The 57,671-nt window shown below is 45.4% G+C and carries 44 protein-coding genes and 1 riboswitch (1 of these 45 running past the window's edge); of the genes, 32 read left to right on the forward strand and 12 right to left on the reverse strand.

Features of this window, described 5'->3' with window-relative positions:
- Positions 1–508 precede the first annotated feature (508 nt).
- On the reverse strand, positions 509–1,789 hold the full coding sequence (locus tag PL85_RS08520; protein ID WP_026027845.1) for a cation:proton antiporter: 1,281 nt from the start codon (positions 1,787–1,789) through the stop codon (positions 509–511).
- A 182-nt stretch (positions 1,790–1,971) separates the two neighbouring features.
- Between PL85_RS08520 and metH the strand changes: the two genes are divergently transcribed.
- Entirely contained in the window at positions 1,972–5,649 is a 3,678-nt protein-coding gene (gene metH / locus PL85_RS08525) for a methionine synthase (protein ID WP_088728583.1), read from the forward strand.
- 66 nt (positions 5,650–5,715) lie between these two features.
- Here the strand turns inward: metH and lysC are convergent, their stop codons facing one another.
- Entirely contained in the window at positions 5,716–7,068 is a 1,353-nt protein-coding gene (gene lysC / locus PL85_RS08530) for a lysine-sensitive aspartokinase 3 (RefSeq protein ID WP_017043419.1), read from the reverse strand.
- A 109-nt stretch (positions 7,069–7,177) separates the two neighbouring features.
- Positions 7,178–7,353, reverse strand: a riboswitch (Lysine riboswitch).
- Between the two features lie 178 nt (positions 7,354–7,531).
- On the opposite strand from lysC, the gene PL85_RS08535 reads away from it, so the two are divergent.
- The 3 genes from PL85_RS08535 to mgtE all read left to right on the forward strand — a co-directional run bounded on the left by PL85_RS08535 (position 7,532) and on the right by mgtE (position 11,441).
- A complete protein-coding gene (locus PL85_RS08535; RefSeq protein ID WP_115339465.1) occupies positions 7,532–8,653 on the forward strand; it encodes a pyridoxal-phosphate-dependent aminotransferase family protein in 1,122 nt (373 codons plus the stop codon).
- An 849-nt stretch (positions 8,654–9,502) separates the two neighbouring features.
- Positions 9,503–9,898, forward strand: a complete 396-nt coding sequence (locus PL85_RS08540; protein ID WP_017050669.1) for a CBS domain-containing protein — start codon at positions 9,503–9,505, stop codon at positions 9,896–9,898.
- 166 nt (positions 9,899–10,064) lie between these two features.
- Positions 10,065–11,441, forward strand: coding sequence for a magnesium transporter (gene mgtE, locus PL85_RS08545; RefSeq protein ID WP_088728586.1), 1,377 nt, complete (start codon positions 10,065–10,067; stop codon positions 11,439–11,441).
- A 114-nt stretch (positions 11,442–11,555) separates the two neighbouring features.
- Here mgtE and PL85_RS08550 read toward each other — a convergent pair whose 3' ends face one another.
- The 4 genes from PL85_RS08550 to PL85_RS08565 form a co-directional block, all read right to left on the reverse strand.
- Positions 11,556–13,349: a PglL family O-oligosaccharyltransferase gene (locus PL85_RS08550; protein WP_088720758.1), complete on the reverse strand. Its 1,794-nt coding sequence runs from the start codon at positions 13,347–13,349 to the stop codon at positions 11,556–11,558.
- A gap of 34 nt (positions 13,350–13,383) precedes the next feature.
- A complete protein-coding gene (gene uvrA, locus PL85_RS08555) occupies positions 13,384–16,206 on the reverse strand; it encodes an excinuclease ABC subunit UvrA (protein WP_064626113.1) in 2,823 nt (940 codons plus the stop codon).
- A 168-nt stretch (positions 16,207–16,374) separates the two neighbouring features.
- The gene (galU, locus tag PL85_RS08560) at positions 16,375–17,244 is read right to left on the reverse strand and encodes a UTP--glucose-1-phosphate uridylyltransferase GalU (protein ID WP_013857894.1); all 870 of its coding nucleotides are present in this window, start codon (positions 17,242–17,244) and stop codon (positions 16,375–16,377) included.
- Between the two features lie 117 nt (positions 17,245–17,361).
- Entirely contained in the window at positions 17,362–18,009 is a 648-nt protein-coding gene (locus tag PL85_RS08565) for a LuxR C-terminal-related transcriptional regulator (protein ID WP_064624269.1), read from the reverse strand.
- 285 nt (positions 18,010–18,294) lie between these two features.
- Here PL85_RS08565 and PL85_RS08570 point away from each other — a divergent pair, with 285 nt between their 5' ends.
- The 26 genes from PL85_RS08570 to tldD all read left to right on the forward strand — a co-directional run bounded on the left by PL85_RS08570 (position 18,295) and on the right by tldD (position 48,511).
- Positions 18,295–18,825, forward strand: a complete 531-nt coding sequence (locus PL85_RS08570) for a single-stranded DNA-binding protein (protein ID WP_019282036.1) — start codon at positions 18,295–18,297, stop codon at positions 18,823–18,825.
- 129 nt (positions 18,826–18,954) lie between these two features.
- Positions 18,955–20,943 (forward strand): RNase E specificity factor CsrD, encoded by a 1,989-nt coding sequence (csrD, locus tag PL85_RS08575; RefSeq protein ID WP_115339466.1) that lies wholly within the window; start codon positions 18,955–18,957, stop codon positions 20,941–20,943.
- Positions 20,944–20,955: 12 nt separating this feature from the next.
- Positions 20,956–22,398, forward strand: a complete 1,443-nt coding sequence (locus PL85_RS08580; RefSeq protein ID WP_115339467.1) for an MSHA biogenesis protein MshI — start codon at positions 20,956–20,958, stop codon at positions 22,396–22,398.
- On the forward strand, positions 22,395–23,039 hold the full coding sequence (gene gspM, locus PL85_RS08585; protein WP_017047102.1) for a type II secretion system protein GspM: 645 nt from the start codon (positions 22,395–22,397) through the stop codon (positions 23,037–23,039). The genes PL85_RS08580 and gspM overlap by 4 nt, the downstream gene beginning before the upstream one ends.
- Entirely contained in the window at positions 23,029–23,355 is a 327-nt protein-coding gene (locus PL85_RS08590) for an MSHA biogenesis protein MshK (protein ID WP_115339468.1), read from the forward strand. Before gspM ends, PL85_RS08590 begins: the two co-directional genes overlap by 11 nt.
- Positions 23,356–23,369: 14 nt before the next feature.
- Positions 23,370–24,998 (forward strand): pilus (MSHA type) biogenesis protein MshL, encoded by a 1,629-nt coding sequence (gene mshL, locus PL85_RS08595; protein WP_115339469.1) that lies wholly within the window; start codon positions 23,370–23,372, stop codon positions 24,996–24,998.
- A gap of 5 nt (positions 24,999–25,003) precedes the next feature.
- Positions 25,004–25,849 (forward strand): ExeA family protein, encoded by an 846-nt coding sequence (locus PL85_RS08600; RefSeq protein ID WP_172858983.1) that lies wholly within the window; start codon positions 25,004–25,006, stop codon positions 25,847–25,849.
- Positions 25,846–26,961, forward strand: a complete 1,116-nt coding sequence (locus PL85_RS08605) for a tetratricopeptide repeat protein (RefSeq protein WP_115339470.1) — start codon at positions 25,846–25,848, stop codon at positions 26,959–26,961. The genes PL85_RS08600 and PL85_RS08605 overlap by 4 nt, the downstream gene beginning before the upstream one ends.
- The gene (locus PL85_RS08610; RefSeq protein WP_115339471.1) at positions 26,951–28,675 is read left to right on the forward strand and encodes a GspE/PulE family protein; all 1,725 of its coding nucleotides are present in this window, start codon (positions 26,951–26,953) and stop codon (positions 28,673–28,675) included. Before PL85_RS08605 ends, PL85_RS08610 begins: the two co-directional genes overlap by 11 nt.
- A 12-nt stretch (positions 28,676–28,687) precedes the next feature.
- Entirely contained in the window at positions 28,688–29,905 is a 1,218-nt protein-coding gene (locus PL85_RS08615) for a type II secretion system F family protein (protein ID WP_013857883.1), read from the forward strand.
- Between the two features lie 10 nt (positions 29,906–29,915).
- Positions 29,916–30,377, forward strand: coding sequence for a hypothetical protein (locus PL85_RS08620; RefSeq protein WP_017046652.1), 462 nt, complete (start codon positions 29,916–29,918; stop codon positions 30,375–30,377).
- 95 nt (positions 30,378–30,472) lie between these two features.
- A complete protein-coding gene (locus PL85_RS08625; protein WP_013857881.1) occupies positions 30,473–31,048 on the forward strand; it encodes a prepilin-type N-terminal cleavage/methylation domain-containing protein in 576 nt (191 codons plus the stop codon).
- A gap of 37 nt (positions 31,049–31,085) precedes the next feature.
- Complete coding sequence (locus tag PL85_RS08630; RefSeq protein WP_064624290.1) at positions 31,086–31,559, forward strand: type II secretion system protein; 474 nt, start codon at positions 31,086–31,088, stop codon at positions 31,557–31,559.
- A 145-nt stretch (positions 31,560–31,704) separates the two neighbouring features.
- Positions 31,705–32,202 (forward strand): prepilin-type N-terminal cleavage/methylation domain-containing protein, encoded by a 498-nt coding sequence (locus tag PL85_RS08635; protein ID WP_088720767.1) that lies wholly within the window; start codon positions 31,705–31,707, stop codon positions 32,200–32,202.
- Positions 32,192–32,749: a type IV pilus modification PilV family protein gene (locus PL85_RS08640; RefSeq protein ID WP_174223817.1), complete on the forward strand. Its 558-nt coding sequence runs from the start codon at positions 32,192–32,194 to the stop codon at positions 32,747–32,749. The genes PL85_RS08635 and PL85_RS08640 overlap by 11 nt, the downstream gene beginning before the upstream one ends.
- On the forward strand, positions 32,749–33,519 hold the full coding sequence (locus PL85_RS08645) for a PilW family protein (RefSeq protein WP_115339472.1): 771 nt from the start codon (positions 32,749–32,751) through the stop codon (positions 33,517–33,519). The genes PL85_RS08640 and PL85_RS08645 overlap by 1 nt, the downstream gene beginning before the upstream one ends.
- Entirely contained in the window at positions 33,491–33,910 is a 420-nt protein-coding gene (locus PL85_RS08650; RefSeq protein ID WP_094166186.1) for an MSHA biogenesis protein MshP, read from the forward strand. Before PL85_RS08645 ends, PL85_RS08650 begins: the two co-directional genes overlap by 29 nt.
- A 65-nt stretch (positions 33,911–33,975) precedes the next feature.
- A complete protein-coding gene (locus PL85_RS08655; RefSeq protein WP_234826572.1) occupies positions 33,976–37,644 on the forward strand; it encodes a DUF6701 domain-containing protein in 3,669 nt (1,222 codons plus the stop codon).
- Positions 37,645–37,814: 170 nt separating this feature from the next.
- Positions 37,815–38,858: a rod shape-determining protein gene (locus PL85_RS08660; RefSeq protein ID WP_013857874.1), complete on the forward strand. Its 1,044-nt coding sequence runs from the start codon at positions 37,815–37,817 to the stop codon at positions 38,856–38,858.
- Positions 38,859–38,909: 51 nt separating this feature from the next.
- Positions 38,910–39,797 (forward strand): rod shape-determining protein MreC, encoded by an 888-nt coding sequence (gene mreC, locus PL85_RS08665; RefSeq protein WP_013857873.1) that lies wholly within the window; start codon positions 38,910–38,912, stop codon positions 39,795–39,797.
- On the forward strand, positions 39,787–40,275 hold the full coding sequence (mreD, locus tag PL85_RS08670) for a rod shape-determining protein MreD (protein WP_013857872.1): 489 nt from the start codon (positions 39,787–39,789) through the stop codon (positions 40,273–40,275). Before mreC ends, mreD begins: the two co-directional genes overlap by 11 nt.
- Positions 40,272–40,838: a Maf family protein gene (locus PL85_RS08675; RefSeq protein ID WP_115339474.1), complete on the forward strand. Its 567-nt coding sequence runs from the start codon at positions 40,272–40,274 to the stop codon at positions 40,836–40,838. Before mreD ends, PL85_RS08675 begins: the two co-directional genes overlap by 4 nt.
- Positions 40,839–40,860: 22 nt before the next feature.
- Positions 40,861–42,330 carry a ribonuclease G gene (gene rng / locus PL85_RS08680; RefSeq protein ID WP_019281135.1) on the forward strand — a complete coding sequence of 490 codons (1,470 nt, stop codon included), beginning with the start codon at positions 40,861–40,863 and terminating at the stop codon, positions 42,328–42,330.
- A gap of 10 nt (positions 42,331–42,340) precedes the next feature.
- Positions 42,341–46,225 carry a YhdP family protein gene (locus tag PL85_RS08685; RefSeq protein WP_115339475.1) on the forward strand — a complete coding sequence of 1,295 codons (3,885 nt, stop codon included), beginning with the start codon at positions 42,341–42,343 and terminating at the stop codon, positions 46,223–46,225.
- 10 nt (positions 46,226–46,235) lie between these two features.
- Positions 46,236–47,069, forward strand: a complete 834-nt coding sequence (locus PL85_RS08690) for a carbon-nitrogen hydrolase family protein (RefSeq protein ID WP_019282023.1) — start codon at positions 46,236–46,238, stop codon at positions 47,067–47,069.
- Positions 47,066–48,511, forward strand: a complete 1,446-nt coding sequence (tldD, locus tag PL85_RS08695) for a metalloprotease TldD (RefSeq protein WP_013857867.1) — start codon at positions 47,066–47,068, stop codon at positions 48,509–48,511. The genes PL85_RS08690 and tldD overlap by 4 nt, the downstream gene beginning before the upstream one ends.
- Positions 48,512–48,628: 117 nt before the next feature.
- Here the strand turns inward: tldD and arcA are convergent, their stop codons facing one another.
- Positions 48,629–49,849: an arginine deiminase gene (gene arcA / locus PL85_RS08700; RefSeq protein WP_094133408.1), complete on the reverse strand. Its 1,221-nt coding sequence runs from the start codon at positions 49,847–49,849 to the stop codon at positions 48,629–48,631.
- 688 nt (positions 49,850–50,537) lie between these two features.
- Between arcA and rraB the strand changes: the two genes are divergently transcribed.
- Both rraB and PL85_RS08710 read left to right on the forward strand, forming a co-directional pair.
- Positions 50,538–50,963, forward strand: a complete 426-nt coding sequence (rraB, locus tag PL85_RS08705; RefSeq protein ID WP_017046663.1) for a ribonuclease E inhibitor RraB — start codon at positions 50,538–50,540, stop codon at positions 50,961–50,963.
- 163 nt (positions 50,964–51,126) lie between these two features.
- Complete coding sequence (locus tag PL85_RS08710; protein WP_064624306.1) at positions 51,127–51,930, forward strand: glycosyl hydrolase 2 galactose-binding domain-containing protein; 804 nt, start codon at positions 51,127–51,129, stop codon at positions 51,928–51,930.
- An 11-nt stretch (positions 51,931–51,941) separates the two neighbouring features.
- Here the strand turns inward: PL85_RS08710 and PL85_RS08715 are convergent, their stop codons facing one another.
- The 5 genes from PL85_RS08715 to argR all read right to left on the reverse strand — a co-directional run.
- The gene (locus PL85_RS08715) at positions 51,942–52,334 is read right to left on the reverse strand and encodes a DUF2061 domain-containing protein (RefSeq protein WP_064624308.1); all 393 of its coding nucleotides are present in this window, start codon (positions 52,332–52,334) and stop codon (positions 51,942–51,944) included.
- 168 nt (positions 52,335–52,502) lie between these two features.
- Positions 52,503–52,940 (reverse strand): universal stress protein, encoded by a 438-nt coding sequence (locus PL85_RS08720; RefSeq protein ID WP_013857847.1) that lies wholly within the window; start codon positions 52,938–52,940, stop codon positions 52,503–52,505.
- Positions 52,941–53,024: 84 nt separating this feature from the next.
- Positions 53,025–55,598 carry a TRAP transporter permease gene (locus tag PL85_RS08725; RefSeq protein ID WP_115339476.1) on the reverse strand — a complete coding sequence of 858 codons (2,574 nt, stop codon included), beginning with the start codon at positions 55,596–55,598 and terminating at the stop codon, positions 53,025–53,027.
- Positions 55,599–55,885: 287 nt separating this feature from the next.
- Positions 55,886–56,854: a TAXI family TRAP transporter solute-binding subunit gene (locus PL85_RS08730; RefSeq protein WP_115339477.1), complete on the reverse strand. Its 969-nt coding sequence runs from the start codon at positions 56,852–56,854 to the stop codon at positions 55,886–55,888.
- Positions 56,855–57,317: 463 nt separating this feature from the next.
- Positions 57,318–57,671: the 3' portion of a transcriptional regulator ArgR gene (gene argR, locus PL85_RS08735; RefSeq protein WP_013857844.1), read on the reverse strand. Its footprint extends 120 nt past the window's final position; only the last 354 of its 474 coding nucleotides appear in the window; its start codon lies off the right edge, out of view; it ends in the stop codon at positions 57,318–57,320.

A 57,671-nucleotide genomic window follows, 5' to 3' on the forward strand; every position in this document is an offset into this window, starting at 1 on the left:
AGGGCTTTTTTCGTTTGAGTAAAATAGCATTTTATTTTTTATCACTCTCAGTGCCGTCTTCTAAAAATCAATTCCACGCATACTTACATACTCACTCCTTGTAATTCGTAACACTCTGATTAGCTAGGGCTCGCTTACCGGTCCGTAGTTTTACTTGGTGTCCTTCTTCAATAATCATTGAACCTGTTTGTTCAAACTTGTTCGGCTGACTTTAAGCTATTGTGTGATTATTTGTGTACATGAATGACTTTCTTTGGGGTGTGCGAGAGCCATCATCACACCTTCATTTGAATAGGGTTCGCCAGCTTTTTAAATAAGTGTTACTAAAGCTATCCATAGTGATATTTCACCATAGTTCAACAGCCTTAATTAGATCATATTTTTTTAAATTGGTATTACAGTAGATATAGAGAGAGGAGTAACAAAGTAAAGATAGCAAAAGCCGATGTTCTAGAACATCGGCTAGAGGTAAAATTGGTTTGATCAGTCATTACTGACAGTTTTCTTTCTACATTGACGATTTTTCAGCTTGTTTTGCTTTATCTATCAATGGGGTAATTGTTGAACCTTGAATAAGTATTGAGAACACCACGACAGCGTATGTCATAACAAGGATTATCTCTTTTACATCAATAAGCTTGTCTGGGATAACTAATATGCCAGATGGGATAGAAAGTGCCATTGCTAGTGCTAGCCCACCTCGTAGCCCTCCCCAAGTTAGTATCTTTATTGACCATGGATTGTAGGAGCGGTAACGCTTGAAGCCGATGTAAGAGAAAAAAACGCTTAGATAGCGAGCAGATAAGACAAGAGGAATGGCGAAAGCCATCAATATCCAGTCCTCTTCATGGAATTTGAAAAGTAGCATCGACATACCGATAAGTAGGAAGAGCACACCATTCAAAAATTCGTCAACCAATTCCCAAAAGTGGTCAAGGTGTTCTTCACTTTCTTTTGAAAAGCCAATGAAGCGTGTCCAGTTGCCAATCATTATCCCTGATACAACCATAGCTAAAGGTCCGGAAACATGAATAACATCTGCAAAAACATAGCCAGCAGTCGGTATACCAATGGTTAAAAGCAGTTCCATTGAGTGATCATCGGTGGCGCTGATGAGGTAGTGGAATAATAGCCCAAGAGCTAGGCCATACAGGATGCCCCCCATTGCCTCTTGAATAAACAACATAGTTACACTACCTATGGTTGGTGCTTCTGTACCAAATGCAATAGTGAAAATAGTGACAAAGATAACCAAACCAAAACCATCATTAAAGAGCGATTCTCCCTCGATTTGGGTTGAAATACGTTTTGGTGCATTTAACTTTTTAACAATAGCTAATACGGCTATTGGGTCTGTTGGTGATATGAGTGCACCAAATAGCAGACAGTAAACGAGATCGAAGTGAATACCGATAAATTGACAGAAGGCGTATAGCCCAAAACCGATGAAGAAGGTTGAAAATAGCGTTGCGCCTAGCGCAAGAACCGCGATTTCCCATTTCTGATCTTTTAGGTTGGGTAATTTGATGCCTAGGCCACCAGCGAAAAGTAGAAAACCGAGTATTCCTTTGAGCAGAAAATTTTCAAAGTTAATACTGTTGACGGTTTCTGTCGCTATTTGAGTTAGATGAAACCAATCATTTTGACCTGCAACTAAGATCAATAATGACAACATCATCGATCCTGCTGTAATGGCGATAGTGGTTTGCATATTGCCTATCTTACTGTTTAGAAAGGCAATCAACATTGCTGCTCCTGATAGGAAGCATAAAGTGTAATAGACAGACATTGTTTTCTCGTCGTGTAACAAAATATGAATGAAATTCTCCTTGGATGATGTACAAATAGCAAACACTTTTTAGCCATGATTGCAGATGTATCAAACGATAATTAAAGTGAAGTTTAGACGTCTAGATTTCTAATGGTTATATGATAGGATGAGCGAATAACCAAAAGGAATGAGGCTGTACTGTGGGAAGAGAAGTTAGAAGTCAAATTGAAGCTCAATTGCAACAGAGAATATTATTGATTGATGGTGGCATGGGCACCATGATTCAGAGCTATAAATTGGAAGAGCAAGATTATCGCGGAGATCGCTTTGCCCATTGGCCAAGCGATCTGAAAGGAAATAATGACCTTCTCGTCTTGACGCAGCCTCAGTTAATCAAAGAAATTCATAGTGCTTACTTGGAAGCAGGTGCTGATATCCTAGAGACGAATACCTTCAACGCGACGAGCATCGCAATGGCCGACTACGATATGCAAGCCATTAGCAATGAGATCAATTTCGCTGCTGCAAATCTTGCACGCCAAGCTGCTGACGAATGGACGGCGAAAACGCCTGATAAACCTCGTTACGTGGCGGGAGTGCTAGGGCCAACAAACCGCACTTGCTCGCTCTCCCCTGACGTGAATGACCCTGGGTTTCGAAATATCAGCTTTGAGCAATTAGTTGAAGCTTACTCAGAATCAACACGTGCTTTAATTCGTGGCGGCAGCGACTTAATTTTGATTGAAACCATTTTCGATACTTTAAATGCTAAAGCCTGTGCCTTTGCGGTGGATTGTGTGTTTGAAGAGTTGGGTTACAAACTGCCCGTGATGATCTCAGGGACAATCACCGATGCCTCTGGTCGAACGCTTTCTGGGCAAACAACCGAAGCCTTTTATAATGCACTGCGACACGTTGAGCCTATCTCATTTGGTTTGAACTGCGCACTCGGTCCGGATGAATTGCGCCAATACGTTGAAGAGCTATCACGTATTTCTGAATGTTATGTCTCGGCTCATCCCAATGCGGGGTTGCCTAACGCATTCGGTGAGTATGATCTTGAAGCTGATGAGATGGCGCAGCACATCGGGGAATGGGCGCGAGCGGGATTCTTGAACCTTGTTGGTGGCTGTTGTGGAACCACTCCTGAGCACATTAGACAAATGGCAAAAGTGGTCGAAGGTGTGAAACCAAGAGCGTTACCCGATATTCCAGTGGCTTGTCGTCTATCCGGTCTAGAGCCGCTGACGATTACCAAAGAGAGCTTATTCATCAACGTAGGTGAGCGAACTAACGTCACTGGTTCTGCGCGTTTTAAGCGTTTAATCAAAGATGAGCAGTATGATGAGGCGCTGCATGTTGCTCGAGAGCAGGTCGAAAACGGTGCACAAATCATCGATATCAATATGGATGAAGGGATGTTGGATGCGCAAGCTTGCATGGTCCGCTTTCTCAATTTATGCGCTTCTGAGCCGGATATTTCCAAAGTACCAATCATGGTTGATTCTTCTAAGTGGGAGGTGATTGAAGCAGGTCTCAAATGCATTCAAGGCAAAGGGATTGTGAACTCGATTTCCCTCAAGGAGGGAAAAGAGAAGTTTGTTGAACAAGCTAAACTCATTCGCCGCTATGGTGCTGCTGTGATCGTGATGGCGTTTGATGAAGTAGGCCAAGCGGATACCCGTGAGCGAAAACTTGAAATTTGTACCAAAGCTTATCGAATTTTGGTTGATGAGGTTGGTTTCCCTGCTGAAGATATCATTTTTGATCCGAATATTTTCGCGGTTGCGACTGGTATTGATGAGCATAATAATTATGCTGTGGACTTTATCGAAGCCGTGGCTGATATCAAACGTAATTTACCCCATGCGATGATTTCCGGCGGGGTTTCCAACGTCTCTTTCTCTTTTCGCGGTAACAACTATGTGCGTGAAGCGATCCATGCTGTATTCCTTTATCACTGTTTTAAAAACGGCATGGACATGGGTATCGTCAATGCCGGTCAGCTTGAGATTTACGATAACGTGCCTGAGAAACTGCGTGAAGCAGTCGAAGATATCATTCTCAATCGCCGCAGCGATGGCACTGAACGCTTACTGGATATTGCGGCTGAATATGCGAACAAAGGTGTCGGTAAGGAAGAGGATGCCAGTGCGCTTGAATGGCGTTCATGGCCAGTCGCAAAACGTTTAGAGCATGCGTTGGTCAAAGGTATCACCGAGTATATTGTTGAAGATACGGAAGAAGCTCGTCAAAATGCCACTCGCCCATTGGATGTGATCGAAGGGCCTCTAATGGATGGAATGAACGTGGTCGGCGACCTCTTTGGCGAAGGGAAAATGTTCCTGCCGCAAGTAGTGAAATCGGCGCGCGTTATGAAGCAAGCCGTTGCGCATTTAGAGCCCTACATCAACGCCCTTAAGCAAGCGGGTTCTAATAATGGCAAAATCCTTCTTGCCACAGTTAAAGGGGATGTACACGACATCGGCAAAAATATCGTTGGCGTCGTTTTGCAGTGTAATAACTACGAAATCATTGACCTCGGCGTTATGGTGCCATGCGAGCAGATCCTCAAAGTCGCGAAAGAACAGAATGTCGACATCATTGGGTTATCCGGCCTCATCACTCCCTCTTTAGATGAAATGGTGCACGTCGCCAAAGAAATGGAGCGACAAGGGTTTAAATTACCGCTTTTGATTGGCGGAGCAACCACCTCTAAAGCACATACCGCAGTTAAAATTGAGCAAAATTATCACCAGCCTGTTGTGTACGTGAACAATGCTTCGCGAGCAGTAGGCGTTTGTTCTTCGCTTCTTTCTGATGAGTTACGTCCTGCTTTTGTTGAAAAATTAAACCTCGATTATGAACGCACGCGTGATCAACATCACCGTAAAACCCCCCGAACTAAGCCTGTCTCAGTAGAAGTGGCAAGGGCAAATAAAGCGGTTATCGATTGGGATAACTATACGCCGCCAGTTCCGGCTAAATTGGGCGTACATGTGTTTGATGATTTTGATGTGGCTACCCTTCGTCGTTACATCGACTGGACACCATTTTTCATGACATGGTCATTGATGGGTAAATATCCAACGATTTTTGAACACGAAGAGGTGGGAGAGGAAGCGCAAAGTTTATTCCATGATGCTAATGCATTGCTTGATAGAGTTGAGCGAGAAGGGCTACTCAAGGCTCGCGGTATTTGCGCTTTATTCCCGGCCGCGAGTGTGGGGGATGATATCGAAGTGTATCGCGATGAATCGCGCACCGAGGTTGCTCATGTTCTGCATCACTTACGCCAACAAACTGAAAAGCCCAAAGGTTATAACTACTGCTTGTCCGATTACATTGCACCAAAAGAGAGTGGTAAACGAGATTGGATCGGCGCATTTGCCGTGACAGGCGGAATTGGTGAGCGAGAATTAGCAGACCAATATAAAGCGCAAGGCGATGACTACAACGCCATCATGATCCAAGCGGTAGCTGATCGTCTTGCTGAGGCTTTTGCGGAATATTTGCATCAGCAAGTTCGTAAAGAAATTTGGGGCTATGCTGCTGACGAAGAGTTGTCGAACGATGATTTGATCCGTGAGAAATACCAAGGTATACGCCCAGCGCCGGGCTATCCTGCGTGTCCTGAGCATACGGAAAAAGGCACCTTGTGGGAGATGTTGCAGGTTGAGCAAACCATCGATATGTCTTTAACCACCAGTTACGCTATGTGGCCGGGTGCTTCGGTGTCAGGTTGGTACTTCTCGCATCCTGACTCTCGTTATTTTGCAATTGCACAAATTCAGCAAGATCAGATGCAAGATTACGCGCAACGTAAAGGCTGGAATGCGCAAGAAGCGGAAAAATGGCTTGGGCCGAATTTAGATTAAGTAATAAAAAACAGGTTGGCTAAGCCAACCTGTTTTTTATTCAGCGTGTTACTACTCAATGTGGTTTTATCGTTCAAACAAATCTTGATGAAGTTTCTGAATTGCCGCTTTAGAAACCGACTCGTGTAATAAAAAGCAGAGGTTGTGCGGGCTGGCACCATAGCAAATCATACGCAAATTGAAATCTTCTAAGGTGCTAAAAACTTGTTTTGCATAGCCTTTGCTTTCACTCATGTTATTGCCGATCAGCGCAACTAAACACAGATTATGTTCGACTTCAACTTTACACAGCTCTTCTAATTCTAAGCGCACCGCTTGAGGCAGTTCAGGCGCTCCACCTGAGGTATCGGTTTTATCTAATGTTAATGAGACGCTGATTTCAGAGGTGGTGATCAGATCCACCGAAATTTTGTGTTTGGCTAAAATTTCAAACACCTTCGAAAGAAAGCCGTATGCGTGAAACATGCTAGCGCTGCGTAGTGTAACCATGGTTTGATTGCAGCGTAGGGTTAAGGCTCTAAATAGAGGTGAGCTTTCCACACGTTTACGGATCCAAGTGCCGCCTTTTTCAGGCTCTTTTGAGGAGCCGACAAACACAGGGATATCGTGGCGAAGCGCGGGCAGCAACGTCGATGGATGCAAAATCTTAGCGCCAAAGTTTGCCATCTCCGATGCTTCGCTAAAGCTTATTTCCGCAATCGGAGCGGCTTTAGGCGCAATGCGAGGGTCGGTCGTATAAATCCCCGGCACATCAGTCCAAATTTCTAAGCCAGAAGCTTGTACCGCTTCGGCGATCAAGGCCGCAGAATAATCACTGCCGCCTCGGCCCAATGTGGTTGTATTCCCTTGTTCATCAGCGCCGATGAAACCTTGAGTTACCACTACGTGTTGCAGGCAAAGTGGTGTTAACTTCTCTTGGGCTAATTGCTGGATCTGCTCTAATTGCGGTTCCGCCCGACCGTAGTGGTCATCAGTACGCAGCACTTCTCGAATATCAAAACGGATCGCATCCATGCCACGTTCACGCAGTAATTGCGTCAGAATGAAGGTCGACATTAACTCGCCACAAGCCACTAAGTGATCGGTCAGCTTTTTACTCGCTTGAAAAGAGGCCGCTTCTGCGACACTGGCCACCATATCTAAAATTGAGTGTACCTCTTTTTCAACTTGTAGCGGGTCGGCAAGTTTATCAATAATCGCATGATGAATATCAGCTAACTGTTTGATAATACTTAAGCGTTGATTGGCATCTTGTACGCCATTGGCTAATTCAACCAATAAATTCGTCACGCCAGAGCAGGCACTGCTCACGACTAATTTGGTCTCTGGATTATTTTCGATCACAGCGGCACAAAGGCTCATTGCTTCAAAGTTAGCAACGCTTGTTCCGCCAAATTTGGCGACATTGAATGCGCTCACGGCATTTCTCCCACGACTTCCTGAAATAAAAATAGTGTTGGTGTACCAACGTCCAATGTTTGAAGAGAGTTTTTCTAGAGCAAATAAAGAGGTGTTTTTATGATTGGTTTACCTCAGAAGCTCTTCATCAGGGTTGCTGATGACAGTTGAAGGGATTCAGCCCATTCAACCGATAAACCAAATCCACAACCTTGGTTTATCTCGGCACTGCTCCCCATTAATGTTTTGTATTGGAGTTGAGGCTCCACAAAACATCTGCCTGGGCAGTGCTCCTCTTCTGCTAGATAGCTCATTCATTGAACGTTTTTGAACTGTTAATGTCAATCGCTAATTAAGTCCAAATGTAAAATAAAATTAACCAGAGTGTGACACTGGTTTGACCTCTAGACTTCGGTCGAATTGTTGCATCAGCGGATTTGTTTTACTCTGGGTATTCGTATTTGGCCGCAAGCAAGGAGCAACTATGTCCATTACCAGTTTTAACCCACCCCAGCGAATTTTGATGGGGCCAGGCCCGTCAGATATTTACCCCCAAGTATTACAAGCGCTGAGCAGGCCGACTGTTGGCCACTTAGATCCGCTTTTTATCCAGATGATGGATGAGCTAAAGCAGCTGCTTAAATACGCTTTTCAAACGGAAAATGAGTTTACCATCGCGGTTTCCGCGCCGGGCAGCGCTGGTATGGAGGCGTGCTTTGTCAACCTGATTGAGCCAGGAGATAAGGTCATCGTGTGTCGCAATGGCGTTTTTGGCGAGCGTATGCGCGAGAATGTAGTGCGCTGTGGCGGAGAAGTGGTGCTGGTGGATGATGAGTGGGGAGCCCCCGTTTCGCTCGATAAAGTCGAGCAAGCCATACAGGCTAACCCTGATGCTAAAATTCTCGCGTTTGTCCATGCAGAAACGTCAACTGGTGCATTGAGTGATGCGCAAGCATTAGGTTTGCTGGCTAAGCAAAACAACATGCTGAGTATTGTAGATGCGGTGACATCCTTAGGCGGCGTGCCACTTTATGTGGATCAATGGCAGCTCGATGCCGTCTATTCTGGGAGTCAAAAGTGCTTATCGTGCCCTCCGGGTTTATCGCCACTGACTTTTTCAGCGCAAGCGATTGAAAAAATTCAATCTCGCACAACCCCCGTTCAAAGCTGGTTTTTAGATCAAAGCTTAGTGCTTGGTTATTGGAGCGGTGCAGGCAAGCGCAGTTATCACCACACTGCGCCAGTTAACAGTTTGTACGCATTGCATGAAGCCTTGCTGGTGTTGAGAAACGAAGGTCTAGAGCAGGCTTGGGCACGTCATCGTGTGATGCATGACAAATTAAAGCAGGGTCTAGAAAAATTAGGATTTGAATTTGTCGTTGCTGAAGATTGTCGTTTACCGCAATTGAATGCGATCTATATTCCAGAGGGGGTTGATGAGGCTAAAGTGCGAGCGCATTTGCTCAATCAATACAACTTGGAGATCGGCGCAGGCCTTGGCACTTTAGCGGGTAAAGCGTGGCGTATTGGTCTAATGGGGTATGGGGCGCGCAGTGAAAACGTGGCCTTATGCTTACGGGCGTTAGAAGAGTCATTAACAAATTAGCAAAAAAACACATAAGGGAGCATTTGCTCCTTTTTAGTGGTGCTGATGCTGAACGTTGTTCGTCTCAGCATCAATCATAAAATTCATTTTTATTGTTAGCTCTTCCCTGGCCTGAGTGGAATACTCGTGATTGATATCTTAAGATAAAGTTTGTCGTTAATGGTTTAATTACTCGTATGAATATAAGTGGCATTTTGTGTATTTATAATAAATATACGATGACAAAGTTCGTGGCCTAAATATTAGAACCAGTTTGGATACTACTTTGTATTGTCATGGTATTGTAAAAAATGAACATTGTTCGATTGTTTTGGTTGACCATTATTTTATCTGCGTTAGGATAACCGCGCTGAGAAAGCATACTTATTATTAACTTTTTAGAGGTGCAATAGAAACCTATGGACTCGTCGAGTAGTCGATTATCCAAGTGTGGTATTTTCTGGTTAGTAGAAAAGCCTACGTTTTGTTGCCAACTTTTCATTTAAAGCCTCGCTTTTGCTAAGTTGGTATTCATACTAACGAAGCTCCTTTTCTTGTTCTCTCCTGTCAATATCACACTCTTTTTATAGAGTATCGTGTTTGTTTAAGTCGATCATATGATTTATTCAATACAGCGTTTCTACTGGCTAGAGCGTGAATGCTTTTGAATTTCTTGCGTGTCATCTGTACACCGCTAGAACTTTCGCAAGTACACGGCTTCTCTATTTGACTGACTTTATCTTCTCCTAACTTGCTTGTTCAAAGCGGGGAATGCTTGAGCTTGATGGTATAAGCTTATTGCAGTTCAGTTACGTGGATTTTCTGCATAATTTGGTTTCTTTGCCTTGATAGTTTCAAGGAGATACAAAGATGGTTATGTACAATACATCATTAGCTATGGGCAACCGGCTACCTGCTGCTCACTCTATTCAAACCGAAATGGATAACAACTTTATTTGTGTAGGCGCATCGCTATCTGTAGAAGCGGTGATTGCGATTCTACGCTCATCGTCCTTAACCGATAAGCGCTTAAACCTTATCTTTATCTCTGGTGATGCAGGTGAATACTTAGGGTTTGTTTATTTAAGCAAGGTGGTGGTATCACAGATGAATATCATCATGAAAGATATTATGCACAAAAGCGATATTGCCGTATCGGCCTTAATGGATAAGGTTCAAGCTAGAAAGTTATTATTAGACAGTCATTTGCCTATGATTCCTATCATCGATAGTCGGAATCGAGTGATTGGCGCCTATTCTATATAATAAATATTAACAAACTTTAAAATAAGTCGCTCAACTTCACTAAATGAAATTTTAGTGAGATTGGAACAGTGTGCTTAAAATTTAAGTTATTCATTGAATACATTGATTCTAAAAATAAGCTTTAAAATTATTATGTTTATTTTTAAAGTTAAATATCGGCTGAGATATGATAATGAAATTACAAAAAATAGCGTTAGAACTCGCTGCGATTAATTTTAATCGTGACCCATTAAACTTAAATCAATTAATGGAACAGTATCCCATCGCTGATATTGCTCAAGTCTTCGCTGAGCAGTTGGCTAATCAGACCTTGAGCGAAGAGGATGTCTTTGAGCTGGTGCAATTGATGCCAATCGCTCGTCAAGCGGCGCTATTGGGGTATTTTTCTGAGCCTATCAGAGAAAAAGTGGTGGAGAGAATGCCGCTCGAAGCGCTTGCGAAAGTGCTTCAAGTTATGCCCCATGATGAAAGGGCTGACTTATATGCTCACTTGGATGAGACGCGCCAACCGCCGCTACTTGCTCTACTGGATCAACAAGAGCGGCAAGATGTACAACAACTTGCTGCCTACCCGCAAGGCTCGGTCGGCTCCATTATGACGACAGATTATGCGATGTTAAACGCCGATGATGATGTGCAGCAGGCGATTGCGCGTTTACGTGAAATGGCCAACGAGAGGGAAACCATCTATCAAGCGTATGTGATTGATAAACAGAATCGCTTACTTGGTACACTTTCGCTTAAGGATTTAGTGCTGGCACAACCGACCTCGCTTGTCTCTGACATCATGACCAAAGAGACAGTGTTTGTTCGAGCCGATGAAGATCAAGAGTGTGCAGCGCAAGCCATCAGTAAATACGATTTACTTGCGGTGCCTGTTTTTGATGATCAATTTCGTTTGGTCGGTATTGTGACTTATGACGATGCGATGGACGTGGCTGAGCAGCAAGCGGATATGGATTTTCATAAAGTCGCTGCGGTTGGTTTTACCGGTAACCTTAAAGAAGCCAGCGTATGGCTAATGTACAAGAAACGTGTGTTTTGGCTGGTGTTGTTAGTCTTTGGTAACCTTTTTTCTGGTGCCGGTATTGCGTACTTTGAGGAGACGATTCAAACCTATGTCGCCTTGGTCTTCTTCTTACCACTGTTGATTGATAGCGGCGGTAATGCAGGATCCCAGTCAGCAACGTTGATGGTTCGAGCCTTAGCCACTGGTGAAGTGGTGATGAAAGATTGGCTATCCATGTTGGTGCGAGAGTTAGGGATTGCGGCGTTATTAGGGGCAACAATGGCCATTGCTGTCTCTTTATTGGGTTTTTGGCGAGGCGGCAGTGATATCGCTTTTGTCGTTGCGGTAACGATGCAAATTGTGGTGATTATTGGCTGTATTGTTGGAATGCTCCTTCCGTTCATTCTGAATAAGTTTAAGCTCGATCCTGCATCAGCCAGTGCTCCGTTGATCACGACCATTGCGGATTCTATTGGGGTGATCATCTATTTCAGCGTTGCTACCATGGTGTTGGATTTTCCACCAGTGACGTAAGCCACTCATCTGGCAGTGAGATCTACTGGTTGGAGTGTGAAATAAGCTCAACGGTTAAAAGCTTTCTCTCTTTTGGGGAAAGCTTTTTTAATGAATAAGGCTCATATCCTCGATTTAATTGGCAGACGAACGATCAGCCGAACTGGCTGGTGGGCTATACTGCACCTCACTGAAATCCATATTGGGGAACAAAAATGCGGCTTCGGAGCGAATTTGCTCGGCGCGGCTTTCGTCACCAATACCTTGGTAAGCCAAGATCAGATTATTGTAAAAAGCAGGACGCGGTTTATGTTTTATGATGGCCAATGACCAGTCGATGTATGGCGTAATCAATTTAGGATCTTGATTATACAGGCCAATGTTGAGGTAAGTGCTATAGACATCCCAATCAAAACGGTCTTTCCAAACCACAGGGTTCGTCACCTTTTGTAGGATATCCGGGTTCTTGGGTTGAGATTTCTCAAATTGGGTAAGCACGTAATTACTGTGCAGTGCGCTGAGCATATAAAAGCCAGTCAAAATCGGCACTACTAAACTCAATACTCGAAACAGGGATTTACTGATAAGGCCAAAAGGGGCCGAACGGTATTTAGCCACGCGTTGATCAACCCAAAAAAGCAGAATAATGAAGGTTATCCAATGAATGGCAGAATGGTAAAATGGGTATTCGAGTTGGCTGTGCAACACGATAGGGATGAAAAGGGCGAACATCGCAAGCCTGGTCCCTTTCTTGGCCGAATACATCCGCATGAGCACGAAAAGCATGGCCAGTGTGATCCCTAGCACAGGTAACAAACCGCCTTCCACCGCCCAGAATAGTAATTCATTATGAGGATGATCCATCGACGCCAACCCTGGTTGGTAGCTAGGGTTTAATTGGTGTTGCCTTGCGGTATAAAGCAAATATTCAGATTCAAATTTGCCATAGCCATAACCCGTGAAGGGTTTTTCTATGACCATATCGATGGTTTGAGGAAAGGTATAACGACGAGGGCTCTCTAAATCAGCCTTATTCTCTAGAAAATCACCCGTGCCTTGGGAATAGACAGCGACAAACCCTAAAGCAATACCCAATAGCGTCGCAGCGCTCCATCCCCAAAATCGTTTAGGCGTCGAAAATTTAAATAGGTAAGGCAGAACAAAAAGCGTGCCGAGTACCGCGCCAATCCAGCCAGTGCGCGAGACTAATATCACCAGCAACGGTGCAGTGAGCAGTGGAGTGACATAAAGTAGGCTCACTTCGCTAACATGCTGATTGTACTTTTTCGGTTGACGAGCCAGTAAATAGCCGGACATAACCAGCCCTGTCGCGAGAAAGCTTGCCATCACATTCGGTTGCTGAAAAATGCCGTAAGGGCGGTTGATGAGGGTGTTGTAGCCAAAAATATTATCGGGTGAAAGCAAAAAGTATTGGTACAGACCAAATAGAGTTTCAATCAATACCGCGAGTACGATAAACCAGAGTAATCGCTGCTTATGTTTGTTACTAAAACGAAATTGTTGCAGCAATACAAAAAAAAGCAGCCCAGTCCATAGTCCTAACATTCGACTCAGCGATGACTCAATTAGAGCATTCGTATAAAGCAGCGGAATCGTCATGATGGTACAACTGATGAAAAGACCGATGGTCAGTTTGGAATAGCGTAACCTACGGTTAGATGCGAGTTGATACAGACCTAATGAGAGCGTAAAACTAAGGGCAAGCCAAGTGGTTGGATTAAAAGATAAAGCTAGACCTGAGCCACCAGGGTTGGGCATAAAAAAATGCATTGCCAGTAAATAGAGAATGCCAATCGAAAGCAAAAAGGGTTTGTTTAAGGGGATGGCGGGTGTTTGTGCTTCAAGTTGTGTACCGCTTAGATGCAATGTTGCCATAGGTCTCGCGTTCCAATTAAAAGAAACCAGCAACCACTTGCTGGTTTCTTTACTTTACCGTTTTTTTCTATTTCAACATAGGCTTAAGAAAGCGTGCTGTGTGTGAACCTTCGATCTGCGCCACATCTTCGGGCGTTCCTTGAGCAATAATTTCGCCGCCGCCTTGTCCACCTTCTGGCCCTAAGTCGATCACCCAGTCTGCGGTTTTAATCACATCTAAGTTGTGTTCAATCACCACCACGGTATTGCCGTGGTCGCGTAGGCGATGCAGTACGGTCAAGAGCTGTTGGATATCATGGAAGTGTAAGCCTGTCGTTGGCTCATCCAAAATGTACAAGGTTTTTCCTGTATCGCGTTTTGATAGTTCACGAGCCAGTTTGACGCGTTGAGCTTCGCCCCCTGACAATGTCGTCGCCGCTTGTCCGAGGCGTATGTAGGATAAACCCACGTCAATCAAAGTTTTGAGTTTGCGAGCGATCATCGGTACGGGCTCAAAAAAAGCGTAAGCATCTTCGACGGTCATCTCCAACACTTCATCAATCGCTTTGCCTTTGTAGCGGACTTCCAATGTTTCACGATTATAGCGTTTGCCCTTACATACATCGCATGGCACGTAAACATCGGGTAAAAAGTGCATTTCAACCTTAATCACACCATCACCTTGGCATGCTTCGCAGCGTCCACCGCGTACGTTAAAGCTAAAACGACCCGGTTTATAGCCTCGAGAGCGAGACTCTTGAGTGCCTGAGAATAGCTCACGGATCGGTGTGAAAATGCCCGTATAGGTGGCCGGGTTTGAGCGGGGAGTTCGGCCTATCGGGCTCTGGTCAATGTCGATGACCTTATCAAAATGCTCTAACCCTTTGATTTTTTGATATGGAGCAGGCGTTGCTGTGGTGGCTCCATTTAAGGCCGTATGAGCAATTTTAAAAAAGGTATCATTAATTAAGGTTGATTTACCGGAGCCTGAAACTCCGGTTACGCAGCTAAATAAGCCAACAGGAATTGATAAATCAACCGTCTTGAGGTTGTTACCCGACGCGCCGATAAGCTCCACCGTTTTCTTGGGATCTCTCGGGGTACGCACGGTAGGAATCGCAATTTTTTTCGCGCCGCTCAGGTACTGTCCTGTGAGCGAATTAGGGTTGGAAATTATGTCATTCACATTCCCTTCTGCGACGACTTGTCCACCATGCACACCAGCGCCAGGGCCAATATCAATTACATGATCGGCCATACGAATGGCGTCTTCGTCATGCTCTACAACCAATACCGTGTTGCCTAGATCGCGCAAATGCGTGAGCGTTTTTAATAGCCGTTCGTTATCACGCTGGTGGAGCCCAATCGATGGCTCATCTAAGACGTACATTACCCCAACGAGTCCAGCGCCAATTTGGCTCGCTAAGCGAATCCGTTGTGCTTCCCCTCCTGACAGGGTTTCAGCACTCCGAGAAAGGTTGAGATAATTCAGCCCAACGTTGACGAGGAAATGCAAACGGTCATTGATCTCTTTCATTACTTTTTCAGCAATTTGTGCTCGTTGGCCTTCTAAATCAAGAGATTGGAAAAATTGCAAGGCATCGGCAATGCTCAGTTCCACCACTTCCGGTAGCGCGGTATCATTGATAAATACGTTGCGAGCTTCTATGCGTAAACGGGTGCCATTACAACTGGTACAAGGCTTAGTCGAGATGTATTTCACCAAATCTTCACGGACAGAGTTAGATTCTGTATCGCGATAACGCCGTTCAAGTGTATTGAGAATGCCTTCAAACGGATGGCGTTTAACCCGAATATCACCACGATCATTAATGTAGTTAAACTCAATCTCAGTTTTCCCCGAGCCTTTCAAGATGATTTCCTGAACCTTTTTGGGCAGTTTGTTAAATGGGGTATGTAAATCAAAATCATAATGCGCAGCGAGTGACGTGAGCATCTGGAAGTAGTAGTAATTCTTCTGATCCCAGCCACGAATCGCTCCTTGCGCGAGGCTGAGTTGGCTATCTTGGATAACGCGTTCAGGGTCAAAATATTGTTGTACGCCTAAACCATCACAGGTGTGGCATGCGCCTGCTGGGTTATTAAATGAGAACAGCCGAGGCTCTAACTCCTGCATACTGTAGCCACAGTGTGGACAAGCAAAATTAGCTGAGAATACAATCTGTTCGCCTTCACCATCCATGTCAGTAACCACAGCAATACCGCCTGACAACTCGAGCGTTGTCTCAAAGGATTCGGCTAGGCGCTGCTGTAGGTCAGGGCGAACTTTGAAGCGATCAACCACCACTTCAATAGTGTGCTTTTTGTGCAGCTCAAGGGTTGGTGGATCAGTCAGATCGCACGTTTCACCATCAATGCGGGCACGGATAAAACCTTGCGCGGCCAAGTTTTCCAGCGTTTTAACGTGTTCACCTTTGCGCTCTTTCACAATCGGTGCAAGCAGCATCAGTTTTGAGCCTTCAGCTAATTCCAACACCTTATCAACCATTTGGCTGATGGTTTGAGCGCGAAGTGGAACTTTGTGCTCAGGGCAGCGCGGCTCACCGACTCGCGCATAAAGCAGACGCAAGTAGTCATAAACTTCGGTAATGGTGCCAACCGTAGAACGAGGGTTATGCGAGGTTGATTTTTGTTCAATAGAGATAGCCGGTGAAAGACCTTCAATATGGTCAACATCCGGTTTTTCCATCAAAGATAAAAATTGGCGTGCATAGGCAGACAGAGATTCAACATAGCGGCGTTGGCCCTCTGCGTAGAGTGTATCAAAGGCGAGAGACGACTTCCCCGAGCCTGATAGCCCTGTAATCACCGTTAATTTATCGCGTGGAATGGTCAGGTTGATATTTTTCAGGTTGTGGGTTCGAGCGCCCCTAACTTCAATTTTGTCCATCATCTAGGCTCTATGTAACACAAGTTAAGCAAGTATTGCATAGTGTGAGTTTTGTGCAAATAGGTACTGGATAAAAAAACAGTAAATAAAAACCACGGGACTTGCCGTGGTTTTTATTGGGGAGGTGCTAGGTGATTAACGCATTAGGTGACTAACGCATTCGGTTACTTAAGCTTTATGAGTCGAATGCTTATCCAACGCGACTTTTTGTTCGTTCTTTTTGTACATGTTTTCAAAGCAGTAGTTAGTGGCTTCGATATAGCCTTCTACGCTACCACAGTCAAAGCGTTGGCCTTTGAATTTATACGCCAATACACAGCCTGATTGCGCTTGTTTGAGTAGCGCGTCGGTAATTTGAATTTCGCCACCTTTACCCGGCTCTGTTTGCTCAATCAGATCAAAAATATCTGGGGTTAAAATGTAGCGACCAATGATGGCTAAATTGCTTGGTGCGGTGCCTGGTTCTGGTTTTTCAACCATGTCATCCACTCGGAACAGATCGTCTTTGATCATTTCACCGGAAATAACACCGTATTTATGTGTTTCATTTTCAGGCACTTCTTGAACGGCAACAATTGAGCAGCGGAACTGTTTATACAGAGCGACCATTTGTGCCAAAACCCCTTTTTCTTGATTGACACATAAGTCATCGGCCAGCACCACCGCAAAAGGTTCATCGCCGACTAACTCTCGACCTGTTAAAATCGCATGGCCTAAACCTTTCATTTCACGTTGACGAATGTAGGTGAAGTTGGCGGTATCAATGATTTCACGAATATCAACCAGTAGCTCTTCTTTGTTGGTGCCACTAATTTGATGCTCTAGCTCATAGTTTTTATCGAAGTGATCCATGATCGAGTGTTTTCCACGCCCAGTCACAATACACATCCCGGTCATTCCAGCTTGAATCGCCTCTTCAACACCATATTCGATCAAGGGTTTATTGACGACTGGCATCATCTCTTTAGGCATTGATTTGGTCGCTGGAAGAAAACGTGTACCGTAGCCAGCGGCTGGGAATAGGCATTTTTTGATCATGCTATAACCTTATTTTTATTTGAATTGTTAATTGATGGCGCAACCTTATCATGCTTTATGAAACGCTATCACCACTAAAGCGGTGAACTCAGTTAAATTCTGCGTGAAAGCACATAATTAAGACAGAATATTTTGATTGGCCCACGCAATCGCTTGGACCCTATTTTTGACCGATAGCTTTTTGAATATTTGGTAGAGATGTGATTTGACCGTGAATTCACTGATGAATAAATCTTCCGACATTTGGTTATTCGATGCGCCAGTTTGTAAGCAGCGGAGGATCTGTATTTCGCGGGCGGTTAAGTCTGTAATCACTTGAGCAGTATGGGATTCAAACGCGTAGCGATAGTAGTGCAGTAACTGGCTTACAGCGTGTCTGGGTAGCCAATTTTGTCCGTTAATGATTTCACCAAGCCCAAATGCAATTTTATCTAGGGTGTCATTTTTATAAAATAGCCCCTTTAAATGGCCAAAGGTTAATAAGTCATTCGTGGTTAATCTTTGCAACACATTGATAAGGATCGTTTCATGATGCTGACTGTTTAATGGGCAGTTTCCCAAGCGTCGTTGCAACTGCGCATAATCGGCATGGTCAATCATCAATATTTTGTGTTTATCTGAGCAATACGTTTGGCGCAGGGTTTCGGGCTCAATTTTAGGAATGGGCAGCCCAAGCCGATCGGTTAAATGGTCAATATAAGGGTGTTCTTGCTCTTTATCTAAACAGAGAAAGTAAATGGTGCGGGTATAGTTTGCTTTTCTCATGGTCACTTCCTGTTGACGAGAATGTTAGACAACTGTCTAGAAAATGACGGAAATTAGGTTATAAAGCCAACGAGATAAATAAAATTGCGCTTAGTTTCATATAGTAAGGTAACTGAGTGTTTTGTCATTCTTAAATTAGAGGTAGTGGTTCTAAAAAATAGGAAATTGAGCAAGATTGTGAGATGAATTTTGACAACTATTTCTGTGAAGATTTGTGCCTCGCATAAAGCGTGGTATCCTAGTCAGCTATTTAAAGAACACTCATGATGGAAGACGGAGCAAAACATGGCAAGCCGTGGAGTAAATAAAGTTATTTTAGTGGGTAACCTAGGTAACGACCCAGAAATTCGTTATATGCCTGGTGGCGCTGCTGTGGCAAATATCACCATTGCAACGTCAGATTCATGGCGTGATAAAGCAACTGGCGAGCAACGCGAAAAAACCGAATGGCACCGTGTTGCGCTGTTTGGCAAATTAGCTGAAGTGGCTGGTGAATACTTGCGTAAAGGTTCACAAGTATACATTGAAGGTCAGCTACAAACTCGTAAGTGGCAAGATCAAAGTGGACAAGATCGTTATACCACCGAAGTTGTCGTACAAGGTTTTAATGGTGTGATGCAAATGTTGGGTGGCCGTGCTCAAGGTGGTGCTCCAGCGCAAGGTGGAATGCCACAACAGCAGCAACAAGGTGGCGGATGGGGGCAGCCTCAGCAGCCTGCGATGCAAAAGCAACCACAGCAGCAGTCAGCTCCTCAACAGGCTCAACCTCAGTATAATGAACCACCAATGGATTTTGATGACGACATCCCGTTTTAAACGTTCGAATGTCGAAAAAAGCCGCGAAAACCGCGGCTTTTTTATATAGTTATCACTATTAGCATTTTCTTATTTGTCAGCACAGCTTAGTGATCGACAAAGTTTACGTTGAAAAGGAATTCAGCATTCATGCGGTATACACCAACACTGAAACTGAGTACTCGGTTAGTAGCTTTTTTTACGCTCATCGTAACCAGTGCAATGTTCATTTTGTTTATTGGTGGAACTTTGTCTTTTCAACGGCTTGGACAAGAATATCTCAATCACTACCTAGCAGGAATTGTGGAGGTAGTCGATAAAGAAATAGAAGATCCTGATGCCGCTTATTCATTGCAACGTTGGATGCCCAAAATGTTGCAAGCCAGTAGCATTGTTGAAATGCAGCTCTCTTCACCAGCTGGCGTTATTTACCGTTTTAAAGATACCTCGTCCAAAGTCGACCCTGCCCGTTTGTACCATATTGATATTATCCTTGAACGTAATCCAGGCTACAGCATCAGCTTTAAAGCCGTTCCGCCCTATCTCAGTTATAGCTACTCATTGGGTGCCATGTGGTCTATTACGTTGGCAGTTGGTCTCATCGTGTTTTGCTTGATTCGTGGAGTAAAGTGGCTTAAAGAGCAATTGCTGGGATCTGAGTTGCTGGAGGAGCGAGGGCGAATGATTCTCGCCGGCCGTGTGGAGCAGTACGCCAAAGGTGATCACCGCGAGTGGCCTTATACGGCGAGTGAGGCGCTTGATGCCCTGATTGATGAGCTGCAAGATGCTCGTCAAGAGCGTAGCCGCTTTGATACTTTTATCCGGACCCAAACCTTCTTAGATAAGTTGACGGGTACGGCCAACCGTGTCCTTTTTGATAGCAAATTGGAATCAGCCTTGTTAGAGAATGGCGCGCGTGGTGGCGTTTTGTTAGTGCGTATCGATGATTGGGATTCTCTGTGCGAAGAAAATGATAAAAAAGCAGCGGATGATCTCGTTGTGGAAGTCGGGGAGAACATCTCCAACGTCATACAGCGTTACCCGGATGTTATTTTATCTCGCTATTACGATACCGATTTTGCCATTTTTGTGCCGCACCAAGGGGTAAAAGAGGTCGCTTCTATTGCTACACAATGTTTGAAGCTTTTAGCGCGCATATCGCCTCCTGAGCCGCTCGATAAAGAAAACTGGTGCCATATAGGTATCAGTATGTACAGCGAAGGCGAGCGGCGTGGTCGAGTGTTGGATGAGGCAGAAACGGCCTTAAAAAGTGCTCAGTTACAGCGAGTGAATACGTGGAGCCGCTTTAAAAAGAGTACTTTTTTCCAAGAGGAACGGGGTAGTGTGCGTTGGCGAACTTTGTTTGATCAGGTGCTGACGCCTGAGAAAATAATTTTATTCCGTCAACCTTGCTATTTGCTTGAAAAGACGAATGATTTAGTATGGCTGCACGATGAGTTGTTTGCGCGTATTGATGATCCAGAACAAGGTATTATAAAAACCTCTCGCTTCCATTCAGCCTTAGAAACTGTAGGTTATGAAATGGTGATGGATCGAGCCGTATTGCTGCAGGTGGTTCGTTTACTCAAACGCTCTGAAGTTAAGGTTAATGTGTCAGTGAACTTGCATGTCGTCCCATTCGCCGATAAGTCGTATTTTAAGTGGTTCCGGCATGAATTGTTGCAACTTACCTCGAGTAGCCGATCGCAGCTCTCCTTTGAGTTTCCTGAAGGTCGGTTAGTACAGCATCTCGATTATATGCGCCCCGTTATTAAGATGATCTCCGGCCTCGGTGCTAAGGTAATCGTAGGGCAGGCGGGCAGAACCATTGTCAGCACTCACTACATAAAAGATCTTAAGATTGATTTCCTGAAATTGCACCGCAGCTTGATGAAGAAAATCGATCAACGGCATGAAAATCAGCTGTTTGTTCGTAGCATGATCGGTGCTTGTGGCGGTACTCAGACTCAAGTTATTGCGGTCGGTGTCGAAACAGAACAAGAGTGGCAAACGCTAAAAAACCTAGGCATTCATGGTGGGCAAGGCCGACTGTTTGAAGAAGAACAGCCTTTGTTACCTGAGAAAATAATTAGCCCTAGCGTGACCTTAGGGCGAAGAAATCGTTGGCGTAAAAAATAAAAGCGAACCTATATGAATCTTCAGTCACTGATTGATAAATTAAAACCATCTAAAGCGACGTTGCGGCAATTGTTCGTTGTCGTAAGACCTGATGCTCTCTATTTCTCGGCTTTGGATGATGCGACTTTGCCGACAGAAATCCCGCTTGATGGTGCAACGTGGCAACAGGTACTCTTTCACGCACTCAAACCGCTCAACATCAAGGGTACGGTAATTAACCTTGTCCTCCACGCTCATTTTTATCAAACTTATCAAATAGAAAAACCGCAGTTACCCAAAGAAGAGTGGTCAGTCGCCCTGCCATTTTTATTGAAAGATCTGGTGACAGAGAAAGTCACTGACATCATCGCTGATGCTTTTCCGTTACCCGCAGATAATAAAATTCAAGCCTACGTGGTCTCAAAACGCACGGTATTGGAAGTGGCGTCGCAACTGAGTGCGATGGGTTTAGAGTTAGGCAAAGTCATCCCCGAAGATGAAGTGTGGGCGAGAAGTGCCGGTGATCTTGAGCATTTTTTGTTGCTACAGCGCAGTAAAAACAGCAGTTTTAAGTTTGACGCATTTGTGGACCAAAAATGCTGTTTTCAACGAACGATGAGAGGTGTTGTCTCTCCCATTACTGGTGTCGCCAGCTCGGTTTTACAGCTCGATGGCTTAGCGTTAGAACTGCAACGTTCGATCGATTACCTTTCCTCGCAGCTTAAAGGGGCCTCATTACATCAGCTAAAAGTGCTGTGTGATGAAGAAGCGCAGCAAGAGTTGGTCGATGCATTAAATGAACGCCTAAATGTCAAAGTTTCCCTGCTTGATGAGCGGTTACCGAGTTCGGCGCATCTGCTGGTGGAGCAAGTGACTCGCATTGACGATTCAATGCTCAACTTATACCCGGCGCATCTGAAGCCGAAGAAAGAGTATTTTTCACTGTCCATGGTCTGCGCGATTTGGGGCATTGTCGCTTTAGTGATGCTATTGGCCTATGCCAGTTATCAATGGCAAAATAGTCAATTGAAACAGCAGCTACAAGCTAAACAAGCGCAAAATAAAGTCCTTGCTGCTGAATTAGAAACGACCAAACAGAAAGTTGATAAGCATAAGCCATCGGTTGAAAAAATGGCGGCGATTGAGCGTTTGAAGCAGCAAATTAAGGGCAAACAAGCCACATTGGATTCGATTAATGAGTTTGATCAATCACAACAGGTCGGTTACTCAGGAGTCATGCGTTCGCTAGCCACACTCAGCCGTGATGATATTTCATTAACGACCATTACCATCCATCATGAGCAGCTCGATTTGCAAGGCTTGGCTAGAGAGGCGAAAGATATTCCAAACTGGTTAAGTCAGTTTAAAAGCGAACTGAACCTAGTGGGACGTGGTTTTGAAAAGTTAAAAATTGCGCGCAATGAGCAAGGCATTCTCATCTTTGAGCTTAAAACTAAAGCGGAGGATAGCCAATGAATTGGCAGAGCATCAGCAACAAATTCTTAGCCATCAGTTCGCGTGAAAAAATGTTGATCGCCCTGTGTGGCTTAGTGGTGATTACACTGCTCTTGTTTAGCTTGTTACTTGAACCCGCGATGAAATCGGTGGCGGCTAATCGGTTACAGCTTCAGTCTGTTGAGCAGATGAACCAGCGAATGCAAGGTGAAATTCTGTTATTGACTGCTAAGCTTAATAAAGATCCGAATCAAGAGATCAATCTAGAATTCAAACAGTTAATGGCGCAGAGCCAAACTCTCTCGCTTGAGCTGGCAGCATTGGTTGATTCACTGATTACACCCGCGAAGATGGCGCAATTGCTTGAAAGTGTTTTGGCAACCAGCCCAGAGTTGACTTTGGTCTCCATGGAGTCATTAGCAGCAGAGCCGATTGCAAATAACAACCAATCATCTGAATATTCAGGCTATTATGTTCATCCTGTGAGATTGGAGTTCACCGGTAATTACTTCGCGATATTGAATTATTTGACCAATTTAGAAAGTTTACCGATGAAGTATTATTGGCGTCATTTCCAATACAAGGTAGAAAATTACCCCCAAGCCAGAGTCATTATGGAAGTGTACACATTAGGCATTAGACAGGAGTTTATTGGTGGTTAGATCCGTTTTTTTACTGCTGTTGATGTGTGTTGTATGCAGTAGTTGGGCAGCGCAAGATCCTACCGCGCCATTAGGTTGGGTAAGTGAGAGCGCATCACCTGTCAATAAGATAGAGAGTTACCCGCTACCTAGGTTGCAAAGTATTGTATGCCAACAAACCATACCTTGTGTGGCAGTGCTTAACGATCAAGTGGTTGGCATCGGAGAGTCGCTATTTGGCTACACAGTAGAAGCCATTGAACCACAGCAAGTGACCCTTTCTCGCAGAGGAAAGACGTGGGATTTAGGCCTCTTTTCTCTGGACATCAAGCAGTAAGGTATAGAAATCGTATGCGTAAAATCGTATTAGGCGTAGTCATCGTATCCTTAATGGGCTGTTCTATGGGGCATCGCGATCCAGTTGAGATGAAACAGTCTTTGAATCAGGCGATTAATGAAGCCAATAGCCGAAATCTAGCCGTTCTACCGGCCTCCGTAGAAGCTGACTTGATGCCTGACATTGAGGGAATCACAGCGCGCAGTCAAGAAACGGTTAAACGCTTTCGTATCCAAGCTGATAATGTGGATGCAAGGGTATTTTTTGCCAGTTTAGTGAAAGGAACTGAGTTTAGTGCCGCCATCCACCCTGAAGTTACTGGAAGTGTAACAGTAAACCTAACCGACGTGACTTTGGATGATGTATTGGCCGTCGTTCGTGACATGTATGGCTATGAAATTATCAAAAAGGGTAAAGTGATTCAGGTTTACCCGTCAGGCCTGCGTACTGTGACTATCCCGGTCGATTATTTACAACTTAAACGTACGGGCCGTTCTTTAACTTCCATCACCACCGGTACGATCACTAATACGGATACCGGTTCTAGTTCCTCGAGTAGTTCTAGCTCAAATTCCAGTTCTAATTCCAATTCGAGTAACTCATCCAGTAATTCGAAAGGTGGAACGGAAATTGAAACCACCAGTGAAAGCGATTTCTGGCCGCAGCTTGAAAAAGCCGTTGCACAGCTGATTGGCTCGGGCAAAGGTCAAGGCGTTGTTGTCACGCCACAAGCGAGCGTAATCACTGTTCGAGCCTACCCAGATGAAATACGTGAAGTGCGAGAGTTTTTAGGCATTTCTCAGCAACGTCTGCAGCGACAAGTGATCCTTGAAGCAAAAATTTTAGAAGTCACCTTGAGCGATGGTTACCAGCAAGGGATCAATTGGTCAAATATGTCCTTTGGCAATGGTGATGTTGTGATTAATAAGGTCGGTAGTGCGGCCTCGTTACTGCCGGGGATGGATGCGATTGGCACTCTGCTGCAAGGCCAAACCAATGTCACCATTTCAGATGGCAGCTTTAAAGCAGTGCTTAACTTCATGGGAACTCAAGGGGATTTGAATGTCCTGTCTAGCCCTAGAGTTACCGCGGCTAACAACCAAAAAGCGGTGATCAAAGTCGGCACTGATGAATATTATGTCACCGATGTGACAGGTGTAGTCGGAAATGGCGAGAACTCCAATGTCGCACCAGATGTTCAACTCACGCCATTTTTCTCGGGTATCTCTCTTGATGTGACGCCACAAATTGATGATCAAGGTAATGTGCTCTTGCACGTTCACCCTGCTGTGATTGAAGTCGACGAGCAGACGAAACAAATTGAATATGCAGGCAACCAAATTGTGTTGCCATTAGCGCGCAGTACGATCCGCGAATCAGACTCGGTAATCCGTGCACAAGATGGTGACGTGGTGGTGATTGGTGGATTAATGAAATCCAACACCTCCAATCAAGTATCTAAAGTCCCTTTTTTGGGGGATTTACCCGGTTTAGGATATCTGTTTCGTAACACCTCTGAGCTGACTGAGAAAACCGAATTGGTGATTTTGCTTAAACCAACGGTTGTGGGTGTTAATACGTGGCAAAAAGAGCTCGAACGCTCGCGTGAACTACTACAAGAGTGGTTCCCAGACGAAGAATAAACATCATGTATCTTGAGCACTTTGGTTTTGAGCAACTGCCTTTTCATCTCACGCCTAATACATCACTGTTTTTAGGCTTAGCGCCACATTACGAGGCGATTCAGACAGTGAGTGCTGCCATTGATTTAGGCGAAGGGGTGATCAAGATAACCGGAGAAGTCGGAACCGGAAAAACCATGGTGTGTCGTATGTTGATCAATTATTTACATGATCATATTGCACTGATTTATTTACCCAACCCAGCGCTTAATGGTCGAGAACTTCGCCAAGCTGTCGCCAGCGAACTAGGCCTTAGTAAGCAAGATGATGCGGATATTGTTGATCGTATTCAGCAACAATTGATTGTGCTAAAGCAGCAGGGGAAACGAGTAGTCGCGATTGTTGATGAAGCACAAGCGTTACCAGACGATGCATTAGAAGTGCTGCGTTTATTCGGCAATTTAGAAACAGAATACACAAAGTTGTTGCAACTGGTGTTGATCGGCCAACCAGAGCTCGATGAGCGTTTAGCGCAGCACCATCTGCGCCAATTTCGCCAACGAATTACTTTTAGCGCTTATCTGCGGCCGCTCTCTTTAGATGAAACAGTCGCTTATATCGAGAGCCGCTTGAGCAAAGCCGGAGGTGATGCGCAACTGTTTAATCTTGAACAGAAAAAAGCGTTGTGGCGAGCCAGTTATGGTACCCCTCGTTTGATTAACCAAGTGTGTCACAAAGCTCTGTTGCTGGCTTTTACGCAAAACGACAGCACGATTCGCAATCAGCACCTATTTACAGCGATTCACGATACGTTTGATACCTGTAAGCCTAAGTTTAAACGCCCTTTTATGTGGGGATGGAGTCAATCATGAGTGCGATGAACGATGCACTATCAAAACTGGCACAAGCGCAACGCCAATCGGTGGTGAACTTGCAACCAGCGCAAGTTGCGAAAGTAAAACGCAGCCGCGCTTGGTTGTGGATGGTAGCCGGGTTTGCTGCTAGCTTAGCGGTCGGTGGATGGGCGGTGTCACAGCAGCAAGCTATGGTTGACCAAGCTGCGGTTGACCAAACTATGGTCAGTCAAACACTGGCCAATCAAGCGATAGTGGATGAACCTGAGAGCCTGTTGTTAGAGGTTGATGAGCGAAGCTCTTCGCCTGCGCTTGTTTCTCCGACCACCAAAATTGTTCCGGTTCATCGTCCTGTTTACCAAACTGCCGTTGTTGCAGTAGACAAAAAAACGGCAAATTCAGTGACGCCCACAGCGACGGTTAAACAGGATTCGGCCTTAGCCAATCAACAGCCGTTGTATTCTAACCGTGCGGTCGCGCTCGGTGCTGAAAGTGGCCAAGAAATCTCAAGTGTTTTGATTGAACAAGTGGATTTGACGCCAGAGCAACTGGCGGTAAAAGCAATGAGCCGCGCTGATAAAGCCGTGGACAGCAATGAGCTCAAAGAGGCACTGGATGCGTACAGTGAAGTGCTACGCTTTACCCCAGAAAATGAACTCGCCCGTCAAAAATTATCCGCGCTCTATTACGGCAAAGGTGATGCGCGCAAAGCTTTTGAAATTTTACAAAGCGGTATAAAGCTCAATCATAACGGAGAAAGTTTGCGGATCGCGTTAGCCAAATTACTGATTAAAGAGAAGCAGAGTGAAGCGGCGTTAACCCCTCTAGTTCATTTACCTGACAATGCTTCGATCGATTATCTCTCGCTAAGGGCAGCCTTGGCACAAAAAGCCAAGCAAGATTCACTCGCATTAGAAAGCTATCAACGCTTAGTCAAGCTTGATGCTGAGAACGCACGCTGGTGGTTAGGGCTTGCGATAGCACAAGAGCGCACGATGGATTTTCAGGCGGCCAAATATACCTACCAACAAGCGCTTGCGAAAGTTGGCCTCTCGAGTCAGTCACAACTGTTTATTCGTGATCGCCTAGTCGTACTAAGCAGTTTAGAGGAGAGTACGAGTGCAAATTAAGCTACGAAAACGCTTAGGTGATCTGCTGGTTGAAGAAGGGATCATCACTGAAAATCAAGTTGAACAAGCGCTCGCTGCGCAAAAACGCAGTGGACGTAAACTGGGTGACACACTGATCGAACTCGGCTTTTTGTCAGAGCAGCAGATGCTTAGCTTCTTATCGCAGCAACTTTCGCTGCCGTTGATCGATCTCAGCCGAGCCAATGTTGATATTGATGCAGTGCAGATCCTCCCGGAGGTACATGCACGCCGTTTACGCGCCTTAATCATTGGCAAAAATGGCGACACGCTGCGCATCGCAATGAGTGATCCGGCGGATCTGTTTGCTCAAGAATCTCTGCTCACTCAATTACCCCAATACAGTTTTGAATTTGTTATTGCTCCAGAAAAACAATTGGTTGAAGGGTTTGATCGTTATTATCGCCGCACCAAAGAGATTGCGTCCTTTGCCGAGCAGCTACAACTGGAACACCAAGGCAATACCGCCTTTGATTTCGATATCGGTGATGATGACAGCGATGAAGTGACCGTTGTTAAGCTCATCAACTCTCTATTTGAAGATGCGATTCAGGTCGGGGCGTCTGATATTCATATCGAACCTGATGCTAACGTATTGCGTTTACGCCAGCGGATTGATGGGGTATTACACGAAACCCTACTCAATGAAACCAACATCGCTTCGGCTTTAGTGCTGCGTTTAAAATTGATGGCCAATCTTGATATCTCTGAAAAACGCCTCCCACAAGATGGCCGTTTTAATATCCGAGCCAAAGGTCAATCGGTTGATATTCGTATGTCGACCATGCCAGTGCAATATGGTGAGTCGGTGGTGATGCGTTTACTCAACCAATCATCCGGGGTTCGTAAACTAGAAGAGTCAGGTATTCCTGACGATATATTACGGCGTTTACGCCACCAGCTTAAACGCCCTCACGGCATGATTTTAGTGACCGGCCCAACCGGCTCAGGGAAAACGACGACGCTGTATGGCGCGTTATCAGAGCTCAATGTGCCCGGTAAAAAAATCATTACCGCCGAGGATCCGGTTGAATATCGATTGCCACGCATCAGCCAAGTGCAGATCAACCCTAAAATTGACCTTGATTTCTCAACTGTGCTGAGAACCTTTTTGCGTCAAGACCCGGACATTATTCTAGTCGGGGAGATGCGTGATCAAGAAACGGTTGAAATTGGTTTGCGCGCGGCCTTAACGGGGCACTTAGTTTTGAGCACCTTACACACCAATGATGCGATTGATAGCGCCTTGCGCATGATGGATATGGGCGCACCGGGCTACTTAGTGGCCAGCGCCGTGCGGGCTGTGGTTGCCCAACGTTTAGTGCGTAAAGTTTGCCCCGATTGTAAAGCGGTGGATGAGGTTGATGAAGCCCGTAAACAGTGGCTGACGGTGCGTTTCCCAAATCAAGTTGAAGCGGCTTTTACGCGTGGGCGTGGGTGCCAGAACTGCAATTTGACGGGGTACCGTGGGCGAATTGGGGTTTTTGAAATGCTCGAACTTGAACATGAAATGATGGATGCGCTGCGCGCCAACGATGCAGTTAGTTTTGCGCAAGCCGCTCGTCAGTCGAAGCAATACAAACCGCTGCTAGCTTCGGCGATGGAGTTGGCGCTACAAGGGGTTGTCAGTTTAGATGAAGTGATGAGCTTAAGTGAAGGTGATTCATCCGGCATCATTCAAGCCATCTATCTATAGTTAAGGTTACTCATGCCAACGTATCGTTATCAGGGTCGAAATTTAGATGGTAGCAAAACCTCGGGGCATGTTGATGCGCCGACGGAAGAGCTCGCGGCGGAAGCGCTATTTAACAAAGGCGTGATTCCGACCTTAATTTCGTCAGACCAAGGGGCTGATTTTTCGATTGATTGGAAATCGCTGTTTACCCCAAGTGTGCCACTTGAGGTGTTGGTGATCTTCTGTCGTCAGCTTTACAGCTTGACCAAGGCGGGAGTGCCGCTGCTGCGCTCGATGAAAGGACTTATCCAAAATTGTGCTAATAAACAGCTTAAAGAAGCATTGGAAGCGGTTAGTAATGAGCTAACCAACGGGCGCAGTTTATCGAGCTCAATGCAGATGTACCCGAAAGTCTTTAGCCCGTTGTTTGTGTCGATGATCCACGTCGGTGAGAACACAGGGCGGCTTGATGAAGCCTTGCTGCAATTGTCTCATTACTACGAGCAAGAAGTCGAAACTCGTAAACGGATTAAAACGGCGATGCGTTATCCGAGTTTTGTCATCAGCTTTATTTTGGTCGCGATGTTCATTCTCAACGTTAAAGTGATCCCACAATTTACTAGCATGTTTAGCCGTTTCGGGGTTGATTTACCGCTGCCAACTCGCATTTTAATTGGTATGTCAGATTTCTTTGTCAACTACTGGCCGATGATGATAGGCGTATTGCTTGGGTGTTTATTTGCTTTCAGAGCTTGGTTGAGCACAGCCGCAGGGCGTCAAAAGTGGGATAAGTTTCGCTTAAGAATGCCTATTGTCGGCGGCATAGTGAACCGAGCGCAATTGGCGCGTTTTTCTCGAACTTTTGCCTTGATGTTGAAAGCGGGGGTGCCGTTAAACCAATCGATAGCATTATCTGCCGAAGCGTTGGATAACAAATTTCTAGAATCTCGCCTGTTAGAAATGAAAGCTGCCATTGAAGCGGGAACAAGCGTATCCACCACCGCGGTAAACGCCAATATTTTTACGCCATTAGTTATTCAGATGATTTCGGTGGGTGAAGAGACAGGGCGCATTGATGAGTTGCTACTTGAAGTCGCGGACTTCTACGATAGAGAGGTGGATTACGATCTCAAAACCCTCACCGCGCGCATAGAGCCGATTTTATTGGTGATTGTCGCCGCTATGGTGCTGGTGCTGGCACTTGGCATCTTTTTGCCAATGTGGGGAATGCTCGACGCGATCAAAGGATAAAGGTTGTCAGATGAAAACGGCGATAGAGCGTTCTCAGTTCGTAATTTGGGGGTTGATTGTCTTTGTTCTTTTGATGGCTTTGCTATCAGCATGGCAGTCGATAGAAAAAGAAGCCAATCAAACCGCATTAGCGATGGCGAGCAGTAAAATCGTAGAAAGTGCTAATTTTTATAAGCAAGATTGGTTATTAAAGGGGCGGCCCTCAACTTTAATCGCGAATGGTCGATTACTCAATATGAGTACAACGGGCTGGGTATTACCATTGGCTGAGAATGAATCAAGTATAGATTGTCGTTATTGGTTAAGCCTGCTATACCCAGATGAACAACTGCTTGAAAGCAAAGTGATTTCAATTGAATCGGCACATCAAGCAAATCAGTATCAATGTCGCTATGTTTACAGTCAAAAACAGGTGATAACCATTGAACTTTTAAGGGATAAGTTTACAGTAAGCGTCGATTTTTCAGCATGAGTTTTCGACGTAAGCAGTGAAATGGGCACTCGCCCCGTAGCGATGCGAGAACAAGTGCGTATAATACACGGTAATAACAAAGAGATAGGTAGAGCATGGATAACAAACAAACGGGCTTTTCCTTAGTTGAATTAGTCGTAGTGATTGTGGTTGTCGGCTTATTGGCCGTTGCAGCGCTACCCCGCTTTTTAGATGTCACCGATGAAGCGAAAAAAGCCAGCATCGAAGGGGTTGCCGGTGGTTTTGCTACTGGTGTTCTATCGGCGCGTGCTCAGTGGGAAGCTCAGGCAAGAACCTCTGTGACTTTGGGCTCGGAAAAACAAAACACCGTCAACTATGATGGTGTCAATTTCTGGCTGACTCGCTCTACAGATAGCAGCGGTGCCGCGACAGGTTTTAGGGACGGTTATCCGTTGGCGCTCAATACCGATAATACCAGTTATCCAGCGGCGATTACGGATCAGTCATGTATTGATTTAATGGATAATTTGCTGCAAAACCCACCAAAAGTTGACACAGTCGCTAATGCAGCCAATAACGCTAATGTAAAATATTCAGCACAAGCCGATGACGGTCAAGCCACTTGTACTTATGTGCAAAAAGAGGGCGGAACCGCGCACCAGTTTGTGTATGAGATAAAAACTGGTCGTGTGACCGTCACTTTGCAGTAAGTCTGCGCATTGATTAAAACATAGAGAGAAAGTAACTATGAAAAGACAAAACGGTTTCACCCTAATCGAACTTGTGGTTGTGATTGTCATTCTCGGCATTCTCGCCGTCACCGCTGCGCCACGTTTTTTGAATTTTCAGAATGATGCACGTAAAGCTTCCTTGCAGGGCTTGAAAGGCGCTATTGATGGTGCAGCTGGTATTACTTATGGTAAAGCAGCGCTTCTTGGAAAAGATACACAATCGGCCGCTGTTGATGTTGATGGTATATCTACCAAGTTTGGTTACCCTGTTGCCGCTGATGGTGGGATAAACAAAGCTGTTCTTGGTTTAGATACTGATTGGGCAGCAGCAGTATCAGGCTCTTCTCGTGTGATTACTTTCAAGGGTAGCGATGTTGATACTGCCGCAAAAATTGTAGCAACAGAGTGTTATGTTACATATACAGAGGCTAGCGGTAGTGGTGGTGTTGCATCTGCTGCCTCAACATCAATTGATTTGGATAAATGTTAACTTTGTAAGTAAAGGCCAGCATTGCTGGCCTTTATTTTATCTATAACGAGAGTTATTTCTCATCCACAAAAGTCAGTAAAACTTAAGCCCACTACGGAAATTTCTTATATACTTTAAGCACTTGTTTTTTCGCTAGAGGTATAAAATGCAGCAACATTTGGCAGCGCGGCGTGGTTTTACGTTGATCGAACTGGTCGTGGTGATTGTGCTGCTGGGCATTGTTGCTGTGTACGCAGCAAGCCGTTATACCGGCATATCCTCCTTTTCAAGCGTGACTACACAAAGCGAAGTGTTGGCCTCACTGCGTTTGACCCAAAACCGCGCTATGCAGCGTACCGACCTCTGTAATCGCTGGTTGGTCAGCAATAATCAAGCGCAGCAAGTATCTCCTTCTGTTTCTGCTGGTGCCTGCACTACTTCACTGCTCAGTCCTGCAACCGACAGCAGTTTTGTCGATGCTGCGGCGAACGATATCACCCTGACGTTAACCAATAATGATGGTAGCCATTTTTTAGATTTTGATAGTTTAGGTCGCGCCGCGCAGTGCTTAACGGCAAACTGCACTGTTACCTTAAATAATCTGCAATCGGGTGAATCTCGCCAAGTGTGCATCAATAGAGAGGGGTACATTTATGCGTGTTAACGCGCCGCGCGGGTTTACTCTCATTGAGATGATCATCGTTATCACGGTAACGGCAATAGCCATGACAGGCATTACTGCCGCGCTTTATCCTCGCTCGCAACAAAGTGCTGAACAGGTGCTGGCGGTAAAAGCCGCCGAGTTAGGCCGCGCGGTTATGGATGAAGTCATGGGCCGAGCCTTTGACCAAAACTCCGGCCCTAATGGCGGAGTGCCTGAGTGTGTATTAGTGACAGCATCAGGACGAACAATGTGTACGTCTATTGCGCAACTTGGTCCCGAACCTAGTGAAACCAATAATACGTTGTACAACGATGTGGATGATTTCCATGGCCTAACGGGATCGGTTAAAGATGTATTAGGCATTGATATCAGTGCTGATTACCAACGTTATAACGTTGAGATTCAAGTATTTTATGAACAGGACAGTGGCGGGCAACTCAGCGGAGTGAACGCTAACCAACTGACTCACTATAAACGGGTATCTGTGGTGATTATTGACCCGAAGGGCAACCGCTACCCGTTTGCGGCGATTAAGGGCAATTTCTGATGCGTGGTTTTACCCTGATTGAAATGGTGATTGCGATTATTCTGTTGTCGGTAGTCGGGCTATTTTTAGGCTCTGTGATCCGCCAAAGTATGGGTATTTATGTTGATACCACCGCCCGCGAAGCTTTGATCCAACAAGGGCGCTTTATTACTGAGCGGCTGAGCCGAGAATTGCGTGAAGCGGTGCCAAACAGCGTGTTGGTGGAAAATGGTTGCATTGAGTTTTTACCGATCACTGACAGCGCGATCTACAGCGAGCTGCCAACCGTGCAATCGCCTTCGGCTGCGGTGCGTTTATTGCCGATCGACAAAAAGGTACTCAATGGCGATCGTCTGGTCGTGTTTCCAACCAACGCCGCTTCGCTACGCCAAACGCCAAGTGCCAGCGGACAAACAGCGCAAGTAAACGCAGATGTGGATTTTACATCACCCAACAACACAAGAATGGTCGATGTAGCCTTGACACAACCGACTGGGTTTGTAATTCAATCGCCAGCTAAGCGAGTCTATTTTTATCGCACGCCAGTGGCTTTTTGTTATCAGAACAGTCGTATTTATCGTTACGCGGATTACACGCTTAATCGCAGTGCGCTCAGCCCTGAGCAGCTTGGCACTCCAGTATTGATGGCTGAAAACATTAGCCAAGCTAATTTTCACGTCACACAGCCAGAGCTACAACGCAACGGCTTAGTGAAAATTGAACTGACATTTTCCGACCGCGGCGAGGAGGTAAAGTTTGACCATGATGCGCTTATCTACAACACGCCGTAAACAGCAAGGCAGCGGCTTAGTCTTGGTCATCTTTATCATTGTGGTGGTCGGCTTTGTTGCATCGGTCGCTAACCGTAATCAACAGCGCAATAGCCAGCAATTGGTTTCGATGGTGTTAGGGACAAGGGCTGAAATGGCGGCGCGATCTGCGATCAACGTTGAACTGAGTCGTTTTTATCAAACGACAACCAGCGGGAGTTGCCATACTCATTCTGTACAATCACTCACGTTTGAAGGTGAAGGATTAGCGCAATGTAGCGCACAAGTTGAATGTAACTCAGTGGGCGATATGGATGATGGTCGCACTGTCTATCAACTGACTTCAACCGGGCGCTGTCAGTCTGGTGATTGGATGTTGCAGCGAGTTATTGAAGTGGGGGTGAAAAAGTGATCCACTATAAATGGCTGATTAGCATACTGCTCAGCACAATACTATCTATCTCTGCAACAAGTGTAATGGCTTTCCAGCAGATTGATAATTCTATCTATTTTCCTCACGTTGCCCAAGGTCAGGGCAGTTGTGCAAGCTCTCCAAATCCTCAACTTATCCAATACGGATACTCACAGATTACGGGAACAGCGGGTGACCCACTGGCATTTTGTTCCATCAACAATATTTCTGAACGCCAAAATGCTCGTTGTGATGATCAGTTTTGCCAAGTTACAGGGGGAGGTGTGGCTTCCTTAAGTTTAAGCGGTGGGAATGCATTCAAAAATTCCAGTAATAATAATAACCAAATCAACTGGTGTTATAGTGGACAAAGCATTGTATTGAACCAATCAAATATAGGAAAACTACAACTATACGATAGCTGCACGCTTCAATTTTCAGGGTTGTCTGAATATAAAATAAAGTCTTTAGATATGGGCTCAAGCGCAACTCTTGTGTTGTCGTCGGGTGACTATTGGATTGAAACATTACAGTTAAACTCCAATGCAATTGTTGAAGTAGAAGGCGATGTTCGGCTATTTATAAAAAATAGTTCTAGCTGGAATAGTTCAGATATCAATATTTCTGGTGCGGGGAATTTAACGATCGTTGGATTTAATAATCTTTCTCTGAATGGTAATACACAAGTTAATGGTTATGTTTACATAGGTAACACTCTAGCTCTGAATAACTCTGCCACAATCAATGGCCGTACGACAAGCCGCCGATTAATGATGGAGGGGAATACTCAGATCAATCAAAATGAGCAGCAAGGCTATGCTTGTTTTGAGGATGATTTTAACCGCTCCTCGCTTGGTCAGAATTGGATCCCTTATACTAGTACTGGTAGCTTTACGCCGAGTTTGATTAGTAATCGCTTACGCTTAACTGAGGATCAGAATAACCAAGCAACCGCAGTGACTTATCAACGAATTTTCCCAGCGGCTGGCAACTTAGTTACTGTTGAGTTTGATTACTATGCGTGGGCGAATTTAACCGGTGATGGTGCTGATGGGGTGTCGATTATTTTTTCGGATGCCGAGATTATCCCTAGAACGGGTGGTTTTGGCGGCTCTTTAGGGTATGCACCCACCACAAGTTCCAATCCAATTAAGCCGGGTTTTGCTGGAGGTTGGCTTGGGGTTGGTTTGGATGAATGGGGAAATTATTCCAACCCAACAGAGGGAAGAGTCGGAGGGCCTGGTTTTCGTCGCCAAGCCGTTGCCATTCGAGGCTCTGAAGCCGCAAGTTATCGCTATCTAGTGGGAACTGCCGCTAATTTGAACCCCAAGCTGGATGTACGTCGTACTTGTCAATGGTGGGGCGGTAACTGTTCTTTTCCAGGGCCAGGTCCCGGGCATCGCTATTTCATCACCATCGATTCACGAAATAATAACGCGGTTTATGTTCGTGTGGATCGTCTGGTGAATGGCAATATGCAGACAGTTATCGATTGGTTTAATGTGCTATCGAATCCTAATCAAGGTGCGACACCTGAAGAGTTTTTACTTTCTCTTGCAGGCTCAACAGGGGCTTCTGTTAATAACCATGAGATTGAAAACTTTAAGGTTTGTGCCTTGAAGTCTCGTGACGTGGGGGAGCAGGTTGATCATTTTCGTTTTACTTTACCATCGTCAGATGGGCTAACTTGCAACGCCGCTGATGTACAAATACAAGCTTGTGCAAATAGCAGTTGTAGTGAGCTTTACCAACAGCCGATCACCGCGACTTTACTACCAAATTCATTGCCTTCTGCTGGCGGTGGATGGCAAGGTGGCTCCCAAGTTAATATGACGAATGGTATTGCTAATCTGAAGCTTCGTAAAAATAGTGCAGGGAATGTAACTGTGGGGGTTCAGAGCTCAGTACCTAGTGCGAAACCTTTTTCGACCAATCTTTGTCGATATGGTAGTGGGGGGTATTCTGCCCAAAATTGTACACTTAATTTCGTTGATAGTGGCTTCATTTTGGATGTGCCTAATTCCTATGCCAATCAATCGGTAACTGGGACCATTAAAGCGGTACGAAAAGATAACGCTTCACAACTGTGTTTGCCTAGTTTTAAAAATGTACAAAAACCCGTTTCCTTTTGGAGTGATTACTTGAGCCCTAATGGGGGGCAAGGTTTTAGAGCTTTATCGGTTGGTGTGAATAGTGTGGCGGTAGGGCCGTCATCCAATACTGCGACGCCAGTGGTGCTCAATTTCAACCAAAATGGTGAGGCGAGTATTAACGTCTCCTATCGTGAGGCTGGCAGCCTGGCTTTGAATGCCCGTTTAACGGGAAGTGGTGATGAGCAAGATTTGCAACTAACAGGTCAAACGACTTTTATACGAGTTCCTCGTGCTTTAGTACTCAGCGCGACCAGTTATTATGGTGTTAGTGGAGCGTGTCCTAATGCCGATATTAACTGTGATATTTTTGCTAGGGCGGATGAAAACTTTAATCTCAATATCAAAGCGGTTGCGGAGGCACCGATTGAGGATAATGATTTCACTAACAATTTAGTAGTGACAAATTATCAACAAGCAAACATTGAGCTTAAACATACTCTAATCGCACCAGCGACAGGCGTGCCCGGTGCTCTCGGTGAAGTTGAATATGATCACCAATTAGGTAGCTCGACGACTGTACAACAAAGAGTGAGTGAGGTTGGGGTGTTTGATTTCTCGCTGAACGCGCCAACGACGTATCTTGGACTCGATTTAGCGAGTGAGAATCTGCCGATTGCCGTTGCCTCAACGGGCCCGATAGGTCGTTTTATCCCAGCCTATTTTTCTCCTTCTTCGGTGGTGACCAGCTTACAGGCTGAGTGTGAGGTGACTTCTCCGAATGACGAATCGTTCAGTTATTTAGGACAACCGTTTGGATATAAAGAAAATCCGGGTATTTACTTACACCCAAAATCCGCGTCAGGCAGTGAAACGGTCAATTATTTCGACAGTGCTTGGTGGCGTTATGATCGGCAGTGGGACAATCGAAACTATAACGATACTGTGAATAGTTTACCAATCAGCTTTGATAGCGATTTGACGAGTGTGAACCGAGTCAATGGCGTTGATTCTCGCATTGAACTCTCTGGGGAGATATTGATCTACCAAAAGCCACCACAACCAATAGTGCCTTTTAACAGCAAGTTAGATCTTACCCTCTCGGTATCCGATCTTACAGATCTTGATGGAGTTTGCTACCGCGAAACAGCCAGCAGTCCTTGCATAGACTATACGATTACAGATATTGATGATGAGATGAAATTGCGCTGGGGAAAACTGGTGATCCACGACACTTATGGCCCAGAAACGAGTGTGTTAAGTCAGCCAATCACGAGTGAATACTTCACTGCCAATGGCTTTGTTACCAATAGCTTTGATAGCTGTACAAGGTTACCAGATCTTGCGAATTTCACTTTAACGCCGACCGATCTAACTTTAGGTTCAGGTGGGGCTCCTGAAGTTTATCCTACTTTAGTCAGTCAAACGCTCGCTTTGGGTGCCGCGAATATCAACTTTACGGCTCCGGGAGCGGGTTATCAAGGATTCATTGATACTTTGCTTGATCTCAATGCTCATGGGTTGCCTTGGTTGCGTCCCTACAATGATCAAAATAGCGCGTTTGAAAATGAAGTCTCAGGCCGAGTACAGTTTGGATTGTACCGAGGCAGCGACCGGGTAATCTGGTGGCGTGAAAAAAATTAACCGGATAATTCACACAAATTCATAGAGATTTTTCTACCTAAGTTAGGAATCTGTTAGAAATTGCGTGTTTCAGTCCATGTTTATGCGTCAACGCCTTGCTGTGATCGCAAGGCATTGGTACATTTAGTGCAATTTTCTATCTTCTAATTCTTGCAGGACGAGCGAAGAATATGTTCAAAAAACTGCGTGGCATGTTTTCCAACGATCTATCGATCGATTTAGGTACCGCCAATACTCTTATATACGTTAAAGGACAAGGTATTGTCCTCGACGAGCCTTCCGTTGTTGCTATTCGCCAAGATAAAGGTCGTGGTGGAAAAAGCGTTGCTGCTGTCGGTCATGCCGCTAAGCAGATGCTTGGTCGTACGCCGGGGAATATTTCTGCAATTCGTCCTATGAAAGACGGCGTGATTGCGGATTTCTACGTGACCGAAAAAATGTTGCAACACTTCATCAAGCAGGTGCATGACAACAGTGTACTCAAACCAAGCCCTCGCGTTCTGGTGTGTGTGCCTTGTGGCTCCACCCAAGTTGAACGCCGTGCGATTCGTGAATCAGCACTCGGTGCTGGCGCGCGTGAAGTGTATTTGATTGATGAACCTATGGCGGCGGCCATCGGTGCAGGTCTGCGTGTTTCTGAACCAACGGGTTCAATGGTGGTCGATATCGGTGGTGGTACGACTGAAGTTGCCGTTATTTCCTTGAACGGTGTGGTTTACTCTTCCTCTGTGCGTATCGGCGGTGACCGTTTTGATGAAGCGATCATCAATTATGTGCGTCGTAACTACGGCAGCTTAATCGGTGAAGCGACCGCAGAGAAAATCAAACATGAAATTGGCTCGGCTTACCCCGGCGATGAAGTGATGGAGATTGAAGTTCGTGGTCGTAACCTTGCTGAAGGGGTCCCTCGTAGCTTTACTCTTAACTCCAATGAAATCTTAGAAGCACTGCAAGAACCGCTTTCCGGTATTGTTTCTGCGGTGATGGTTGCGCTTGAACAGTGTCCGCCAGAGCTTGCTTCTGATATCTCAGAAAATGGTATGGTATTAACCGGTGGTGGAGCGCTGCTCAAAGATATCGACCGCCTCTTGACCGAAGAAACGGGAATACCAGTCGTGGTTGCCGATAATCCTCTAACCTGTGTTGCCCTTGGTGGCGGTAAAGCGTTGGAAATGATCGATATGCACGGTGGCGACCTATTTAGCGAAGAATAATGGCTTTGGGAGCCGTAAAGCTCCCATTATGACATCTAGGATTTTTATAGAATGAAGCCAATATTTGGTCGAGGACCATCTCTTCAGCTACGTCTCTTTTTTGCCGTGATTTTATCAGCCAGTCTTATGCTGGCTGATAGTCGTTTAGGTGCTTTTTCCAACGTTCGTTTTTTTCTTAATAGCTTAGTGGCTCCCATTCAATACATGGCGGATTTACCGCGCAGTATGTTTGATGATCTGTATGAGCGATTCGCCACCCATCAAAAACTGATTGAATCGAATCAACGTTTAAAACGAGAAGCGATCACCTTGAAAAGTGATTTGATCTTGTTTGATCAATACCGCGAAGAGAACCAACGGTTACGTAAATTGCTTGGATCTTCTTTTGTTCGTGATGAAAAGAAGGTTGTCACTGAGGTGATGGCGGTCGATACCTCACCTTATCGTCATCAAGTTGTGATTGATAAAGGGCGAACGGATGGCGTTTACGAAGGGCAACCCGTTATTAACGACAAAGGTATTGTTGGCCAAGTGACTTTTGTGGCGGCGCATAACAGCCGGGTGTTGTTGCTGACTGACACCAATAGTGCGATTCCAGTGCAAATTATTCGTAATGATATTCGAGTGATTGCTTCAGGGAATGGCCAGGTGGATCGTATTCAATTGGAACACATTCCCACCAGCACCGATATTGAAGTGGGCGATTTGCTCGTCACATCAGGTTTAGGGGGCGTATATCCTGAAGGTTATCCTGTCGCACACGTTTCGGTGGTCGACAAAGATACTCAGCGTGAATTTGCGTCGATCACCGCCGATCCCGTGGTGGATTTTGATCGTCTACGCTATTTGCTGTTGATCTGGCCTAACGAAGATAGGCAGCAGAAAGTATTGCAAGTTACGCCAGAGAAAATGTTAGAGGAAGCAACCGATGGCCAGTAGTGTCGTGAAAAGTAAATTGGTGATTGGTGCATCATTTCTCTTTGCTCTGGTTTTACAAACTATCCCTTGGCCGGGTGAGCTGGATCTACTGCGCCCATCGTGGTTACTGCTGGTGACATGCTATTGGGTTTTAGCGTTGCCGCATCGAGTCAACGTAGGGTCGGCTTTGATCCTTGGTTTGTTATGGGATCTGCTGCTTGGTTCAACATTGGGCATTCGTGGCATGATGATGGCCATTGTTGTCTACTTAGTAGCGATTAACTTCTTAGTGCTGCGTAATATGGCGTTATGGCAACAAGCCGTAATCATTGGCGTGTTATCTATGTTGCTTGAAGTGCTGATCTTCTGCGGCGAATATTTAATTCAAGATGTGACATTTAACCCGCTCTCGCTATGGGTTGGTATGATCAATTGCATATTATGGCCTTGGATGTTCCTACTGCTTCGTCGTGTGCGACGCCACTGGCACCTTAGATGATGAATAAAAAAATTGTATTAGCTTCTGGCTCGCCAAGAAGACGAGAGTTACTGACTCAACTGGGTTATCAGTTTGATATTGTGGTACCCAACGTTGAAGAATGCCGTAATGAGCATGAAGCCCCAGCAGTGTATGTTGAACGTTTGTCACGTGATAAGGCACAGGCTGGTGTTGCTTTATCCAACCCTGCTTCGATAGTTATTGGGTCTGATACCATAGTCGTGCAAGGTGAAACAGTACTTGAAAAACCCGCTGATTTTGCTCAAGCACAACAGATGTTACGCAGCTTATCTGGTACAAAACATCAAGTGATGACGGCCGTAACCGTAGCAACACATGATCATTCTAAATCCGTCGTGGTAACGACGGATGTATGGTTTAAACCTTTGTCAGATGAAGAAATAGAACAATATTGGCAATCGGGTGAACCTTGCGATAAGGCTGGCAGTTATGGCATTCAAGGATTGGGTGGACGATTTGTAACGAAGATCGAAGGCAGCTATTACGCTGTTGTAGGATTACCATTATTCGAAACTGACCAGCTCTTGCACGAATTTATATAATTAAAAACATTGAGGTGTACTCATGAGTGCAGAGTTGCTACTAAACGTCACCCCGAGTGAAACTCGAGTGGCGATGATTGAAGGCGGAGTTCTTCAAGAGGTCCACATTGAGCGAGAAGCGAAACGCGGCATTGTGGGCAATATTTACAAAGGAAAAGTCAGCCGAGTTCTTCCCGGAATGCAGGCCGCCTTTGTCGATATTGGTTTAGACAAGGCCGCTTTTCTTCACGCTTCTGACATTGTTCCTCATACTGAATGTGTGGCTGAGAACGAAAAACAGCAGTTTCAAGTTCGTGATATTTCAGAGCTAGTTCGTCAAGGCCAAGATATCGTGGTGCAAGTGGTCAAAGATCCATTAGGCACTAAAGGCGCCCGTTTAACGACAGATATTACCCTACCTTCGCGCTATCTCGTTTTTATGCCCGGCGCAAGTCATGTTGGTGTCTCACAACGCATTGAAAGTGAATCAGAGCGTGATCGTCTCAAAAAAGTCGTGTCTCATTATTGTGATGAGCACGGTGGGTTCATTATTCGTACCGCCGCTGAAGGAGCTGATGAGAAAGAGCTTTCACAAGATGCCGCCTTTCTTAAACGGCTATGGCTGAAAGTGTTGGAGCGTCGAGTTAAATACAAAACACGCTCGACACTGTATGGCGAATTGGGTTTAGCTCAGCGTATTTTACGAGATTTTGTCGGCACCGATTTGACGCGGATCTTAGTCGATTCGCGCCTTGAATTTGAGAACCTCAAAGAGTTCACCTCAGAGTTTGTGCCTGAGTTAACCGATAAGCTTGAACTGTATGAAGGTGACAAGCCTATTTTTGATATGTACGACACCGAAAACGAGGTTCAGCGTTCTCTCGAGCGTAAAGTGGAGCTCAAGTCTGGTGGATACCTTATCATCGACCAAACCGAAGCAATGACCACGATTGATATCAATACTGGCGCGTTTGTTGGCCGTCGTAACCTCGAAGAAACCATTTTTAATACCAATGTTGAAGCGACTCAAGCGATTGCCCGTCAGTTACGTTTGCGCAACTTAGGGGGCATCATCATTATTGATTTTATCGATATGATGTCTGAAGAGCACCGTAAGCGAGTGCTCAACTCCTTAGATGCCGCCCTGGTTAAAGATCGCGTCAAAACGAATATTAATGGTTTTACGCAGTTAGGCTTGGTGGAGATGACGCGTAAGCGCACCCGTGAAAGTATTGAACACGTGTTATGTTCAAGTTGTCCAACCTGTGAAGGCCGCGGCAGTGTGAAAACCGTTGAAACCGTCTGTTTCGAAATCTTACGTGAAATCACGCGTGTCAACCGCGCTTACGATGCGGATAAATTTGTGGTTTACGCATCCCCTGCGGTGGCAGAAACCTTGCAAGGTGATGAGTCTCATGCTCTTGCTGAGTTGGAAGTGTTTATTGGAAAAGAAGTGCGCATCCAAGCGGAGCCACTTTATATTCAAGAACAATTTGACGTTGTGATGATGTAGTAGGGCTTTTGTGATCTCAACTTTTACGCGCCTTTGGCGAATAGTATTGTGGTTTATCGTTTGCGTGCTAGTGGTGCTGGCTGTTGCTGTCACCACCTTGCGTGTGTTTTTGCCACAAATGAATCGTTTCCAAGGCGAAATACAAACGTTGATCAACCAAAATTCAGGTTTTGAATTTGAATTAAGTGAGGTCACTGGTTTTTGGCGTAATACTCACCCGTCAATTGCACTTAAGGGGCTAAAAGCAAAGTTACCTGATGGATCGCAAATTCACTTTTCTGCGCAGCAAATCGATGTTGAATTTGACCTCATTCAGTCAATAATGCAAATGCAACCTGTGGTCGCGGATCTCAGTATTCATCAACTCAAATTGGATATTCGCTCGGTAAACTGGCTTGAGCTACAGGCTGAAGATAACCAACAGAGCCGCACACAAGGCAATGTCATTCAACGTTTAGACAACCTACTGCTGCGGCAATTGGATGATTTTGCGCTACTCGACTCGACGGTTTTCTATCAATCTGTCGCGGGGGAGATTCGCCAGTTAGATATTGAACGTCTTCGGTGGAAAAATAACGCTCAGCAACATAAAGCTGAAGGCGTGGTGAGTATCGCTGATACCAGTATTAACTCTCTGTTAGTGAGTGCTAACTTTGAAGATCATGGTTCACTACGCGATATTTCAGGTCGCTTCTATGTTAGCGCTGACAATATCAAAATAAACCCGTGGTTGACTCGTTATCTCAAAGACGAAACCGGCATTAAGAAAGGACAGGTGAGTTTTAATGCCTGGCTGACCTTAGAACATAACCAACCCAAAGATGGCTATGTCGAACTTAAGCCCTCGGAACTGGTTTGGGGTGAAGAGCGTCAGCATGAACTGTTGTTAGAGTCGGGAATCATCAAACTGTTACCTATTGAACAAGGATGGCAAGTTAACGCTTACTCACTTCAGTTGCGCACGGATGACGAAGTGTGGCCTAAACTTGATGCCGCGTTTGAATGGCAACCGACGCAATGGCGTTTGAACTTGTCGCAGTTAGACATAAAAACTTTGCTTCCCTTTGTGAAAATGATGCCCGATTCCAGCAAAACGAACGAGCTTTTGCAGCAATTGGATTTGGGGGGCACCTTAGAAGATATTCGGCTCAGCAAAGGAGATAGCCTGCAATCGCTTCGTTATTCTGCCGAACTCAGTGATGGCGCCATGGCGCAATGGCAGTTATTGCCACAAGTACACCATCTCAAAGCTTCCATTGCAGGTAGCATGGAGAGTGCCCGCGCCAAAGTGACGCTGATTGATGACGTGTTACCTTATGGTGATGTTTTCCAAGCACCATTGAATATTCGTCAAGGTGAAGCTGATGTTGTGTGGCAAAAGCAAGCCGATGGCTGGTCATTGTGGGCCAGTAAAGTGACTGCGGCGACGCCAGACTTACAAGTGCTTGGATCATTTCGTCTCGATTTTCCTGAAAAACGCAGCCCTTTACTTTCATTTTATGCGGAAGCGGACTTATACAATGCAGGTGAAACTTGGCGTTATTTGCCCACCTTAGCATTGGGGCGCAAGTTAACAGACTATCTCTCTACTGCGATTCAAGGTGGTAAAGCCAACACTGCTAAACTGCTTTGGTATGGTGAACTTGGCGATTTTCCCTACCAACAAAACAATGGCGTATTCCAAGCTTGGGTTGGTTTAAAAGAGGCGAAATTTAGTTTTGATACGGCGTGGCCGCCGATCACCAATTTGCAACTCGATCTGCTGTTTGAAAACGATGCGATGTACCTTGATTCACACTCTGCGACCTTAATGGATGTCACTGCCCAGCGGATCACAGGGCGAATACCTGAGCTAGCCGAAGGTGGACACATCGAAATCGAAGCCAGTGCAACAGCCCAAGGCAATGCCGTACGCGACTATATGACCTCAACGCCTTTAGTGGATTCGGTGGGAGCGGCGTTAACGGCGATCCAAGTCAGTGGCGAAGTGCAATCTGAATTTCAGCTTCGTATCCCTTTTGATAGTGAACAGGAACCCCGAGCATGGGGTTGGGCGAATTTAAATAATAACCACGTGGAAATTGATGCACCGCCAATGGTGCTTGAGGGTGTCTCTGGCAAAATTGAATTTGATAATGACGTTGTGACGGCAGCCGGTTTGTCGGCTGATCTGCTGACTCAACCGATCGCGATTGATTTTAAAGGTGAAAATGCCAGCCAAGGTTACGCGGTGAATATTGATGTGGTGGGAGACTGGGATATTAAACCCCTGACGCCTTTTGTCGGTGAGCGCTGGCTAAACCGTTTAAAAGGGCATGCTCCTTGGCAAATGGGCGTTGATATTCAGCTCAATGATGTCGGTTTCACTTATCAAATCGACACCTTAGCCGATTTAAAAATGGTAGAAAGTGATTACCCTTACCCGCTAAAAAAAGCCTTCAACGTGGCAGGCAAAGCTCACTTGCAAGCATCGGGTAACCAAGAGTCGATCACCGCCCGCCTACAATTACCACAAGCGAAATACCAAGCTGAAATCGATATCACATCGAAAAAACCACGCCTGACGGCCACCAATCTCATAGTAGGGAGCGGCAATTTCAAAATCAGCCCAGTGGTTGGCCACCATGCGCAGATCCGCAGCGATACCTTTAATTTGGATGAATGGTTGAGTTTGGCCAATGAGCCTCAGCCGAAGAAAAAATCAGCTCTAGCGGAGATGAATACTCCCGAGATCCCACCACCAGAGAGAGTGGACATCAACGTCAAAGCACTTCTACTAGCGGGCATTGAGTGGCACGATGTTGATTTTAATGCCAGACGTAAAAATCTCGGTTGGTACGCACAGCTCGAGAGCCAAGAAGCAAAAGGCCAAGCGAGTTATATTGAACCTTATGATTTGTCCGTCTCGCTTGAACGTTTGCACGTTTACATTCCTGAGCTGGAGGACAGCTCCAAAAAATCACTGTTGGTTGATCAAGATCGCCAGTCTGAGCCGCTTATTACTGATTTTGACCGACAGTTTCATCGATTGGTGCCAAACTTAACTTTGGCCATTGATGATCTTTGGTTGCAGGGTTACAAGGTAGGCAAGATGAATATGGACTTCCAACGGCAAGGTGATACTTTGCAATGGAAGAAGATTGATATCAGTAGTGGTTCAAACCAAGTCAATATCAGTGGTGCTTGGACGTTGAATAAAGACGCACAAGGTGATGAGCGTAGCCATACCCAACTGAATCTCACCATGAAAGGTGACAATAATAGCGATTTGATGGAGCGCTTTGGCATCAGCTCCGGTATCCAAAGAGCGCCATTTGAAATGTCGAGTCAAACCGAATGGGATGGCGCGCCTTGGTCAATGAAGATCGACAGCTTAGAAGGCAAGATAGAGACTACTATGGGTAAAGGGGTAGTTTCTGATGTCAGCGGTGCCGCTCGTTTACTCGGATTATTCAGTTTAGATTCCATTATCCGTAAAATGCAGCTCGATTTTAGTGACGTGTTTGATAAAGGAATGGCCTTTAACTCAATTACAGGCAGTGGTGAAATTTCGCAAGGGATTTTTGTTACCAACAACATCAAAATGGATGCTGTTGCCGGTGAAATGACCATTAAAGGCTTAGCGGATCTCAATAGCCGTACTGTTGATGCTGAGGTGAATTTTGTACCAGACATCACATCAGGAATTCCCGTCTTGACGGCTTTTGCGGTGACGCCGCAAACAGCGCTGTATGTCCTAGCTATTACGACCGTGATTGCACCTGTGGTTGAGGTCTTTACCCAAGTCAATTATGAGGTTAAAGGACCAATTAATTCACCGGTTGTTAAAGAGCTTTCGCGTAGTCGAGGCGAGTTTAAATTGCCAGAAAAACTGAGAAAGCTGACTGAAAAATAAGGAAGAAAGCATGGATCGCGTTGGACTTATTCAAATGACGTCAAGCTCTGAACCTGCGCAGAATTTGGCTTATATCGAACAGCAAGTGTCACTACTTGTGGCGCAAGGTGCGAAGTGGATTGTCACGCCGGAAAATGCACTGGTGTTTGGTACGCGGCAACAGTACCACCAACATGCCGAGCCATTGGGACAAGGTCCTTTTCAGAGCCAATTGGCTGCTATGGCTCGCTTTCATCGGGTGTGGCTGTTGGTGGGCAGCATGCCTATCCGTCGTGAGGTCGGGGTAACGACCACCTCCTTGCTGTTTGACGCCAGTGGCGATCTTGTCGCGCACTACGACAAGCTACACATGTTTGATGTCGATGTCGCTGACGGCCACCAGCGCTATCGAGAATCGGAAACTTTTACCTGCGGCACAAAGCTGAGTGTTGCGTCGACGCCATTTGGTCAAATTGGCCTTTCCATCTGCTATGATGTGCGCTTTCCGCACCTCTATTCCCAATTAAGAGTGCAGGGTGCTCAGATATTAGTGGTTCCTGCGGCCTTTACGGCGGTGACCGGAAAGGCACATTGGGAAGTCTTGTTAAGAGCCCGAGCGATAGAGAATCAGTGTTGGGTTGTTGCGGTTGGGCAAACTGGGCTTCATCCATGTGGGCGCGAGACATGGGGTCATTCGATGGTCATCAGCCCGTGGGGTGAGGTTATTGCAAGCTTAAACCAGCAAGTGGGGAATTTAGTCGCCGATATTGACTTGGCTTACGTTGAGCAAGTTCGACAAAAAATGCCCATTGCTGCACACACCCGATTCACCAATCAGTTTATAGATAATAAGAGCACACTATGAGTATTAACCGCATTGAAGATGCACTATTAAAACCTGCAGGATTAACCGAGCAAGATATTGCGGATACACTAGCGACAATTGCCACTCGTCAAATTGATTATGCCGATATCTATTTTCAGTCGAGCTGGCATGAATCTTTAGTGCTCGAAGACAGCATTATTAAAGACGGCTCATTTAATATCGATTGCGGTGTTGGTGTGCGCGCCATCACTGGTGAAAAAACGGGTTTTGCTTATTCAGATCAAATCCAATTAGAAGGTTTGAAACAGAGTGCAATAGCCGCACGAGGCATTGCGCAGCAAGGTAAAAGTGGTTGTGTTCAAGCCTTTAAACGTAGCGATAATCAAGCCTATTATGCGGCGGATAATCCACTAGCCAGTTGGGAAAAAAAGCAAAAAACAGAATTACTGCAAGAGCTGGATGCTTACATTCGTACCAAAGAGCCGTTGATCCAAGAAGTCTCGGTGAGCTTAAGTGGTGTGCATGAACAGATGTTAGTTGCTGCAACCGATGGGACTTACGCAGGCGATATCCGCCCGTTGGTCCGTTTGTCGATCAGCGTGTTAGCACAAAAAGGTGATCGCCGCGAGCGAGGCAGCTCTGGCGGTGGTGGTCGTTTTGGTTATGACTTTTTCCTCACCGAACAAGATGGCCGTAAAGTTGCGTTTCAGTTTGCCGATGAAGCTATCCGACAAGCCTTAGTCAACCTTGAAGCTGTCGCAGCTCCCGCTGGCGCGATGCCTGTTGTGCTCGGTTCTGGTTGGCCGGGCGTCTTGCTTCACGAAGCGGTAGGGCATGGCTTAGAAGGTGATTTTAACCGCAAAGGATCTTCTGTTTTCTCCGGTAAAATTGGCCAGAAAGTAACCTCAACGCTTTGTACGATTGTTGACGATGGCACACTGAAAGATCTGCGTGGCTCGCTCAATGTCGACGATGAAGGTGTCAATGGTCAATACAACACCTTAATTGAAAATGGCGTGTTGAAAGGCTACATACAAGACAAACTCAACGCACGTTTGATGGGGGTGAACCCTACGGGTAATGGGCGTCGTGAATCGTACGCACATTTACCGATGCCGCGCATGACCAACACTTACATGTTGCCGGGTGAACATACGCCAGAAGAGATCATTTCAACAGTGAAGAAAGGCGTTTATGCGCCCAACTTTGGCGGTGGCCAAGTGGATATCACCTCGGGTAAATTTGTGTTCTCTGCCTCTGAAGCCTATATGATTGAAAACGGCAAAATTACTTATCCAATCAAAGGTGCAACCTTGATCGGTTCTGGCATTGAGGCAATGCAACAAGTCTCGATGGTGGGTAACGATTTGAGCCTTGATCGCGGCGTTGGAGTGTGCGGTAAAGCAGGACAAAGTGTGCCTGTTGGAGTAGGGCAACCTACGCTTAAGCTAGATTCGCTCACTGTTGGTGGCACCGAATAACGTTGTTACTCGCTCAGAGCTGACGTGGTTTGTATCGCGCAGCGTAAGCAAATAAAAAGCGGCGTTTTGATGCGCCGCTTTTTTATCTCTTTTATTCACTGCGTTGAATTGAAAAGGTTAAATATCATCTCGCTCGATCGGGCAACTCATGCAGCGCGCGCCGCCTCGGCCTCGGCCGAGTTCATTGCCGGGGATGGTTAATACTTTGATGCCTGCCTTATCGTATTTCTCGTTAGTGTAGACATTGCGCTCGTAGCCAATCACAACTCCGGGTTTAACCGTTAACACGTTGTTGGCGTCATTCCATTGCTCACGTTCAGCCTCATAGCTATCACCACCAGTGGTGATGATTTTGAGTTTGTCCAAACCTAACGCGCGTTCAATCGCATTAACATAACTTGGCATTGAATCGACGTTCATCCCGCCATTGCCTTTTGGCGTTAAACGCCATGTTTCTAAATCATGACGCATAATTTCGGGGTAAACAGAAAAGGTGTCGACATCCATATGTGTCATCACCGTATCTAAATGCATACAAGAGCGGTGTTTAGGCAAGTTAACGGCAATCACCTCTTTGGCCTGCCCATGTTTAAATAAACTCGCAGCAAAATTTTCTACCCCTTGCACAGTTGTGCGTTCGGAAATACCAATCAACACCGCACCTTTACCGATCACCAGTACGTCGCCCCCTTCAATATTGGCATTATCGTAGTGCAGATCTTCATCACCGAAATACTTGATAAAACTCTCTCCTGCAAATACAGGATGCCAACGATAAATGGCGCGTAAATGGTTGGTTTCACGTTGGCGTGCTGGTTTCATCATCGGATTAAGCGATACGCCGCCATACACCCAGCAAGAGGTATCGCGGGTAAAGAGATGATTGGGCAACGGCTCAATCACAAAATCTAACGGACGATGCATTTTAGGTAGCATCGAAGAGGAGTGGATGGGCAGTTCGGAATAAGCAAGACCACCGAGTAGCAGAGTGGCGAGATGTTCGTTATCCATATCAGCTAAATAGCAGCGCAGATCGCGCGCCAAAGTGGGACCATAGCGAAAATCAGAAATTTGCGTATCGAGCAACCACGCTTTGGCATCGGCAACGGCTAAGGTTTCGACTAAGAGATCATGCAACAACAGCACTTCAACATCTTGGTCCTTCAATGTGTTGGCAAAGGCATCATGCTCTTTTCCTGCATCTTCTACGGCAAGCACATCATCAAATAACAGTTCATGACAGTTTGACGGTGTGAGATGAGTTAAGGCACGCTCTGGCCGATTGAGTAATACTCGGCGCAGTTGCCCAACTTCAGATCCAACGTACAGCTTATTCATTTTGTATCCCTACTCTTCTATTTCTCATGTTCTTTATGACAAGCTTAAGCGAACGATGCAAGTCTACTTAGTGGTGATATTAGCTGTTATTTTGTGAACTTATAGTTGTGTATGCTTTAAAGTGTGCACTTATTAAAAAATAACTCCAAAACCAGCCAAATAAGCCTAATAACGACAAAGTGCTTTGTTATGCGTTTTTGGCTCAGAGGAGGGTGAATTAAGCATGAAGAATAAGTGATTTTCTATGCGCTTATTTACATAAAAAGTGCATAATGCGGGCAGGTTTAACCAAAGCGACCTTTTTTGCTATGCATGAATGTTTGATAAACAGGCAGTTTAATGCGGTGAAAGAGCAAATCATCAGGCAGATAATCTACTGAATTAGCAAAATGAAAATAAATTGTTAAATTAAAGTGTTTTTTATTTGATCTGTACTTGATTGAGCAGTGATCCTTTAGAAAGATAAAGATCGCGGTACGTTGTTGGTGGCAATTTTAGGCGAACCATGCCATATTTCGTCGAAATTCATTTATACCCTTCCGACGTGAAGTTGCAGCGGTGCTGGTTACGTTTGCTCACCCCAGTCACATAGTTTATCTATGTTCATGGGAATGAACTTAATTGCCGCCTATCTGCAACGCCAAGTTGATGGAGTATAGTCTACATTTAGCCAAATCTGGAGCACCTTATGTCTCAACCTCAGCAAGATGACTACGTATCCGTTGAAGAGTTAATCGAAATTCAAAAAGAAGATACTCGCGACATCATTCAAGCCCTGCTCGAAGATGGCAGTGATCCAGATGCGTTATATGAGATAGAGCACCACCTATTTGCTGAAGATTTTGACACGCTAGAAAAAGCGGTTGTTGAAGCCTTTAAAATGGGCTTTGAAGTGCTTGAAGCAGAAGAAACAGAAGATGAAGACGGCAATAAGCTATTGTGCTGTGACGCGACTATGCAATCGGTACTGAAGGCCGAAGCGATCGATGAACAGGCAGAGAAGCTTATTCAACTTGCTGAAAAATATGACATTATTTACGACGGCTGGGGCACTTACTACGAAGGCGAAGATGCTCTATACGACGATGAAGAAGATGAAGACGACCAAGAGTGATTAGGCGTTATTTACCTTAATGTGAGATACCAGCCCTTTGGCTGGTATTTTTTTCGCTATGCAAAGCTAACAGAGTACTTTAGTGACGAATCATTATTTTTGTCAGCACATCTTTATTTATTTTGTATATAATCGCTCAACATTGATCTAGCTCAAGTTTATTATGCGAATTTCTCTTGCTGGCTTTTGGCAGCTTTCACCGTTGACTGATTTATCGATCCCGCAAGATGATCTTTGTTTTCCTGCGCCTCTTAGCCAAGTATTACCTCACGATATGACAGAAGCACACATTGCCGAGCAAGAGTGGCATTTGATGCATGATGTTGAGGTGGATGAAGTGATGCTTGGTTTTGCTGCAATTGATCTTGTGCTTGAGGGGATCGATTTTTATGCGGAAATACGTTTAAACGGTGTGGCACTATTTGATTGTGATGGCAGTCAAGCGGTGTATAAAAAAGACATTCGGCCTTTGCTGCAACTCGGCCGCAATCGATTCGAAATTTTGTTTGTTGAGCAAGAAGAAGAGTGGTTGCTGGAGGATCAAGATTTACCGCAATTATGCCCATTGGGACACCACTCGGTGAAGAAATACGATGAGCGAATGGGTATTTGGCAAGAGCCTTATCTGCAATGTATTCGTCATGTTCGTTTGGAGCATGTTACCACTGAACAAATCTGGCACTATGGTGGTGGCTGTGAGTTTTTGGTTCACTTACATTATCAAACCTATGCACCAGGATTAGTTTCCGCGGTGGTGAAATTTAATGGTATGAGCTATCAGTTACCTATTGATGTGCGCCATCAGCACGCCAGTGCTTTATTTCAAGTGGAAGCGCCGAAGTACGCAGATCTTACACAGCTTAACCCGAATGATTTGTATACCTTATCGGTGCAACTTGATGGTCAGCAGCAATCCTTCCATATCGCGTTAAGCGAAGATCTCTGTGTTACCCATTTTCCTATCTGATCAACGTACAGTTAATGAGAGCATTTCATTGGTGACCATTCTTGCGGATGCCTCTTTTGCCAGAACTTCTCGTAGAAGTAGTAAGCACACGTATTAATGCTCGGTTCGATCATGGCTAAAACACCACCAATGACAAAACTTCCGGTCATGATATATGCCACGCTAAATGCAACACTGAAGTGCACTACAGCAAAGCTACCTGTTTTAATTTTGGCCGATTGTGAGTAGCGGCGCAGTGGGGCGTAGTGCGCCCATACTTTTTCGTGAAAGTAAAAAGCAACGGTATTGACCATCGGCTCAAGCATGGCAATCAGACTACCAAGAATAATGTCGCCCGTAAGTAGATAAACGACGGTAAACGCAATACTGAAATGGATCGCGGCAAAGCTAAGCGTTTTTTTCATAATGTTCACCTAAACGGTTATCGGGTTGATGTAAACATTATTGATAATTATTCTCAACAAGTAAAGATAATTGAGCCTATTAGTTTGATAGCCAATTCCTAACTGAGGCGCTTGTCGTTGGCATAAAAAAAAGCGCCTCATGCGCTTTTTTATGACGATGCAGGGTTTCTATCCTTGCGGTTTGACAACCAGTACATTGATTGGCGAGTTTTGCACTACTTTACTGGCCACCGATCCCAGCATCACTTTATCGATCTTCGATCGTTTATGGCTTGGCATGATAATCAAATCAGCTCCGAGCTTTTCTGCGTAATCTAAAATGGTGGTGTAGGCTTTACCTTCCGCTACATGCAGTTTGTAGATTATTTCGTCAGCGATATGTTGATCAGCAAACTGTTTTAGCTGTTGCTTGACGTCTTCTTTCATTTTCGCCGCGGCATCTTTCGGGAAGTATGTGGCGACCATCGACATGTGGATACCAGGTAATACATTTAAAAGATGAATTTCAGCATTGGAATGTGTCGCGTGCCAAACAGCAAGTTCAACGGCTTTGTCAGAAAAGCCTTTTTCATTAAGGTCCACTGGAACAAGGATGTGTTTATACATTATGGATTATCTCATCTACGATAGGGTGCTTTAGAGCACCTTGTTTCCGTAAAGTATATGCCTAGCTCGTGCTAGGCATATTGATTAAGCGCGTATTTCTTGTGTTCTCATACGGCGTTTTTGATTCCAAGCTAGCGTCAGCACTAATAATAATGCAGGTAAGAAAACCCACTCTTTCATTGGCCGTTGGCTTTCCAACACAACTGAGCGGATTTCCCAATCAAAATCTATGCCTGCAGCTTCAGCTGGACTGCCAAACTCAATCATATCCACCAGCATACGATTACTGGTTTCTTTCAGGGTTAGCCCCATTGATTGAATACGCTGTTCTGCCGTTGACGCTTGATCATCAAAAGGGAGTAGTACTGTTTTTGATAAGTAATCACCTTCAATGGTTTCACCAGCGACGATAAGCTCTATCGATTGACCCACATCGAGGTTTTCTACAATTTGCGCTATCTCTGTGCCTGGGTGCAGTTCGGTCGCAGGATAAATCATGTCCCACCAAAAACCGGGTCGGAAGAACGAGAACGTCAGCACCAACAACAAGACGGTTTCCCACCACTTATTGCGAGTTAGCCACCAACCTTGAGTCGCAGCAGAAAACAGCAGCATTGCGGTAATTGCCGAGAAAATGGTTAACGCTAAGTGCCACCATGTATCAATTCCCATTAGCAGTAGTTGAGTGTTGAATACGAACATAAAGGGCAAAATGGCGGTACGAATATCGTAAGCAAACCCTTGAATACCTGTACGAATAGGGTCTGATTTAGCGATAGCGGCTGCGGCAAATGCCGCCAAGCCAACTGGTGGGGTGTCATCTGCCAAAATGCCGAAATAGAACACAAATAAGTGTACGGCAATCAATGGGATGATAAGACCATGAGCGGCTCCCAGTGTTACAATGACGGGAGCCATTAAGGTTGATACGACGATGTAGTTGGCGGTGGTCGGTAAGCCCATACCAAGAATGAAGCTGATCACGGCGGTAAAAATCAGCATCAGTATGACGCTGCCACCGGATATAAACTCAACAAAATCGGTCATCACTAAGCCAATGCCAGTCAAGGTGACGACACCAACGACGGTTCCTGCGGCAGCGGTTGCCACACCAATGCCAATCATATTCCGCGCGCCCGAAACCAAGCTTTCGGCAAGATCAACAAACCCAGCCTTCACTTGCGTGTTCAAATCGTTGCTCTTATTGAGTAACGACATGATTGGCCGCTGAGTGATCAAAATGAAGACCATAAATATCGTGGCCCAAAAAGCGGATAATCCAGGCGAGAAGCGCTCGACCGTCAAACACCATACGAGCACCACAATAGGTAGCAGGTAATGAAGCCCTGATTTTACCGTCGGCCCAGGGTCGGGTACTTCTTGGATATCCATATCCATTGCACTTTCTGAGGCGTAGCGAGACGAAATTTTAATCAGAGCGACATAAGTCAGTAAAAGCGCGACCGTAACAATTGGAGTAGCGGCGTCACCAAACACTTCTTTGGTCCAACCAATGCCGTAGTAAACAACAGCGCTGAGAACGCAAAGCCCTAAAATAGTACCCGTAAATGAAAGTAAGCTTTGCACCCATGTCGGTGTATGACGGCGAGGTAGGCCTTTCATTCCTGCTTTGCAGGCTTCCAAATGGACAATATAAATTAAGGCAATATAAGAGATAAGCGCTGGCAGTAGCGCCGCACGGATCACTTCAACATAGGAAATACCGACATATTCCACCATTAAAAATGCGGCAGCACCCATGATAGGCGGGGTTAATTGGCCATTGGTGGAAGCGGCTACTTCAACAGCGCCCGCCTTTGTTCCGGGAAAGCCGACACGTTTCATCAAGGGAATGGTAAAAGTACCGGTGGTAACTACGTTTGCAATCGATGAGCCAGACACTAGCCCCGATAAGCCTGAGGCTACAACCGCTGCTTTCGCGGGACCGCCTCGCATGTGGCCCAGCAGTGAAAAGGCCACTTTGATAAAATAGGAACCTGCGCCAGCTCGTTCAAGCATTGCACCAAATAGAACAAACAAGAACACAAAAGAGGTGGAAACGCCAAGAGCAACCCCAAAAACCCCTTCAGTGGTCAGCCATAAATGAGACATCGCTTTGTTTAGGCTCGCTCCTTTATGAGCGATCACATCCGGCATGTAGGGGCCACCAAAGGTGTAGAGCAAGAATAGTGCAGCGACCAACATCAGTGGTGGTCCTAACGCTCGGCGGGTAGCTTCAAGTAATAGCACCATTCCTGTGACAGAGACCGCTATATCAATCAAGGTTGGCGCACCGGATCGACCAGCTAACTCATTGTAAAATAAATATATGTAAGCAGCAGAGAAACTGCCCGCCAATGCCAAAATCCAATCAATCAATGGAATGCGATCGCGTGGTGAGTTCTTTAACGCAGGGTAGGCAGTAAAGGCGAGAAAAACAGCGAATGTGAGGTGAATGGCTCGTGCTTGCGTATCGTTTAAGATGGCAAAGTTAAAAATAAAGGGCAGCGGTGAAGCATACCAAAGTTGGAATAGTGACCAACATAGTGGGACAAACCACAAAATGCGCCCCGGCAAGCCGTGAGGGTTTCTTGCGCCGGTATCAGATTGCGCTACCATTTCCTGCACATCGGTTGACGGAGTAAGTGTCTTCGTCATGTACGTTATCCTTATTATTGGCTGCCTACGTCTCGGTTGGTCACAGGGTTAATTCACTGCTAATGAGAAGTGGGCTATTGCGGAACAGAACAAAAGGTGGGTTGTTAAATCATTTAAAACCCAAATGTGCCCAGAGAGTCGTTGTGAACGTAAGAGGACAGGCCATCATCGCTGACCATAACGCCAAGGGATAAAGGGCATATCGCTCGTGACTGAAAGGGCAATCAAAGGAGACGTTCAGCCTCCTTTGATTCGGTATCGCTATTGTTGGTTTTCGCGATGCGAAATTATTTTAGCAGACCGATTTCTTTGTAGTATTTTTCTGCGCCAGGATGAAGAGGAATGGAGATCCCCGCTTTCACCATGTCTTCTTTTTTCAAGTTAGCAAAGGCAGGGTGAAGACGTTTAAAGGTATCAAAATCTTCAAATACTGCTTTGACCAAATTGTATGCGACTTCATCGGACACATCAGTGCTTGATACCAAGGTTGCAGCCACACCAAAACTGGTTACATCTTTATCTGTTCCACGATACATGCCGGCAGGAATCGTGCTGTAAGCGTAGTAAGGGTTATTGGCAACAATTTTTTCAATTTCAGGGCCAGTAGCAGAGACGAGTTTTGCATCGCATGAGGTCGTTGCTTCTTTAATGGAACCATTTGGATGGCCAACCATATAAATAAAGGCATCTATTTTATTGTCACACAATGCTTGAGAGCGCTCAGAGCCTTTGAGCTCAGAAGCCAGTTTGAAGCTGTCATTGCTCCAACCAAATGCATCCATTACCACTGCCATGGTTGCCCTGTCACCAGAACCTGGGTTACCAATGTTGACACGTTTACCTTTCAAGTCAGCCACGTTTTCAATGCCTGAATCGGCGCGGGCAATGATATTAAAAGGTTCGGTATGAAGGGAAAATACTGCGCGCAGTTTTTTATTCGGGCCTTGCTCGGCAAATTCACTGGTACCGTTATAACCATGGTACTGCCAGTCAGATTGAACAATACCGAAATCGAGTTCACCTGCACGAATCGTGTTCACGTTGTAGATCGATCCGCCTGTTGATTCTACTGAGCAGCGAATGTTGTGATCTTTACGCCCTTTATTAACCAGCTTACAAATAGCACCACCTGTCGGGTAGTAAACACCAGTGACGGATCCTGTACCAATCGTAATGAACTCTTGTGCGCTTAACGTACCTGTACCCATGACCGCTGCTGCAATAATTCCAACTTTAATCAATTTATTCAATGCCATGAATTTTCCTTCCTTATTCATTATTAACCCCATAGATAATTGTTGTTACACCCTTCCCACCTGAAGTTGCTGTGGTCTTGGCTACGTTCGTTCACCCCAATCACAGAATTATCCATGCTTATGACGACTGACTCACTTGCCGCCTACCCGCAACTTCAAGTTGTTTGGGTATCGGGGGAGTTTCCTCATCTAGAAACGGCATCTTTTTCAATCCGTATGTTGAAAAAGTGGCTAAATAATACCAAAAAATCGACACATAATTACAGGAATGTTAAAAAATGTAGCGAAATTGGCTATCAATAAGCGTCATTGTCAGAGCCAAAATATGGCAATAGCTTGCCTATCAAGGAGTTATTCCTCTTCCTGCTGTGACAACTTATTGCTGAAGATGTGAAGAGAATCACGCCGACTTGACTCAGTGTGATTCTACTAGAGAGTAAGATGAAATGCGTTTAGTGACAAATTACCCTGCGTAATCAAACAGATCACAGACTGAATCAAACAGCTGCTTTGTCGTTACGTTCAGTGTCGGTGTGATAAAAATGGTATCGTCACCGGCCACCACACCCAAGATACCTTCTGATTTGCCCAGAGAATCAAGTAACCGAGCAATAAGCTGCGCCGCCCCTGGCCCGGTATGAATCACTACCAGCGCGGCATTGTGATCTATGTCTAGCACTAATTCACGCAGTGAACTTGATACGGTTGGTACACCGAGTTCAGCAGGAAGGCAGTAGACCATCTCCATTTTTGCGTTGCGAGTGCGTACCGCGCCAAATTTAGTCAGCATGCGAGATACTTTGGATTGGTTGATATT

It is taken from the genome of Vibrio anguillarum (genome assembly GCF_001989995.2).
Classification (GTDB): Bacteria; Pseudomonadota; Gammaproteobacteria; order Enterobacterales; family Vibrionaceae; genus Vibrio; species Vibrio anguillarum.

Bases quoted from the DNA above. Each gene is read 5' to 3' on its own strand.
- PL85_RS08635 (WP_088720767.1), top strand. From the start codon at position 31,705: ATGCAGCAACATTTGGCAGCGCGGCGTGGTTTTACGTTGATCGAACTG.
- PL85_RS08630 (WP_064624290.1), top strand. From the start codon at position 31,086: ATGAAAAGACAAAACGGTTTCACCCTAATCGAACTTGTGGTTGTGATT.
- PL85_RS08645 (WP_115339472.1), top strand. From the start codon at position 32,749: ATGCGTGGTTTTACCCTGATTGAAATGGTGATTGCGATTATTCTGTTG.
- PL85_RS08540 (WP_017050669.1), top strand. From the start codon at position 9,503: ATGGTTATGTACAATACATCATTAGCTATGGGCAACCGGCTACCTGCT.
- galU (WP_013857894.1), bottom strand. From the start codon at position 17,244: ATGATCAAAAAATGCCTATTCCCAGCCGCTGGCTACGGTACACGTTTT.
- PL85_RS08600 (WP_172858983.1), top strand. From the start codon at position 25,004: ATGTATCTTGAGCACTTTGGTTTTGAGCAACTGCCTTTTCATCTCACG.
- PL85_RS08605 (WP_115339470.1), top strand. From the start codon at position 25,846: ATGAGTGCGATGAACGATGCACTATCAAAACTGGCACAAGCGCAACGC.
- PL85_RS08660 (WP_013857874.1), top strand. From the start codon at position 37,815: ATGTTCAAAAAACTGCGTGGCATGTTTTCCAACGATCTATCGATCGAT.
- mreD (WP_013857872.1), top strand. From the start codon at position 39,787: ATGGCCAGTAGTGTCGTGAAAAGTAAATTGGTGATTGGTGCATCATTT.
- mgtE (WP_088728586.1), top strand. From the start codon at position 10,065: ATGATAATGAAATTACAAAAAATAGCGTTAGAACTCGCTGCGATTAAT.
- PL85_RS08725 (WP_115339476.1), bottom strand. From the start codon at position 55,598: ATGACGAAGACACTTACTCCGTCAACCGATGTGCAGGAAATGGTAGCG.
- PL85_RS08535 (WP_115339465.1), top strand. From the start codon at position 7,532: ATGTCCATTACCAGTTTTAACCCACCCCAGCGAATTTTGATGGGGCCA.
- PL85_RS08580 (WP_115339467.1), top strand. From the start codon at position 20,956: ATGAATCTTCAGTCACTGATTGATAAATTAAAACCATCTAAAGCGACG.
- mreC (WP_013857873.1), top strand. From the start codon at position 38,910: ATGAAGCCAATATTTGGTCGAGGACCATCTCTTCAGCTACGTCTCTTT.
- tldD (WP_013857867.1), top strand. From the start codon at position 47,066: ATGAGTATTAACCGCATTGAAGATGCACTATTAAAACCTGCAGGATTA.
- csrD (WP_115339466.1), top strand. From the start codon at position 18,955: ATGCGGTATACACCAACACTGAAACTGAGTACTCGGTTAGTAGCTTTT.
- PL85_RS08690 (WP_019282023.1), top strand. From the start codon at position 46,236: ATGGATCGCGTTGGACTTATTCAAATGACGTCAAGCTCTGAACCTGCG.
- uvrA (WP_064626113.1), bottom strand. From the start codon at position 16,206: ATGGACAAAATTGAAGTTAGGGGCGCTCGAACCCACAACCTGAAAAAT.
- PL85_RS08615 (WP_013857883.1), top strand. From the start codon at position 28,688: ATGCCAACGTATCGTTATCAGGGTCGAAATTTAGATGGTAGCAAAACC.
- PL85_RS08520 (WP_026027845.1), bottom strand. From the start codon at position 1,789: ATGTCTGTCTATTACACTTTATGCTTCCTATCAGGAGCAGCAATGTTG.
- PL85_RS08565 (WP_064624269.1), bottom strand. From the start codon at position 18,009: ATGAGAAAAGCAAACTATACCCGCACCATTTACTTTCTCTGTTTAGAT.
- PL85_RS08570 (WP_019282036.1), top strand. From the start codon at position 18,295: ATGGCAAGCCGTGGAGTAAATAAAGTTATTTTAGTGGGTAACCTAGGT.
- rng (WP_019281135.1), top strand. From the start codon at position 40,861: ATGAGTGCAGAGTTGCTACTAAACGTCACCCCGAGTGAAACTCGAGTG.
- PL85_RS08715 (WP_064624308.1), bottom strand. From the start codon at position 52,334: ATGAAAAAAACGCTTAGCTTTGCCGCGATCCATTTCAGTATTGCGTTT.
- PL85_RS08620 (WP_017046652.1), top strand. From the start codon at position 29,916: ATGAAAACGGCGATAGAGCGTTCTCAGTTCGTAATTTGGGGGTTGATT.
- PL85_RS08710 (WP_064624306.1), top strand. From the start codon at position 51,127: ATGCGAATTTCTCTTGCTGGCTTTTGGCAGCTTTCACCGTTGACTGAT.
- PL85_RS08650 (WP_094166186.1), top strand. From the start codon at position 33,491: ATGATGCGCTTATCTACAACACGCCGTAAACAGCAAGGCAGCGGCTTA.
- PL85_RS08625 (WP_013857881.1), top strand. From the start codon at position 30,473: ATGGATAACAAACAAACGGGCTTTTCCTTAGTTGAATTAGTCGTAGTG.
- PL85_RS08640 (WP_174223817.1), top strand. From the start codon at position 32,192: ATGCGTGTTAACGCGCCGCGCGGGTTTACTCTCATTGAGATGATCATC.
- PL85_RS08675 (WP_115339474.1), top strand. From the start codon at position 40,272: ATGATGAATAAAAAAATTGTATTAGCTTCTGGCTCGCCAAGAAGACGA.
- PL85_RS08730 (WP_115339477.1), bottom strand. From the start codon at position 56,854: ATGGCATTGAATAAATTGATTAAAGTTGGAATTATTGCAGCAGCGGTC.
- mshL (WP_115339469.1), top strand. From the start codon at position 23,370: ATGCGTAAAATCGTATTAGGCGTAGTCATCGTATCCTTAATGGGCTGT.
- PL85_RS08720 (WP_013857847.1), bottom strand. From the start codon at position 52,940: ATGTATAAACACATCCTTGTTCCAGTGGACCTTAATGAAAAAGGCTTT.
- PL85_RS08655 (WP_234826572.1), top strand. From the start codon at position 33,976: ATGGCTTTCCAGCAGATTGATAATTCTATCTATTTTCCTCACGTTGCC.
- rraB (WP_017046663.1), top strand. From the start codon at position 50,538: ATGTCTCAACCTCAGCAAGATGACTACGTATCCGTTGAAGAGTTAATC.
- gspM (WP_017047102.1), top strand. From the start codon at position 22,395: ATGAATTGGCAGAGCATCAGCAACAAATTCTTAGCCATCAGTTCGCGT.
- arcA (WP_094133408.1), bottom strand. From the start codon at position 49,849: ATGAATAAGCTGTACGTTGGATCTGAAGTTGGGCAACTGCGCCGAGTA.